This is a genomic window from Sinomonas terricola (genome assembly GCF_034931225.1).
GTDB lineage: Bacteria > Actinomycetota > Actinomycetes > Actinomycetales > Micrococcaceae > Sinomonas > Sinomonas terricola.
This window is the reverse complement of sequence record NZ_JAYGGQ010000019.1, coordinates 1-56,000: the sequence shown is the minus strand read 5'-3', so window position 1 is coordinate 56,000 and position 56,000 is coordinate 1. Positions and strand designations below refer to the sequence as shown.

At 69.2% G+C, this 56,000-nt stretch carries 59 protein-coding genes and 1 pseudogene (1 of these 60 running past the window's edge); 25 read left to right on the top strand and 35 right to left on the bottom strand.

Annotated features, from left to right (window positions below; all coding sequences use genetic code 11):
• The 7 genes from SPF06_RS19750 to SPF06_RS19720 form a co-directional block, all read right to left on the bottom strand.
• On the bottom strand, positions 1-143 hold the beginning of the coding sequence (locus tag SPF06_RS19750) for an ATP/GTP-binding protein (protein ID WP_323280870.1). It extends 1,435 nt beyond the left edge of the window; 143 of the gene's 1,578 nt are visible here — the first part of the coding sequence; it begins with the start codon at positions 141-143; the stop codon falls past the left edge of the window.
• Positions 140-1,762, bottom strand: a complete 1,623-nt coding sequence (locus tag SPF06_RS19745; protein ID WP_323280869.1) for an SCO6880 family protein — start codon at positions 1,760-1,762, stop codon at positions 140-142. Before SPF06_RS19745 ends, SPF06_RS19750 begins: the two co-directional genes overlap by 4 nt.
• Positions 1,763-1,779: 17 nt before the next feature.
• Entirely contained in the window at positions 1,780-3,333 is a 1,554-nt protein-coding gene (locus tag SPF06_RS19740; RefSeq protein WP_323280868.1) for a hypothetical protein, read from the bottom strand.
• Positions 3,334-3,336: 3 nt separating this feature from the next.
• The gene (locus SPF06_RS19735; protein WP_323280867.1) at positions 3,337-4,074 is read right to left on the bottom strand and encodes a hypothetical protein; all 738 of its coding nucleotides are present in this window, start codon (positions 4,072-4,074) and stop codon (positions 3,337-3,339) included.
• Positions 4,075-4,210: 136 nt separating this feature from the next.
• A complete protein-coding gene (locus SPF06_RS19730; RefSeq protein WP_323280866.1) occupies positions 4,211-4,573 on the bottom strand; it encodes a hypothetical protein in 363 nt (120 codons plus the stop codon).
• Positions 4,570-4,707: a hypothetical protein gene (locus SPF06_RS19725; protein WP_323280865.1), complete on the bottom strand. Its 138-nt coding sequence runs from the start codon at positions 4,705-4,707 to the stop codon at positions 4,570-4,572. The genes SPF06_RS19730 and SPF06_RS19725 overlap by 4 nt, the downstream gene beginning before the upstream one ends.
• The gene (locus SPF06_RS19720) at positions 4,704-5,858 is read right to left on the bottom strand and encodes a hypothetical protein (protein WP_323280864.1); all 1,155 of its coding nucleotides are present in this window, start codon (positions 5,856-5,858) and stop codon (positions 4,704-4,706) included. Before SPF06_RS19720 ends, SPF06_RS19725 begins: the two co-directional genes overlap by 4 nt.
• A 347-nt stretch (positions 5,859-6,205) precedes the next feature.
• On the opposite strand from SPF06_RS19720, the gene SPF06_RS19715 reads away from it, so the two are divergent.
• The 3 genes from SPF06_RS19715 (at position 6,206) to SPF06_RS19705 (ending at position 8,853) form a co-directional block, all read left to right on the top strand.
• Positions 6,206-6,481: a helix-turn-helix domain-containing protein gene (locus SPF06_RS19715; protein ID WP_323280863.1), complete on the top strand. Its 276-nt coding sequence runs from the start codon at positions 6,206-6,208 to the stop codon at positions 6,479-6,481.
• 86 nt (positions 6,482-6,567) lie between these two features.
• The gene (locus SPF06_RS19710; RefSeq protein WP_323280862.1) at positions 6,568-6,780 is read left to right on the top strand and encodes a hypothetical protein; all 213 of its coding nucleotides are present in this window, start codon (positions 6,568-6,570) and stop codon (positions 6,778-6,780) included.
• Positions 6,781-7,248: 468 nt separating this feature from the next.
• Positions 7,249-8,853 (top strand): hypothetical protein, encoded by a 1,605-nt coding sequence (locus SPF06_RS19705; RefSeq protein WP_323280861.1) that lies wholly within the window; start codon positions 7,249-7,251, stop codon positions 8,851-8,853.
• A gap of 132 nt (positions 8,854-8,985) precedes the next feature.
• Here SPF06_RS19705 and SPF06_RS19700 read toward each other — a convergent pair whose 3' ends face one another.
• From SPF06_RS19700 to SPF06_RS19655, 10 genes are all read right to left on the bottom strand, one after another.
• Entirely contained in the window at positions 8,986-9,594 is a 609-nt protein-coding gene (locus tag SPF06_RS19700; protein WP_323280860.1) for a hypothetical protein, read from the bottom strand.
• Positions 9,591-9,794: a hypothetical protein gene (locus SPF06_RS19695; protein WP_323280859.1), complete on the bottom strand. Its 204-nt coding sequence runs from the start codon at positions 9,792-9,794 to the stop codon at positions 9,591-9,593. Before SPF06_RS19695 ends, SPF06_RS19700 begins: the two co-directional genes overlap by 4 nt.
• Positions 9,766-11,064, bottom strand: a complete 1,299-nt coding sequence (locus SPF06_RS19690; RefSeq protein ID WP_323280858.1) for a tyrosine/phenylalanine carboxypeptidase domain-containing protein — start codon at positions 11,062-11,064, stop codon at positions 9,766-9,768. The genes SPF06_RS19695 and SPF06_RS19690 overlap by 29 nt, the downstream gene beginning before the upstream one ends.
• On the bottom strand, positions 11,061-11,315 hold the full coding sequence (locus tag SPF06_RS19685) for a hypothetical protein (RefSeq protein ID WP_323280857.1): 255 nt from the start codon (positions 11,313-11,315) through the stop codon (positions 11,061-11,063). The genes SPF06_RS19690 and SPF06_RS19685 overlap by 4 nt, the downstream gene beginning before the upstream one ends.
• A 59-nt stretch (positions 11,316-11,374) precedes the next feature.
• Positions 11,375-11,767: a hypothetical protein gene (locus SPF06_RS19680; RefSeq protein ID WP_323280856.1), complete on the bottom strand. Its 393-nt coding sequence runs from the start codon at positions 11,765-11,767 to the stop codon at positions 11,375-11,377.
• Positions 11,764-12,057, bottom strand: coding sequence for a hypothetical protein (locus SPF06_RS19675; protein WP_323280855.1), 294 nt, complete (start codon positions 12,055-12,057; stop codon positions 11,764-11,766). The genes SPF06_RS19680 and SPF06_RS19675 overlap by 4 nt, the downstream gene beginning before the upstream one ends.
• A gap of 84 nt (positions 12,058-12,141) precedes the next feature.
• On the bottom strand, positions 12,142-13,827 hold the full coding sequence (locus SPF06_RS19670) for a hypothetical protein (protein WP_323280854.1): 1,686 nt from the start codon (positions 13,825-13,827) through the stop codon (positions 12,142-12,144).
• Between the two features lie 136 nt (positions 13,828-13,963).
• A complete protein-coding gene (locus SPF06_RS19665; protein WP_323280853.1) occupies positions 13,964-14,170 on the bottom strand; it encodes a hypothetical protein in 207 nt (68 codons plus the stop codon).
• A 198-nt stretch (positions 14,171-14,368) separates the two neighbouring features.
• Complete coding sequence (locus SPF06_RS19660) at positions 14,369-14,683, bottom strand: hypothetical protein (protein WP_323280852.1); 315 nt, start codon at positions 14,681-14,683, stop codon at positions 14,369-14,371.
• The gene (locus SPF06_RS19655; RefSeq protein ID WP_323280851.1) at positions 14,683-15,315 is read right to left on the bottom strand and encodes a division plane positioning ATPase MipZ; all 633 of its coding nucleotides are present in this window, start codon (positions 15,313-15,315) and stop codon (positions 14,683-14,685) included. The genes SPF06_RS19660 and SPF06_RS19655 overlap by 1 nt, the downstream gene beginning before the upstream one ends.
• 1,225 nt (positions 15,316-16,540) lie before the next feature.
• Here SPF06_RS19655 and SPF06_RS19650 point away from each other — a divergent pair.
• Entirely contained in the window at positions 16,541-17,038 is a 498-nt protein-coding gene (locus SPF06_RS19650; protein ID WP_323280850.1) for a DUF6998 domain-containing protein, read from the top strand.
• Positions 17,039-17,992: 954 nt separating this feature from the next.
• Here the strand turns inward: SPF06_RS19650 and SPF06_RS19645 are convergent.
• Positions 17,993-18,619 carry a hypothetical protein gene (locus SPF06_RS19645; protein WP_323280849.1) on the bottom strand — a complete coding sequence of 209 codons (627 nt, stop codon included), beginning with the start codon at positions 18,617-18,619 and terminating at the stop codon, positions 17,993-17,995.
• Between the two features lie 349 nt (positions 18,620-18,968).
• Between SPF06_RS19645 and SPF06_RS19640 the strand changes: the two genes are divergently transcribed.
• A complete protein-coding gene (locus SPF06_RS19640) occupies positions 18,969-19,154 on the top strand; it encodes a hypothetical protein (protein ID WP_323280848.1) in 186 nt (61 codons plus the stop codon).
• A gap of 67 nt (positions 19,155-19,221) precedes the next feature.
• Positions 19,222-19,590 carry a hypothetical protein gene (locus SPF06_RS19635; RefSeq protein WP_323280847.1) on the top strand — a complete coding sequence of 123 codons (369 nt, stop codon included), beginning with the start codon at positions 19,222-19,224 and terminating at the stop codon, positions 19,588-19,590.
• Here the strand turns inward: SPF06_RS19635 and SPF06_RS19630 are convergent.
• The 4 genes from SPF06_RS19630 to SPF06_RS19615 all read right to left on the bottom strand — a co-directional run bounded on the left by SPF06_RS19630 (position 19,577) and on the right by SPF06_RS19615 (position 22,696).
• Positions 19,577-20,344, bottom strand: coding sequence for a glucose 1-dehydrogenase (locus SPF06_RS19630; RefSeq protein WP_323280846.1), 768 nt, complete (start codon positions 20,342-20,344; stop codon positions 19,577-19,579). The genes SPF06_RS19635 and SPF06_RS19630 overlap by 14 nt on opposite strands.
• Before the next feature lie 164 nt (positions 20,345-20,508).
• Positions 20,509-21,201 carry an NADPH-dependent F420 reductase gene (locus SPF06_RS19625; protein WP_323280845.1) on the bottom strand — a complete coding sequence of 231 codons (693 nt, stop codon included), beginning with the start codon at positions 21,199-21,201 and terminating at the stop codon, positions 20,509-20,511.
• Between the two features lie 29 nt (positions 21,202-21,230).
• Positions 21,231-21,614, bottom strand: a complete 384-nt coding sequence (locus SPF06_RS19620) for a DUF2255 family protein (protein ID WP_323280844.1) — start codon at positions 21,612-21,614, stop codon at positions 21,231-21,233.
• Positions 21,615-21,673: 59 nt separating this feature from the next.
• Entirely contained in the window at positions 21,674-22,696 is a 1,023-nt protein-coding gene (locus tag SPF06_RS19615; protein ID WP_323280843.1) for a zinc-dependent alcohol dehydrogenase family protein, read from the bottom strand.
• A 117-nt stretch (positions 22,697-22,813) separates the two neighbouring features.
• On the opposite strand from SPF06_RS19615, the gene SPF06_RS19610 reads away from it, so the two are divergent.
• Positions 22,814-23,722, top strand: coding sequence for a helix-turn-helix transcriptional regulator (locus SPF06_RS19610; RefSeq protein WP_323280842.1), 909 nt, complete (start codon positions 22,814-22,816; stop codon positions 23,720-23,722).
• 242 nt (positions 23,723-23,964) lie between these two features.
• On the opposite strand, the gene SPF06_RS19605 is transcribed toward SPF06_RS19610, so the two are convergent.
• The 4 genes and pseudogenes from SPF06_RS19605 to SPF06_RS19590 form a co-directional block, all read right to left on the bottom strand.
• A complete protein-coding gene (locus tag SPF06_RS19605) occupies positions 23,965-24,507 on the bottom strand; it encodes a DUF6262 family protein (protein ID WP_323280841.1) in 543 nt (180 codons plus the stop codon).
• Positions 24,504-25,568, bottom strand: a complete 1,065-nt coding sequence (locus SPF06_RS19600; protein ID WP_323280840.1) for a tyrosine-type recombinase/integrase — start codon at positions 25,566-25,568, stop codon at positions 24,504-24,506. The genes SPF06_RS19605 and SPF06_RS19600 overlap by 4 nt, the downstream gene beginning before the upstream one ends.
• Positions 25,538-26,740, bottom strand: a complete 1,203-nt coding sequence (locus SPF06_RS19595) for a hypothetical protein (protein ID WP_323280839.1) — start codon at positions 26,738-26,740, stop codon at positions 25,538-25,540. The genes SPF06_RS19600 and SPF06_RS19595 overlap by 31 nt, the downstream gene beginning before the upstream one ends.
• Before the next feature lie 68 nt (positions 26,741-26,808).
• A pseudogene (locus SPF06_RS19590) lies at positions 26,809-28,089 on the bottom strand (IS3 family transposase).
• A gap of 75 nt (positions 28,090-28,164) precedes the next feature.
• On the opposite strand from SPF06_RS19590, the gene SPF06_RS19585 reads away from it, so the two are divergent.
• From SPF06_RS19585 to SPF06_RS19530, 12 genes are all read left to right on the top strand, one after another.
• Positions 28,165-28,986, top strand: a complete 822-nt coding sequence (locus SPF06_RS19585) for a DUF3560 domain-containing protein (protein WP_323280838.1) — start codon at positions 28,165-28,167, stop codon at positions 28,984-28,986.
• Between the two features lie 473 nt (positions 28,987-29,459).
• A complete protein-coding gene (locus SPF06_RS19580) occupies positions 29,460-30,836 on the top strand; it encodes a ParB/RepB/Spo0J family partition protein (RefSeq protein ID WP_323280837.1) in 1,377 nt (458 codons plus the stop codon).
• 488 nt (positions 30,837-31,324) lie between these two features.
• Positions 31,325-31,756, top strand: coding sequence for a hypothetical protein (locus SPF06_RS19575; protein ID WP_323280836.1), 432 nt, complete (start codon positions 31,325-31,327; stop codon positions 31,754-31,756).
• A gap of 77 nt (positions 31,757-31,833) precedes the next feature.
• Positions 31,834-32,832 carry a DUF4192 family protein gene (locus SPF06_RS19570; RefSeq protein ID WP_323280835.1) on the top strand — a complete coding sequence of 333 codons (999 nt, stop codon included), beginning with the start codon at positions 31,834-31,836 and terminating at the stop codon, positions 32,830-32,832.
• A gap of 76 nt (positions 32,833-32,908) precedes the next feature.
• Positions 32,909-33,055 carry a hypothetical protein gene (locus SPF06_RS19565; protein ID WP_323280834.1) on the top strand — a complete coding sequence of 49 codons (147 nt, stop codon included), beginning with the start codon at positions 32,909-32,911 and terminating at the stop codon, positions 33,053-33,055.
• A gap of 184 nt (positions 33,056-33,239) precedes the next feature.
• Complete coding sequence (locus tag SPF06_RS19560) at positions 33,240-33,710, top strand: hypothetical protein (protein WP_323280833.1); 471 nt, start codon at positions 33,240-33,242, stop codon at positions 33,708-33,710.
• A 469-nt stretch (positions 33,711-34,179) separates the two neighbouring features.
• Positions 34,180-34,458: a glutaredoxin-like protein NrdH gene (nrdH, locus tag SPF06_RS19555; RefSeq protein ID WP_323280832.1), complete on the top strand. Its 279-nt coding sequence runs from the start codon at positions 34,180-34,182 to the stop codon at positions 34,456-34,458.
• Between the two features lie 10 nt (positions 34,459-34,468).
• Entirely contained in the window at positions 34,469-35,227 is a 759-nt protein-coding gene (locus tag SPF06_RS19550) for a single-stranded DNA-binding protein (RefSeq protein WP_323280831.1), read from the top strand.
• Positions 35,228-35,366: 139 nt separating this feature from the next.
• A complete protein-coding gene (locus SPF06_RS19545; protein WP_323280830.1) occupies positions 35,367-37,037 on the top strand; it encodes a hypothetical protein in 1,671 nt (556 codons plus the stop codon).
• Between the two features lie 47 nt (positions 37,038-37,084).
• Positions 37,085-37,339: a hypothetical protein gene (locus SPF06_RS19540; protein WP_323280829.1), complete on the top strand. Its 255-nt coding sequence runs from the start codon at positions 37,085-37,087 to the stop codon at positions 37,337-37,339.
• Positions 37,339-37,608, top strand: coding sequence for a hypothetical protein (locus tag SPF06_RS19535; RefSeq protein ID WP_323280828.1), 270 nt, complete (start codon positions 37,339-37,341; stop codon positions 37,606-37,608). The genes SPF06_RS19540 and SPF06_RS19535 overlap by 1 nt, the downstream gene beginning before the upstream one ends.
• Entirely contained in the window at positions 37,605-38,111 is a 507-nt protein-coding gene (locus tag SPF06_RS19530; protein WP_323280827.1) for a hypothetical protein, read from the top strand. Before SPF06_RS19535 ends, SPF06_RS19530 begins: the two co-directional genes overlap by 4 nt.
• On the opposite strand, the gene SPF06_RS19525 is transcribed toward SPF06_RS19530, so the two are convergent.
• Positions 38,108-38,521 (bottom strand): hypothetical protein, encoded by a 414-nt coding sequence (locus SPF06_RS19525; protein WP_323280826.1) that lies wholly within the window; start codon positions 38,519-38,521, stop codon positions 38,108-38,110. The genes SPF06_RS19530 and SPF06_RS19525 overlap by 4 nt on opposite strands.
• Positions 38,522-38,964: 443 nt before the next feature.
• Between SPF06_RS19525 and mobF the strand changes: the two genes are divergently transcribed.
• Positions 38,965-43,443 (top strand): MobF family relaxase, encoded by a 4,479-nt coding sequence (gene mobF, locus SPF06_RS19520; RefSeq protein ID WP_323280892.1) that lies wholly within the window; start codon positions 38,965-38,967, stop codon positions 43,441-43,443.
• A 407-nt stretch (positions 43,444-43,850) separates the two neighbouring features.
• The gene (locus SPF06_RS19515; RefSeq protein WP_323280825.1) at positions 43,851-44,309 is read left to right on the top strand and encodes an Lrp/AsnC family transcriptional regulator; all 459 of its coding nucleotides are present in this window, start codon (positions 43,851-43,853) and stop codon (positions 44,307-44,309) included.
• A 133-nt stretch (positions 44,310-44,442) separates the two neighbouring features.
• On the opposite strand, the gene SPF06_RS19510 is transcribed toward SPF06_RS19515, so the two are convergent.
• Entirely contained in the window at positions 44,443-45,057 is a 615-nt protein-coding gene (locus SPF06_RS19510) for an amidohydrolase family protein (protein ID WP_323280824.1), read from the bottom strand.
• Between the two features lie 119 nt (positions 45,058-45,176).
• On the opposite strand from SPF06_RS19510, the gene SPF06_RS19505 reads away from it, so the two are divergent.
• Positions 45,177-45,527 carry a hypothetical protein gene (locus tag SPF06_RS19505; protein ID WP_323280823.1) on the top strand — a complete coding sequence of 117 codons (351 nt, stop codon included), beginning with the start codon at positions 45,177-45,179 and terminating at the stop codon, positions 45,525-45,527.
• 185 nt (positions 45,528-45,712) lie between these two features.
• On the opposite strand, the gene SPF06_RS19500 is transcribed toward SPF06_RS19505, so the two are convergent.
• From SPF06_RS19500 to SPF06_RS19480, 5 genes are read right to left on the bottom strand one after another with little or no spacing between them, the layout of a single operon-like run.
• Positions 45,713-46,495, bottom strand: coding sequence for a DeoR/GlpR family DNA-binding transcription regulator (locus SPF06_RS19500; protein WP_323280822.1), 783 nt, complete (start codon positions 46,493-46,495; stop codon positions 45,713-45,715).
• A 4-nt stretch (positions 46,496-46,499) separates the two neighbouring features.
• Entirely contained in the window at positions 46,500-47,357 is an 858-nt protein-coding gene (locus SPF06_RS19495; protein ID WP_323280821.1) for a class II fructose-bisphosphate aldolase, read from the bottom strand.
• The gene (locus SPF06_RS19490) at positions 47,348-48,277 is read right to left on the bottom strand and encodes a 1-phosphofructokinase family hexose kinase (RefSeq protein ID WP_323280820.1); all 930 of its coding nucleotides are present in this window, start codon (positions 48,275-48,277) and stop codon (positions 47,348-47,350) included. The genes SPF06_RS19495 and SPF06_RS19490 overlap by 10 nt, the downstream gene beginning before the upstream one ends.
• Entirely contained in the window at positions 48,274-49,269 is a 996-nt protein-coding gene (locus SPF06_RS19485) for an ROK family protein (protein WP_323280819.1), read from the bottom strand. Before SPF06_RS19485 ends, SPF06_RS19490 begins: the two co-directional genes overlap by 4 nt.
• Complete coding sequence (locus SPF06_RS19480) at positions 49,266-50,171, bottom strand: SIS domain-containing protein (protein ID WP_323280818.1); 906 nt, start codon at positions 50,169-50,171, stop codon at positions 49,266-49,268. Before SPF06_RS19480 ends, SPF06_RS19485 begins: the two co-directional genes overlap by 4 nt.
• A 512-nt stretch (positions 50,172-50,683) precedes the next feature.
• Between SPF06_RS19480 and SPF06_RS19475 the strand changes: the two genes are divergently transcribed.
• Entirely contained in the window at positions 50,684-50,905 is a 222-nt protein-coding gene (locus SPF06_RS19475; protein ID WP_323280817.1) for a hypothetical protein, read from the top strand.
• A gap of 462 nt (positions 50,906-51,367) precedes the next feature.
• On the opposite strand, the gene SPF06_RS19470 is transcribed toward SPF06_RS19475, so the two are convergent.
• Positions 51,368-52,453: a lactonase family protein gene (locus SPF06_RS19470; protein ID WP_323280816.1), complete on the bottom strand. Its 1,086-nt coding sequence runs from the start codon at positions 52,451-52,453 to the stop codon at positions 51,368-51,370.
• A 208-nt stretch (positions 52,454-52,661) separates the two neighbouring features.
• Here SPF06_RS19470 and SPF06_RS19465 point away from each other — a divergent pair, with 208 nt between their 5' ends.
• Positions 52,662-53,384: a FadR/GntR family transcriptional regulator gene (locus SPF06_RS19465; RefSeq protein ID WP_323280891.1), complete on the top strand. Its 723-nt coding sequence runs from the start codon at positions 52,662-52,664 to the stop codon at positions 53,382-53,384.
• A 19-nt stretch (positions 53,385-53,403) separates the two neighbouring features.
• Here the strand turns inward: SPF06_RS19465 and SPF06_RS19460 are convergent, their stop codons facing one another.
• Entirely contained in the window at positions 53,404-54,402 is a 999-nt protein-coding gene (locus SPF06_RS19460) for a Gfo/Idh/MocA family protein (protein WP_323280815.1), read from the bottom strand.
• 191 nt (positions 54,403-54,593) lie between these two features.
• Here SPF06_RS19460 and SPF06_RS19455 point away from each other — a divergent pair, with 191 nt between their 5' ends.
• On the top strand, positions 54,594-55,769 hold the full coding sequence (locus SPF06_RS19455) for a Gfo/Idh/MocA family protein (protein WP_323280814.1): 1,176 nt from the start codon (positions 54,594-54,596) through the stop codon (positions 55,767-55,769).
• Positions 55,770-56,000 lie beyond the last annotated feature (231 nt).

Genomic DNA, 56,000 nt, shown 5'->3' with positions numbered 1-56,000 from the left:
TTCAGCAGCGGCACGCGGCGGACCCAGGAGCCCTTTGCTCCCGCTTCGTCGACCACGACCTCCTGCGCCGCTTCGGGGATGCCCGGGACGTATTCGGGTTCGCGGATCGCCTCGTCGGCGACGTCCTGGACCGTCCGGCTCATGCGACCTTCTCCTCTTTATCGGCTTTGCCTGCCAGGCGTCCCAGCAGCCGGGCCCCCATCGTCGGGGTGGCCGGGGCGAGGCCCCGGAAGATCGGCCACGTCGTGCCCGATGCGGAGGACTGGAAGGTGTCCAGCCACTCGAGCTTCTGGATCCCGGCCGAGGTGCTCGCGGTCTGCTCGAGCCGAGCGGCCGCGTTCGTCAGCTCGCGCTGGGTCTGGGCCGAGACCGTGATGTAGCCGACCCAGTTGCTGCCGTGGACCCCCGTGCCCGGCTCGAGGTCCGCCGCGCGGGCCTTGGCTGCGCGGAGCGCGACGTCGGTCTCGGCATCCACCAGCTGCCCCTTCCTCGCCTTCGCCATCGCGCTGGCGGTGTCCCGCACGACGTCCTTGGCCGCGAGCTGCCGGGCCGAGGGCGCCGGGACTACCTCGATCTGGAACGAGAGCGTCCTTGCCCCGTCCCCGCCGGCCAGCAGCAGCGACAGGAGCCAGTACGGGGTCCTCTCCCCCGTCTCGACGTTGTCCGCAGAGATCCGAGCCGTCCGGTGCCCCCATACCGCGTCCGTGCCGGTGATCGGGTCCACGCCCTGGCACCAGTGCCCGTTCCATTCGTCCCACGACGGCACGCCCATGTGCCTCGGGTCGACGTCGGCGACCATCAGCGGGGGCCGCGACGGGTTCTGCTGGTGCAGGATCATCGCCACAACAGCGCGGGCGGTGAGCGGCTTGACCCGCCCATAGCGCGCGGCACGGTAGGAGGCGGCGATCTTGGCGATCTCCTGCTCCATCAGAGCCCTCCACCCGTCCCGGCCCGGGCCGTAGAGGGCGGCCTTGGACTTGAACTCCTCGGTCAGGGGCCAGCGGCCGACGGCGATGTGCTTCTGGACGAACGTCCCCTTGCCCGTGCGGGCCAGGACCTCCTGATACGAGGCCACGGCCTCGTCGGGGGCGTCCGCGGCCATGTGCTCCTGCACCCACCGCTCGTTCAGGGCCAGATCAGGAGGGAGCACCCGGGTCAGGGACTGCACCCCGCGCACCAGCGAATCGGCGGGGGCGCACGATGCCAGAAGAGATCCGAAGCCGGCCTGGGCGGAGTTCTGCACCCGCTGGGACTCGGCCCCGCGCAGCTGCCCGTCCAGCTCGAACGCTACCGAGAGATACGCCTGCTCGCCCTCCGGGGAGTGCCAGGCGACCCCGGGGTGCCCGGTGCGGGAGTCGAGCCATCCCATCCCGTCCGCCCCGTCCGGACGGGAGCGGACCGCGGCGAGGACCCTGGCCGCGGTCCGCTTGCCATTCGCCGCCGCTGCCTCGGCCTGCGCCGCGGCCCACGTCTCGGGCGTGTAGGGGACGAACCGGTCCCAGCCGGCCTTGCGGCGGCGGCGCCACCGGGACCGCTTCTCCCTGCGCTCGAGCACCGAGCCGCGGTGCGTGCTCAGGTTGCCCACGATCACGACGAGGGAGGCCAGCACGCCGGCCGTGAGCGCGATCGCGCCGCCGCCGAACATCATCCACACGACCGTGACGCCCGCGCAGACGAGCAGGGCCCTGGTCTGGGACTTCGAGCTGCGCCCGCCCCAGAAGGACCGGTGCGCGGACTCGCCTCCGATGAATCGGGTTGCCATGTCTCCCCTCCTGCTGCCTAGCCCTCGTCGTCCATCGCGTTGGCCGCGTGCTTCCCGCCGGACTCGCTCATGCGCGCGGCGAACTTCGCGGTCTCGACGCTGAACTGCGCGGCCTTCGCCGCCGCCGCCAGACCGGCCCCGGCGATCATCGTCGGGACGCCGATCGCGGCGCCTACACCCGTCGAGCTCTCCGCCGCGCCTGCGGCCTCCGCACCGGCAGCAGCCCCCTCGACGCCCCCGGCAGCGCCCTCGGCGGCGCCTCCGGCGCCCTCGGCCGCACTGGCTGGCCCCCCGCCCGCACCTTGGCCCTTGCCCGCGGGGCCGGAGGGCTGGGCGCTGCGGAGGTCCTTGAGCTTGCGCATGAGCGAGCCGTCCGTCTGCTGCTCCATCGGCCCGCCCGGCGAGGACGACGTCTGCGACGGCTCCTCCCCGGACGTGGAGGAGTCCGACTGGTCGCCCTGACGGCCGCGGTTGAGGTTCTTGACGTCCTTCAGGTCTCCCGGCCCATGCTCCTTCCTGCCCGGGGCGTTCACCGAGGCGCCCTGCTGGCCCGCGCTGTTGGGCAGGACCGGGGCGAACGAGAAGACCGCGAAGGGCGCGAGCCCGGCAAGGGCCATCGCGCAGAACGAGACCAGGAGCTGGACCAGCGTCTGCATTCCCCCCTGCCACTTCATCCATGCCGCCGACTCCGCGACCATCGTGTACGCGACGCCGAGCATGAAGAACAGCAGCGGATGCGAGGCCAGAATCCCGATCCACACGGCCGGGAGGCGCTTGGCCAGCTGAACGAACCGGCCCGACCGGTCCGCGATATAGGTGAACCACGCGATGCCCATCGGGATCAGGACCCCCGAGAAGTACAGGGTCACCAGCATCACCACGAGCATCAGCAGCACGATCACCAGCCCGACGATCATCGCCGCCATCAGCAGGATGCCCACGATGACTCCGCCCGGGACCGCCCCGGGGTCCGTCTGCATCAGCTTCACCAGCGTGTCCAGCATCGTCTGGGCCGAAGTGCCGATGCCCCATGCGATCAGGCTCTCGGACAAAGACCCGAAGACCTTCACGAGCGTGATCCCGATTAGCGGGCCGAAAGCGGCCCCGCCGAAGAACAGGCCCGTGCGCGTCGTGAGCGCCTCGAGGAACTCCTCGCCCGCCACATGCCCGCGCGAGACCGCGACCATGTTCGCGATCTGGATGAACCCCCACAAGATGATCGCGGCCGCGAAGCTGACCGCGTACGCCTTCAGGAACCAGTCCTGACTCAGATCAGGCTCGGTGGCCTTCACCAGCGCCGGCAGGATGTCCTTCGCCAGCCCGACCGCGCCATCCCGGGTCGCACGGAAGATCGCCCCCAACGGGTCCGAGCCGAAGTTGTACACATTCTGGGCCGTGTCCGCGGCCTTCGCCGCGCCCTCGGCCGCCGACTTCGCAACACCCCCGATCGTTCCGGGAGCAGTCAGCACATCACCAACACCCTTGGCGGCTTTCTGCGCGTTGTCCCACGCAGATCCGAGGAAGTCCCCGATCGGGTTCCCGTCATCGGCACGGACAATGAGCTGGATCATTGGCTAGCACCCCCCGGCGAACGGCGTTCCGGACTTGAATGTCATGGTTACGTCTTGTGCCTGGTCGTTGTTCTTGAGCTTCCACATGCCGCCCTCCCACACCAGGTCGAAGGTCATTGCGGCGGTGTCGCTGTCGGCGCGCTGGCCGTTGTAGACGGCCGAGCCGCCCACGCTGACCCGCACCTCGTCCGCCGTCGCCGAAGCGATCAGGTACTTCCCGTTCACGAACGAAGTCCTGCCAGTCTTAAGGCCGGCTGGGAAGGTCGCGGATGCCAGCTGCCGGGGCTGGTCGAGAAGGTCCGACGCAGCGTTGGAGGACTGGAGCGTCTTCATCGCCTCTGTCCCCTCGGCGGCGGGGATGCGCGGTATCTGCGTCATCCAGGCGAAGATCACCGCGGCGAAGGCGGTGGCTCCCTGCTGGGTGTGCGGCGCAGTGCGCTGCGCCGTGAGCATGGCCGCGGTCGTCACGTCAGTGCCCGCAAGGCACCCGTTCACACCCCCGACCTCGGCCTGCCCCACCGGCTGCGTGGACGTGGGCTGCGCTGTCGGGCGCTGCGGCCCGAACAGGGCAGCGGCCCCCGCGATGGCCGCGACGACTGCCACGCACAACAGCAGCACGACACCAGCCCACAGCAGCCGCCTCCTCCGGGGCGGTTCGGGCTCCCGCGGGGGTCCGGGCAAGATCGTGCTCATACGCTCCTCTTTCTGCTCGACGGACTCAGCGGCGGCTTTCTCCTTCATGCCGTGTCCCCTTCCCCGGAACCGGCGCACCAGCGGGCCGAGGCCTTCAACTCAGCAGGGGTGCGGCGGACATGGCCCTCGTCCGCCGCACCCTCCTGCCATTCCTCCGTCTCAGCCATCGGCTCGCCTTCCCGCGTCAGCCGGCCACGGCCAGGATCGCGCCGATGATCACGCCGAGGCCCGCGAGGCAGGCCAGCCCGATGCCGGCGCCCTGGGCCTTCTTCCGGCCCTCCTCATGCGCCCGCGGGTTGTTGCCGTCGGCCTTGGCCATCGAGGTCAGCCCGATCACCAGGTACACCGCGGCTATGATGATCGCGATGGCCCACAGGCCGGCGAAGAGCTTCTTCCACCACGCGTCGAACGCGACGCCGAACACGCTGAAGTTCGGCACCAGGCCGTCGAACGGGTTCTGGATCGCTGCCGGGGCGCGGCCCGCAACAGCCTCGGCCCCCACGTGGACCGCAACGGCCGCATGTGCGGCAACACTCTCGAACATCATTTCTCCCCTTCCGTCGTCTCCTGGAACCAGCCGGCGACCGTGGCGCTCAGGGCCTCCCGGTCGGCCGCAGCCGAGGGGTGGCCTCCGGGCCACGCCGTGTTGCTTCGGCGGGGCGGCGCGACGTAAACGCTCACCGCGCTGCCTCGAGTGCTGCCACGCGCCGGTTGATCTGCTCGATGACCTTCGCCGCCACGGTGGTGAGCGCGTCCTGCGTCGCCGGCGCCAGCTTCCCGAGCGTGATCGCCGCGCGCTCGGCGATATGCGGATCGAACGGAACATCGAAGAAGCGGGACTCCGGGACTCCGGCGGCGAGGATCGACTCCTTCATGTCGTGGTGCTCGGGACGCGAGTCGTTCAGGCGCACGACCACGGCTTCGGCTGCGAGCTGGGCCGCGGCCCCTCCCTGGTCCTCGAGGAAGTTCAGCAGCTCGATCGCGTCCGAGACCGAATCCCAGGCATTCATCGTCGGGATGACCAACACGTCGGCCAGCTCGACTGCGGCCGAGAACGGCCCCGAGGAATACTGGTTGCCCGTGTCCATGACCTGGATCGTGAAATGCTCCCCGACCACGCTGGAGACCTTGAGCACGTCTTCGCGGGTCAAGGGCTCCCGCCACTTGGCCGTCGAGCCGATCACCGATGCGAAAGACGTCTGGGTGACCGCGTACCCGCGCAGCTGCGCCTGCGTCGTCACCGAATCGATGTTCCGCGCGAGCTCGCCAATGCCGAGCATCGGCTCGCCCTCCGACCGCCACGCCAGCTGGCCCCGGTCGTCGGAGAACTCGGTGATCGCGACCGAGCCCCCGCGGATCGCCGCGAGAGTGCCGCCGAGCGTGATGCACGTCGGGGTCTTCCCGGCGGTGCCCTTCTTGTTCGCCACAAGCACGCGCACCGCGCGCGTCCAGGACGCCTGCCGGATCAGCGCCCGGCACCGCTCGAGCTGCGTCTCTGCCTCGGCCGAGGCCCGCCGCCTCTCAAGCTCTGCCGGACCCGGGGCGAGCCTGAAGCCCAGGCTGTTCAGGAACGCCCGGAAGCCCTCCCTCGCCGGCTCGTCCGACACCAGCGCGACAGGCGCAGGCTCGGCCAGGACCGGGGCCGCCGCCCGCTGCCTGCGCGACGGCGGCGCGACCGGCGCCGGATCCGGCTCCACGATCGCGGCCGGGTGGAGCTCACGCACCGTCCCCTCATGATGAGGCAACTCCGCCGTCGACGGAGGACCGGACGCCTCCCGCTCGATGTAGAGGTCCGAGCGCCTCGCGCCCTCGAACCGACCCTGCTCTGACATGCCCATTCCTCCCAATGCGAGGCGCGGGCAGCTGCGCCCCCCGCGCACCTTCGTGACGACCATCCCAGACACACCACCGACAGAACAAACGTGATGCCCGGTATGCCGTCGAGTATGTAGAGTCCCCAGCCTTCCGAACATGACGCTCCCGCCCGGGACTCCCGTCGGGGCATATCTTGCCCGACTGTTATGTCAAACGCTTGTCAAATTACGCCGGGAGCGACATCACCCAAACTGTACCCCACCATTAAACGATATGGTAATGTCCACGCCGTGATGACATCAGGCAAGATGTACGGGTGCCCCGCTACGCCCAACCACCCGCAACGCCAGCCCAGGAGGCGGCGATGAGGGCTTTCGGCATCAACCAGGCACGGGCCGCAATCCTCCGTTACCTCGCACAAGACACCGGCGAAGGATGCACGAGCGGGCAGATCGCCCGGGACCTCAAGCTCGGGAGCATGACCGCCTTCCGCCACCTCACCGAACTCGAATCCCTCGGCATCGTCGTCACCGACGGCGAAGAAGGCCCCCGGAGCGGACTGCGACTCCTCTACCGGCTCAACAAGGAACGCCTCGCCGAAGAGTTCGCGAACTTGGGGCGCTACCTCAACGGCGAGTAGCGCGACACGCCGGCGAGGCTGCGTCCCACTTAATCCAACCGGATTGCGGTTGTCTAGGGGCAAGCACTCACGCGAGGAGGATCCCAATGGCACAGCCGCACAAGGGCGATCGCCAGACCGTAACGTCCAAGATCCCTCGGAAGGACTCCGACAAGCTCGACGCAGTCGTAGCCCTTACATCCGAAGCCAAGTCGGACATCGTTGCACGGCTCCTTCACGAGTGGCTCGAGACCATCGACCTCGAGCGGCTACGTGCTGTCTACGGCCAGGAGGAGCTGCTGATGCGCACGGCCTCGTAAACGACTGAAGGCCCGCTTTCGCGGGCCTTCTCAAAGTCCTCCACCACCCATCGTTCTTGGCGGGACCTCGGGTGGTGGTCCAGAAACCCTCCCTCACGGGCGGATCCCTCATTACTCCTTCCGAGGAAGGAGCCATTTTCGTATCTCCTGGAAGGAGCATGCCCTCTTATGGTAGCCGGTGCCGGTTCCCCAGCAACAATTTCTGCCGATGCATTCCCCGGCGTGTCTCCGTCTGAGACGGCGTCATCAGATACCTCGTGTAGGGAGGTCCGCCAGGCACAACATCGCGATGCGTGGGCTTTGGCTCCGTTGATCGCTGGTCGGCCGGAGTTTCGGGCGGGCCGCTGGTCCGGGGGCAGGTTCGGCTATCCGGGGGCGCCTCGCGAGCTCACGGCCGCGGTCCCGACGTCGCCTGCTGCAGTGCTGATCCACGATGCTGCGGGGTCGGTGGCGACGCTGTGCTTAGACTTGGACACCTCGAAGGCCGACAGCGCCGTCGTCGACGTCGACGCGGCGCGGATCGGGGCCCTGCTGGCCTCCTGCGGGCTCCGGTGGGTTGAGGACATCTCCCCGTCCGGGGGCCGCCACATGTACGTCCCGCTCGCAGCGCGTATGCCCGGACCCGAGGCCGCCGAGCTCATCGACGCGATCGCCCGCACCGCGCCCAGCCTGGACGCGAGCCCGCACCACAACCCGACCACCGGGTGCATCCGACCCCCCGGGGCCGTGCACAAGCGCGGCGGGCACCAGGAGCTCGTGACCCCGCTGAGCGCCGCGTACGAGATCCTTCGACACCGCAACCCCGCCGCGGCCGTCGACGCGATGCGGAGAGCCCTGGCCCCCGAACTGGCCCGCAACCGCGAGGAAGCCGCCCGGCGCGCGAAGCTCGCAACCGCGCCCCCGCCGGCGCTGTGCCATAGCGCGCGGCCGGACGCGACGGCTCCCCCTGCGCCAGGCTGGCGGTCCCCGCTGCGCGCGATCGCCGAGACCGGCCTCTACGACACGGCCCGCTACCCCACCGCCTCCGAGGCCCGCATGGGCGTCCTGACCCACCTCGCCGCCTGCGGATGGACCCTTCCACAGGTCCAAGGCGAGCTGGGAGGCCAGTTCGCCGGCCTTGCCTCCCTCTACCAGTCCCCCGCACAGCTGACCCGGCTCCTCGAGCGCGAATGGGACAAGGCGATCGAATACACCGCCACAAGCGCAGGGAAGAGAAGTACCCGCAAAAGCGACACAAGCCCCACAGAACCCACCGGGGGGGCAGAGAAGGTCTCGGCGGCCTCGGTTCATCAGCTCGTGAACGATCTGGAGAACATCCTGTACTCGGTGCTCGATGCAAGGTTCCAGAAGCTCGGCCGGGAAGGGGTCGGGCTCCGGTTCCTGGCCCGGGGCGTGCTGGCCTACATGAGGACGATGGAGACGAACGTGCTCGACGTCGGCTGCCGCACTTTCGCCCTCGCGCTCGGCCAGCATCACGGCACCGTCGCAAGGCTCCTGCGCCGCCTCGCTGAGCTCTCCGACGGGATGGTCACCAAGATCGCCGACGCCCGCCACCGCAACGCCGACGTCTACCTCGTCGAGCTCCCCGAAAAGCATGCCCAGCTGGCCCGCGAGCTCACCTGGCGCAAGGGCAAGATCCACGCCGTGCGCCCCGTCTTCCGTTCGCTCGGGCCCGCCGCCGCCCTCGCCTACGAGGCCGTCGAACGCTCTCGCCTCTCCCCCACTACAGCCGACGTCGCCCGAGCCGCCCGCATCAGCCGCACGACCGCCGAGAAGGCCCTCGCCGAGATGGCCGCCTACCGGATGATCCACCGCGACGACGCGGGCCTGTGGCACATCACCGCCGCCACCAGCCTCGCCCAGCTCGCCCGCCGCCTCGGCGCCGACGAGGACGTCGCCGCACAGCTCACACTCCACCGCAGCCAGCGCGCCAAATGGCACGCATGGCTTGACCGCCACAGCCCCGACGAGCAGATCGCCGAGAACGACCTCTACGACCCCGAGGCCGCCGAGCACTGGCTCCCCCCAGACGACGCAGCCATACCCACAGCCCTCTGGCACGCCGCGGCGTAGGCCGACGAGGACCGTAGTCTCCTGCAAGGTATTAGTAGCTGGGATGTGCTTCACATTGCTGTCACCGGCGTTGACGAGTCGATGGCGATGAAGAGGTCGCGGCCCCTGTGGACGAACCGTCCCAGCAAGGGGTCACGACCCGGCGACCACGGCGACGAGGCTGTCGAAGTACTCCTGCTTCGCGGGGATGTCCGCGCTTGCCAATATCTTGACACCGGTTCCTTCCGGTACGCCTACAGCGATCTTGGCGGCGCCGGTGTATGGTGCTCGGGCGAAATCGGCGCACTTGGCACCGGGGGCGAGGGTGCATTTGTCATGGAAGCCGATGATCGGTCTGGCCTCCGACACGAGAGCCCCCGCACCGTCTGCCTCCTCGGCGGTGAACGAGTCGGACCCGATCGTCACCGTGGCTCCGGTGACGTGCGTTCCCGACGATGGGTATAGGAAGTAGTAGGTCAGTGTCTGCTTATCGCTGATACCTGACGCGTCGACCTGGGCGTAGACCACCTGCTGGTGTTCCTTGATGGATACGTTGGCTGCGCCGATGTGCACGTCCATCGCCAAGGGGACCTGCTGCCAGTGCGCTGGGATGATGACGAACCCGAGGGTGATGAGAGCCGCGGCGAGGCTGAGCGCCAGTATCCAGACCGCTGTCAGCAGCAGCTTGATCTTCCTGGCCAGTCGGCGGTCGGCGGCGACGTTCAGTGCGGTGATCGCCTCGACTGCGATGCGCTCGCTCACCGTCGGCTTCCCCCGCCGGCGATCCGGGACAGGGCGTCCTCTGCGATGGACCGGAGCCGCTCCCGCTCCTCGGCCGTCTCGGCCATCGCGATGAGCTCCATGCACCTGGTGCCGATCGCAAGGCTCGCGAGTACATCGACCTCACCGTTCAGGAGGGGCCGTCCGCTGCCGTCAGTGAGCCGGGCGATCGAACCCCCCATCGGCCACCTCCCACGGCATTCGGCCGGGCTCGAGCAGCCCCGCGCCGATGAGCTCCTCCGCCGTGCCGGCCATGTCCAGGCCCCACTTCGTGGCCATCAAGACCGGCAGCGCAGGCGGGTCGGCCGCGAGGAACGCCTTCACTGCGAGGAGCCCTGACAGGTAGGAGTGGTCCTTCGTGAAGGCGCCCGGCGCCTCCGGGTCGGCCATGCCCCTTTTCACCCTCATCGTAACGACGGCGGCCTCGCCAGAGCCGATGAATGGGGTGAGCGTGTCCATCACGTCGGAGGCCCCGCCCGAGAGCGCGACGTCCACGGCGATAGCGCGCGCCGCGTACCGGTGCATCACCTGGGGGCTGGACGCCCCGTACTGGTCCTCCCACCACGCCGCCAGGCCCTCCTCGGTGGCGACGGCGGCCCTTCCCAGGCTCAGGTGCGCGAGCGTGGAGGTGGAGCGCCGGGCGTTCTCGGACCGCACGATGTGCGCGCCGATCTCGTGGACCACGAGCCGTTCGAGTTCGGCGCCAGTGACCGCGACGTCCTCACGGACCACGATGGTGCGCGCACTGGGGTTGATGTGCACGGCCGCCTGGATTGGGCGCACGACGACCTGCCACCCGCTGAGGCCGCCGAGCCGGGCTCTGAAGAACGTCGCAACACCGTCGCTGCCCACCATCTCGCCGTCGGTAGCTTCAGGTGCCGCAGAGGTCAGGATGGACCAGGCCACGTCGAGCGTCGTCGCGTCCGGACGCCCGTACCGGTCGATGCTCCATGCCGTGACGGGGTCGTTGGAACGGCCGGCGTATAGGGCGGCGAACGCCGCGCAGCCGGCCAGGCTGCTCTCAGCCCTGTCGACGACGGCCTGCTTTGCCGGATGGTCGAGGCGCATCACCGCGGGGTGGGTGGACTGGATGGCGTCGATCGCGGCGGCGGTGTCGACAACGTCGTACTCGAGCCGGCGGGCCGCCCTGCCTGTCCGGGTCAGCTCGTCGATCACCTGCCCGAGGTTGGACGGCCGGGACCAGCCCACAGGCCGGAACGTGCCGAAGGCTGCGTCGAGCTGTTCGGCCACTTCGTCGCCTTCGGCCCTGATCCACTCCTTCCGGAGCCTTTCCATGTACTCGGCCACGTGTGGGTCGCTGCTCCGCCATGCCCCGACGACCGCGCCGGGCGCGGCACCGGCTTCCTGGGCTCCGGGGCGGCGGGATTGCGGCCATTCGCCGCGGCGCCTCGCCTGCGGACCGAGGACTGTGCTGGCGTGGTTCGGCTTCATCGTGGGTTCAGTCCTTTTCTGGTGATCGCGTCGGCGGCCTTGAGGATGCGTGCCGTCCTGTCGGAGGCCGCGGAGAGGATGGCCTGTGGCAGCACGTCCTCGTAGGCGGCCTGCCCGTGCCGGAGCTGGTCGTCCCTGACCAGCGCGTCCATCGCCGCCTCGGCCTGCGCCACGAGGGTCTGGATCTCGCTGACGGAGCGGGCGGCCAGAACCTTGCCGCGGGTCAGTCGTTCTCCGCGCCCGGTGTCCATGATGCTCCCTCGGTCGGGACCGCCCGGGAAGGGCTTGGCCTTCCCAGGCGGTCAGCCTGCTAGGGCTTCTGGTTCCTGATTGCTCTGACCGCGACTTCGTCCACGGCGGCCATCACAGACCGCCTGAGCCCGACGATCTCGCGGGCCGTTTCCTCGTACTTTGCCTGCTCGACCAGGGTGTCCGACTTGCGCAAGAGGTACGCTCCCCCGTCAAGTGCGGTCTCGGCGATGGTCTGGGCATTCACGACGGCCTGCCTGTCCAGCTCCGCTTTCTGGTTCTGCCGAAGCGACTCGAGCGCGTGCTCCTGCCGGGTTTCGATGAGATCCATCGCGTGCCCGACTTGGAGCCCCGAGACCTTCCGGGCCAGGCGCCCATTCTCGCTCCATGGGAGGAAGCCCCCGCTGTTGACTGTCATCGGCGCACTGCTCGTGCGCGGCACCAGCTCGTTCATTGTTGCGTCCTCTCCAGGATTTCACGCACGTGCGCGGTGATCGATTCTTCTTGCTGCACCCGGTTTTGGGCGACTGCCATCAGGTACCCGTCCATCTGGCTGTTGGCACGGTTGATCTGGTTGATCCGGTTCTCCTCGGTGAGGCGTGCGGTGTCTGCCCTCTGAAGCGCGGCCCGAGCTTCCACTTCCCGTGCCCCGGCTTCTGCCTCGCGGGCCTTGGCTTCGACGAAGCGACGGACCTCAGCCGCCTCATCGATCCTGAGCCTCGCCCTGCGCTCCCATTCCTCCATCGCGTCCCCTTTCCGTCCGGGATGAGACCAGCGTGTGCCACAATGTGGCGCAGACTGGCACGTCCGGAAAAAGGAAATCCGGATCTACTCCCGGGCGGCCCTTGTCGGCTGGGCCTTCACTCGCAGCGGCCCCGATCTGCTTGCCCGCAGGTCCTCGCGGTACCGGGCGACCGGGCCGTCGAGGAAGCGGATGCGGGCGGGATTCTCGTACGGCATCTTTCCGCTGGCTAGGAAGGTGGCGAGCTGGTAGGCCGCCTCAACGCGGATGTCGCCGATGCCCGGGTGTTCGAAATAGTCGGCCCTTTCCGGCACCACGCCCGCCCCGGTGGTCAGGTCAGGCACCGGGGCTGGCCACCATTCGAGGTCCTCCTGGATGTCGAACACGCGGAACCCACCGGTCTCCCGGCTAAGGATGGTCGCCTCGATGGTGTCGAGGTCCTCGTCCATGGCCTCCGCAGAGTTGGCCTTGCTGATGCCCTGCCCCTTCTTCTGGCGATCGGCCCAGGCATGCAGGGTCAGGGTCGTGAAGCCCGGCCGGAGCATGACCACGAACAGCCGCGGGTCGAGCAGCAGCCTGCGCCCTTCCACGCCCTTGAGGTGCTTCATCTGGGTCACCACGAGGATCTCCCGCGCACGGACTGACGATGTACGGAAGGCACGCGCGGCACGTGCCAGTACGAGCTCATTCCCCTGCTGGTTCCTGATCAGCACAGTATTCCCGCCCGAGAGCCCGGCGGACTCGCGCAGCGTCGTCACCGGCCATCCGAGGGCGCGCCCGACCAGGTGCCCAAGTGATGCAGCGGACGCTGCCGCAGGAGCGACGAGGAGGACTCGGTCCGAGCCGCCGAAGGCCTCCCGGGCCGGCGCAAACCCCTTCACGACGCGGTCCCCCGCCGCCCCCGCCGACACTGGTTCGACGTAGACGTGGCGCATACCGGGGTCGTCGAGGCCAAGCAGCGGCCCGGCGAGTGTCCCCCCGTCGCCGTAGCTGATGAGATGCCCGATGGACCTGACATGGCCGAACCGCTCGATCAGCTCGGTGCGCTCGAGCTTGGCCACGTAGGCCTCCAGGCCCATCTCCTCGATGGTCCTCCCGCCCATGAGTCGGTACCGCCGTGCCGGAGACGGGACCAGATCCTTCAGAACAGCTTCGGCCATCGCGTGCCGCAGCTTCAGGCGCTCTTCCGCGGTCTCCGGCGGATTCGGCCCGAGCCATGCCTCGAACTCGACGGCATGGAACCCGATGTGCTCGTACTTCATGCCGGACTTGACCTCGAACACCTTTGCCCTCCACCGTGCGAGGTCTCCCGTCTCCAGACTGCTGCGCTGGACGGCCGCGATGAGGTCGGTGATGTGCGTGGTTCCGTGGTGCGATTCCACGATCACGCGCTCCAGCCTCTCGAAGAGCAGCCAGTTGGGCGTCAGCAGAGGCGAATCGACCAAGGCCAGATCCTCGCCTGTGATGTATCCGAGGTCGTACAGCTGCTCAATGACCGTGTAGTCGAAGGCTGCGGCGACGCGCAGGATACTCGTGAGGTTCGGCTCGGGGCACGTCCTGCTCGGGTGTCTCCATCGCGCGACGGTGGTGGCGAGCGACTTGTTGAGCGCCGGATCCGGCGACATGGTCTTCGCAATGGTCACGTGCTTGCTTGTGCCTGCGAGCTCCCGGAACCGTTGCCTCCACGGGTTGTCCGCCGGGATCTGGCGTTCCTTGTTCCCGTCCCGCGTGCCCCGCCCCGTGGCCCCCGGCGCTGTCTGGCCTGATGTCATCGCCGCCCCCAATCCTCGTGATGAGGATCAGTATTGCGGGCGCGAGACCCGGATGGTGCTGGAGTCCGAATCGTGGAGACAAACTATGGCGGTGGCCGCACGTCTGCGCGGCCACCGCCAGCACCCCACCCGCGCGTCAGCTGACGTAACCGCCGGTGTTGGTGGCCTCGCCCTTCTTGTTGAACGTTGCGAACAAATGGTCGTGGCCTTCCCCGTCGGGCCGTCCCGCGCCGTTCTGGTAGATGTCGACCCGGGTGCCGTTGTCGGTATAGACGATCTTCTTGCCGTCCTTCCACTCGATCCGGGTCTCGGAGCCGCGTGCTTTGATCGGGATGTTGCCCATGTTGCCCTCTCCGGCCCGCCGCCGCAGCGGGCCTCACGCCACCCAGTCTGCGAACGGGCGAGGCGGCCCCGCCGGGATGCCGAAGAAAGAAATCGGAGTTTCCTTCTGTTCAGTGCGGCCGAATGCTTCGTTGGGCATCAACGCTGAGGCCAAACTTGCCACATGAGTGCTAGCGAGTTGATATCAAACAGATATCACTCACTCATAGGTGTCCTTCACCTGCTCGAGGCCGATTCTGAGTGCACGGAGTGCCATGGGGTGCTTCTTGCGGCCTTCGAGCTGGGCGACTTCGGCGAGGAGATCGGCGAGATCCATGTCGTCGTCAAATCGCAAGAGCATTGTTCTGGCCGTCAGCTTGTCCCGAGCGTCCGTCATCTGGGGCGTCACGCTCGGCCGCACAGGGCGCGCTTTCTCGTCTGCGACAGCTTGTGCCAGGAGCAGCCGCTCGGCGCCGTTTCCGAAGGCCTCGATGGCCGCTTCGCGTTCCCTGGATGTGCGCTTCTTCAGTGCCATCAGCCGATCAGCTCCTCGACCAGGCCACGGATCTCGCGGGCCGCCTTGGGGTTCTTCCATTCCACGACTCCGAGCCCCTCCCCCACGACGTCGCGGTATGCCTTGCGCTCGTACAGGACGGTCCTGAGCGGCTCGATGTTCGGGTAGTCCGAAAGGTATTCGCGGGCATCGGCGCTCTCCGACTCGAACGCGTTGGTCGACACGCGTGTCAGCGCGCCGCGCACGCGCAGGTCCGGGTTGAAGTCGCGGGCGGCGTCGATCAACCGGTCAACGGTCTCGAGCGTGTCCAGGTCGAACTGGCTCGACTGTGTCAGGACGAGGAGCTGGTGTGCGGCCGTCATTGCCGTGCGCATCTCCTTGCTATCCTTGCCCGCGACGTCGACGAGCACGAAGTCGTAGCTCTCGTCCAGCTCGCGGAGTGTCTGCTGGAGGCTGCCCAGCTTCTCGACTACGAAGATCCTCGGCTCGTGGCCGGCCTCTTCGCGATCGACGCCCCATCTCGCGGTCGACCGTTGGCGGTCTCCGTCAACGACGCCGACGCGACGGCCGCGCCTGGCAAGTTCTACCGCGACGTTGGTGACGACTGTCGACTTGCCGACGCCGCCCTTTTCGCTTCCGACAACGATGATCATGATGCCAACCTAGTTGCAGATCGCTAGCAGCTCGGTAGCGACACGCTACTAGTTTGATATCACTTTGAAAGTCGTATCTTCAGCGTTCGATCGCTGTTCGCACGGTATCCACCTCGCGCAACGGGGGAGGCTTCACCGGGGGGGTGGGGGTTCAGCTATCGAATCAGTGTCGATCAGATCTCGATATCGAACAGCTACTGAAGTGCTAGCTTGTCTGCAACTCCTCCTTCCGGAGGGTCAAGCTATTGATGCGCTAGTGATTTGACAGTGCTATCAAGTCACTAGCGTCTTGCTATCCAAAGGGGGATCCCGTAGGCGCCGGAGGTCGTCCGCGCCTTCTCCCTCCCATAGGCGTTCAGCTAGCGATTTGCTACTGATTCGATAGTGCTATCAAATCGCTAGCGGCTGGGTGTCCGGGAATCTCCTGGGTGCAGGAGAGTTGAGCTCCCAGCAACCGGGCGTCCCCTTCGAGGCCGGACCCAGCTCCCAGTTCCAGCTGGGGGTTCTGTCTTTAAGCCTCAGCAACCAGCCCTGCCCGCTCATGGGCCCGCGGCCGGCGTCCCGATAGATTGTCAAGCGCCGTTGTCACCCGCAGGGGTCATGCGACTGGTATGCGGCGATTTCGTGCCGACCGCTGTGGTCCGATGGCTCGGCGGGGGAGGGGCCACAGCATCCGCCTTTCAAACGTCTAGGTCGTGGGCTGGGCCCTCTGAATGGCCCCGGGCAGACCGGGCCTTCTTCAGCCTCGCGGCTGTCACCTCGCCCATCGCCCGCCACGCCGTCGCCGGCGATGCGCCCGGCCCGAGCACCGGGGACTGGTGGCATAGCACGTCGACGTCTGCGATCGCCTCCCCGCAGTCGGCGAGCATCACCGCAACATGACGTCAAGACCCGCGCCCCAGTCGTGGTCGGGAATGAACGCCCGGCGCGCTATCGCCTTGGACAGGCTGACCACGTCTGGGCGGGTGCTGCTAGCGGCGCGCCGTGTCGTCCCGATGATGGTCCGGGGTGGCAACGCCCATGAGTATCGAGCAGATTTCGCGGAGCTCCTGGATGACGTTGGATAGTTTCGTCTCTTCTTCCTCGAAAACGGAGGGACTTTCGGACGCGCTTCCCGCCCACCGACCAGCAGGACTACCCTCAGAATCCCCATAGAAGATTCCATGGGGAGAATGTCGACAGGAGGGGGCGCTCGTTCCCTCCCCCTGGGGGAGGCTGATAGTCAGTGACCACCGAACCTGAGGACGCGGCGTATGAGGCCCGCACTGCCCGGACGGCGGCGCTGGTCGATCAACTCCACCAGATCGTCAATGAGCTAGAGGCGCTCCACCCGGGCAGGCGTTTCCCCCTAGACGGTCACCTTGTGGGCTCTATCGGCGAGGCGGCAGCAGAGGCCGAGTTCGCGTTGCGGCTTGTTCGCGCATCTAGTCCAGGTCACGACGCCCTTGCCGAAGACGGGCGGACGGTGGAGATCAAGGCCACCTATGGCAGCTCCGGCGTGGGACTGCGCTCCACGTCGCGGGACGGCGCCGCTGCCCTGATCGTCCTTCGCCTGTCTCGGCGATCCGACGTGCCACACGAGGTTATCTACAACGGCTCGCTTGCCCGGGTCCTCCACGCGGCAGGGCAGGTGCAGTCGAACGGTCAGGCGCGGCTCGGGCTCAGCCGGCTCCGCGAGCTGGACGCTACCGTCCCCGAGGCCGAGCGAGTGCCCCGACGGTAGATTCGCCTTCTGCCGCACCGGCTGCCGGTGAGCAGACTGGACGATGGACAGAAGCCGTGAGGTCATGGGCCATTGGCGGTCGCCGCGCGCAGTGAACGCCACCGCGAACGCCTGCAAAAACTGGTCCGGAGTCGCAGGTAGGCCAGCAGCACCGCGGAGGGGCTCCCTTGTCCGTGTCCGCCCCATTCAGGACCGGCATGACGGCTTGGTTCAGGACCAGTCCGCGACTCTGACCTCTCGGGAAGAGGCGATCTCCTGACAGGAATCCGTGGTGCCGAACCTCAGGTTCGTCGCTTCATGCCGAGTGCTATGCATGCCATCCAGCCACCTTCGATGACAGCGCCGAGGAAGGCCGTTGCTCCCGAGACTGCGGCCACGACCGACCCCGGCTGGCCCTGAGTGCCGGGGGCTAATGTCGCGCCAGCCCATCCCCATGTCGCCCTAAGGAAGGACACTGCGAAGAGGGGGAATGCGGGGAGTTCGCGTGCGGCGCGGCGCAGCGAGAACGTGGGCACGCCCGTCTCTGGGTTCCGCTCGGCCAGCGCGTCCAGACCCAGCAGGGCCCTGACCGAGCTCCGACGCCGGCTGCGAGGGCGATGAATGGGAGCACGTGGAACAGGAAGACATCTGTGTCGCTTGCTCCGGCCGTCGCGAGGCAAAGGGGTTCCAGCCTACTTTCGCCAAGGCCACTGCGCTGAGGCCCACTGTGAGCGCGGCGCACGAGCCTATGAGGACCCGGACGCTCACCGGCACGGTGGCGCTGCCCGGAGCTTCTGTCTCCCCGTTCATGGCGCAGAGTCTAGGGCCAGCATCGGAGCCGGCGGTTGGCACCTGAAGCTCCCCCCGGGCCGGAGCCAAGCCTGCAATGCGCCCCCTGAGACCGACCTATCGCTACGGCAGCGCGGCCGTCTCCGGCGCTGTGCCGTCGGCCAAGGGGTGAAACCTGCCAGCCAGTCACGACACGGTGAGGATGATCGCCTGGTAGGAGTAGTCCGGGCGCACCGTCATGACCATGGAGGGCAGGTCGGCGGCCGACAGCGCGAGCCCGAAGGTCGCGGACTGGGTCTTGCCTGGCAGCAGCAGGCCCTTCATGTTCAGCCCGGAGAGGTTCTGGTCGAAGTCGAACACGTCCTTCGCCTCAGTCGACTCGGGGCCATAGACCGCCGTGATGCGGAACAGCGAGGGATCGAACTGGATCGCCGTGTTGTTCACGACCGTGACCTTGAACAGCTGGACCGGGCGGCCAATCGCCTCCACCGGCGCGGCATACTGGCCACCAAGGATCTCACCGGTGCGCTCGACGGTGAACTGGAGCCCGTTCTCGTACGTGATCGTGTCCCCCACCTTCTTCTGAGGGCTCTTGGACGGCGTCGGGGTGGGCGTGGGCTTGGGGGGCGGCGGCGAGTACGTTGTCCCCGGGACGTAGGTGGACGTCGTGGAGAACGGCGCGTTGGAGCTGGTGGACGTCGGTGTCGACCCCGCCGCCAGCTGCTGGCCGTCCGCGCAGGCTGCCAGGGTGGCCGCCATCGCCACAGTGGCCATCAGGGCAGCAAGGTTCCTTGCTGTGCTGCTCATGCTCATGCCTACTCCTTCTCTCCCCATTCAGGAGCATCCCTGCATAGCCCCAAACAGGACGGACCCCGATCGTCCCAGTACAAGACAACGGGGGCCGCAGCACACGAGTACCAAGTACTCGATCTCGCGCGCATGGCCGGATTCCCAAGCCACGTGTACTCGTCCCACAGACGGGGGCGAACCCGACTCACGGAGCGGATCAGAGGACATTCCTCCAGATGGCTCAGTGAGACGATTCGACACGGACGACGCGCGATTAGGGGCTGAAGATCGGGAGCACGGGGAAGATTGTCCCGCGACCCTCGGACACTGTGGCCAAGGGCACGATGCATCCACACTGATGGTGGAGGCTGAGATGACCAGCGATCTCGAGTATCTGAGCATGCGCATCCGGGACGACTTCAACGGCACCCAGGCCGGACACGACCCCTGGTTCGCCGTTCGCCTGATGCGCTCCTACGAGGAGCGCGAGCGGGACAGGGGAGAGGACTCTGAGCCGCCGCTCACGGATGAATGCGGCGATGCCGGCCGGGAGGGTTGAGGCCTTGGGCGGGGCCTTCGACCTCGCCTAGGCCAAGGCCGCCCCGACAATTCCGCATGGACCGGCCATGCAGTTCGAGCCCAAATGGGATGGCGTCCGCGCGGGTCTGACGGTCGAAGACGGGCGCGCGAGGATCTTCTCCCGGAACGGGGCCGACCTCACTCCGCGTTCTGTTGGTGTCAGAGGCACCGTTCTGACGTTTGGCCTAGTGAGAGTGCAGTTCCTAGTGCGCGACAAGTGTCGCTCACTTGTCATCGGTTACCTGTCCTCCTGCTGCCTCGAGATCAATGCCTCCTGCGTCGTGGGGGCGACTCCAAACGCGGCAGCGTTCAGACTGGGCCAGGACACCTTGACGTCGGTCGATCCTAGGACGGAGCACTGCATCAGTGAGTCCTTTGTCTTTCGCGGCCGACAGGCAGGGGCTACCAGGCCGTGAAGCCGCCGTCGACGGGGAGGGCGACACCGAGGACGAAGCTGGCGCCTGGGCTGCACAGCCACAGGACGCTCTGGGCGATCTCTTCGGCTGTGCCGAGGCGGCCGATCGGCTGCTGCTGCAGGATGCCGGCCATTGCCTCGGCCTGGCCCTCGAGCATGTCGGTGACCATGGGTGTCTCCACGACGCCGGGGCATATGGCGTTGATGCGGATGCCTCGGGGGGCGTATTCGACGGCAGCGCTCTTGGTTAGCCCGATCACGCCGTGCTTCGAGGCGTGGTAGGCCGCGCGCTCGGGCAGCCCGACGAGGCCACCCAGCGAGGAGTTGTTGACGATGGCCCCGGAGCCCTGCGCGCGCATCTGCCGCAGCTCGTGCTTCTGGGCGGCCCAGATGCCTCGCAGGTTCACCGCGCTGACCCGGTCGAAGTTCTCGGCGGTCTCCTCGGCAGCGTCGGAGGGAGGGGCTTGGATGCCGGCGTTGTTGAAGGCCATGTCCAGGCGGCCGAAGGTCTCCACGGCGCGGTCGACGGCGGCGGCGACCTGGTCCTCGTCGCTGACGTCGCAGACGGTGCCGATGACTCTGTGGCCTTGATGATTGAGGTGCTCGACGGCGGCTGTGAGGGTGGCTTCGTCGACGTCGGCGAGGGCGACTGCGGCACCGGCTTGGGCGAAGGCGCGCGCGGTGGCAAGTCCCATGCCGGAGGAGGCGCCGGTGACGAAGGCGACCTGGCCGTGGAAGTCGTAGGTGGGGTTCATGGTGCTCCAATCGGGAGTGTTCGACCCGGGTCTGGGCCAGTTGAGGGGGTCAGTTGAGGGCAAGATATCGACGGTGAATTGGCCGGGTGGCGTGTTCGGGCGGAGGTCGGCCAGTCGCGTCTGGCCGACCTCGGCAGGACGGCGTTGGGGTCCATGGGATTTCGTCAGTGGGACCCGGGGATGACGTTGATGTTCAGCTCGAAGGAGCCGAACATCTCGGCCAGGGTGAAGAACAGGCGCGAGTACATCTCCACAGCGCGAGCTCCGGTGATGTCGCCCAGGTCGAGGATCGATTCGGCCGGCCAGCCGAACTGGTCGAGGATGCCCTGAACGGTCTTCTTGGCCACGTCGTCGTTCCCTGCGAGGAAGATGCTGTGCTCGCCGGGGATCCTGCCCGGGTCGACCATGACCTCGCAGAATACCGAGGTGAGTGACTTGACGACCCTGGCGTTGGGGAAGGCGCACTGGACCTGCTCGCCGAGGCTGTCGGTGTTCGCCACTGTCAGCGTCGGCGGCATGCCGTCGGAGAAATCCAAGGGCAGGGCGAGGTCGAGCACGACCTTGCCCCCTAGGTTGTCCGCACCGACCGCGTTCAGCGCGTCCAGGGAGACGGCCCCGCGGGTGGCGTTGACGACGACCTCGGCGTGCGCTCCGGCGTCGGGGAAGGCCAGCAGGCGCACGTCGGGGTGCTCAGCCTGCCACTGCGCATAGGGCAGTGCGCCCGTGTCGTCGGGTTCCGTCCGGCCCATCGTCCTTCCCGGGTCGCGGGTGCCGATCACGACGTCGTGGCCGAGGCCGGCCAGGCGGGCGGCGAGGACTCGGCCGACCTTGCCGGTTCCGAGTACAGCGATCTTCATAGGCTGCTTTCCTTCAGGTTCGGGTGGTGTCAGCGCGCGTCGCGCGGGGTGATCTCGACGGTCGCGGCCTTCGGGCCGGCGGCGACCATGGGCGGCAGGTATCGGCTGCCGGCGTACTTCCGCCGGTAGGCCTCGTCGATCAACCGGCCGAGTCCGGCGTCGGCGATCGGGGTGAACTCGACCTCGTAGTCGCCGCCGGCGGCGGCGATCCGGCCGGATCGCTGAGCGGCCGCGGAGCGGTACCAGCGGCTGTGGACGCCGTTCCAGGCACGGACGAACAGGCGCCCGTCGACGACGACCGACCAGATCCACGTGGGCGTGCCCGTCGTCTTGCCGTCCGGGTGGTACGGGGCGATGCGGAGGTCGTCGGTCGCGGCGATCTTCTCGATGGTGTCAGTCGGCCACGCGGCCATGGGTGTCCTCGGGGTAGTGGTGCGGAGTGGAATGACCGCGGGCTGCGGCGGTTTGGGGGTCAGGGCTTAAGGAGTGCCTTGATGGCGAGGCGCTCGTCCATTGCCCGGTAGCCCTCGGCGGCCTTCTCGAGTGGGAGTGTGAGGTCGAAGACCTTGCCCGGGTCGATCTTGCGGTCCCAGATGAGCTGGACCAGCTCGGGCAGGAAGTTGCGCACGGGGGCGGGGCCGCCGAGCAGGTGCACCTCGGCGAAGAACAGCTCCTCGCCGGGAAGCTCCACTCCGTGGGCTACGCCCACGAACCCCACGTGGCCGCCGGCGCGGGTGGAGCGGATGGCCTGCATCATCGATTCCTGGGTGCCCACCGCCTCGATCACGCTGTGGGCGCCGTACCCGCCGGTGAGCTCCTTGATCCTGGCCACGCCCTCGTCCCCGCGCTCCTCAATGATGTGCGTCGCGCCGAACTCGCGGGCGAGCTTCTGCCGGTCCGGGTGGCGGGAGAAGATGATGATCCGCTCCGCGCCCAGCTGCTTCGCGGCCAGGACGGCGAGCAGGCCGACGGCCCCGTCGCCGACCACGGCCACGGTCTTGCCAGGCCCGGCCTCCGCGGCCACGGCGCCGAACCAGCCCGTTCCGAGTACATCGGAGGCGGCCAGCAGCGAAGGGATCAGGTCCTCGTCCGGCATTCCCGGGGTGGCGACGAGGGTGCCGTCGGCCAGCGGCACCCGCAGGTACTCCGACTGCGCCCCGCCGGCGCCGACGAACTCGACGTGGGCGCAGCGCGACTGGTAGCCGGCCTGGCAGATCTCGCAGGTGTTGTCCGAGGCGAAGAACGATCCGACGACGAAGTCGCCGACCTTGGTGCTCTTCACCTCGTCGCCGATCTCGGTGACCACGCCGACGTACTCGTGCCCCATAGGCGTCGGCTGTGCCACATCGTTCACCCCGCGGTAGTCCCACAGGTCCGACCCGCACACGCAGGTCGCCGAGATGCGGATGATCGCATCCGTCGGCGCGACAATGGTGGGGTTCTCGCGTTCCTCGACCCGGACATCGCCGGGGGCATAAATGACAGCTCCACGCACAGGTATTTCCTTCACACAGATTCTTGGGTGCCTGTCCACAGTCCCTCGCCCCGCAGACCCCTGCCAGACCCTGACAGGGACCCCCACCGCCGGAATAGGCCTCCTACCCTTGGAGGCGTGGACTTTCAGCAGGAGATCAGGGACTTCCTCATGAGCCGCAGGGCGGGGATCACCCCCGAGCGGGCCGGGCTGCCGTACGTCGGAGGCAACCGCCGGGTCCAGGGACTGCGGCGCGAGGAAGTGGCCATGCTCGCCGGCCTCAGCGTCGAGTACTACACCCGCTTGGAACGTGGCAACCTCGGCGGGGCGTCCGAGAGCGTCCTGGACGCGATCGCCCGGGCGCTGCAGCTCGACGACGACGAGCGAGCCCACCTGTATGACCTTGCGCGGAGCGTCGCACCCGGCTCGCCCCGCAAGCGCCCCACCCGTGCCTCGCCGATCACCGCGTCGGTGCAGCAGGTCCTCGATTCCATGAGCGTGCCCGCAATCGTGCAGAACGACCGCCTCGACCTCCTCGCGGCCAACGATCTGGGCCGCGCCCTCTACGCCGACCTGTTCGACATGGCCAGGCAGCCGCCGAACTTCGCCAGGTACGTGTTTCTCGACCCGCGTGCAGAGGATTTCTACACGGACATCGACCAGGCGAAGGACCTCCTAGTCGCGGTGCTCCGCGCGGCCGCCGGGCGCGACCCGCTGGATCAGAAGGTGACCGGGCTCATCGGCGAGCTCTCCGCACGCAGCGCCGATTTCAACGCCCGCTGGGCCAAGCACAAAGTGCACCGCCACTCGCGCGGACGCAAGGTCATCAACCATCCGGTGGTCGGACGGATGGATCTCGCGTATAACGACTTCGCGCTGCCGGGCGACCCGCACGTCTCCATCACCACCTACACCGCAAGTCCCGGTACGCCCAGCGCTGACGGTCTCACCCTGCTCGCGGCCTGGGCCGATACGCAGAGGCGGTCGCACACGACCGACGACAAGGTGCACCCGTCTTCGACCACGGACAACGCCCGACGCCTCTGAGCGCCGTCCAATCTCCGCCGCCCTGGCATGCCTGGGTGCAGGGAGGCGCAAGCGCACACAAGACCTCCTCGTCGGCATCGTCATGCCTAGGCTGCCCGCCGGCCCATCTGATGAACCCGCTTCGGCAGAGCGTGTGGGCGCGAACCGCAGGATCGATCGGCGTGCCGGGTGTTTGGATCGGCTAAATGTCACTGCTCGCCGGCAAGAGCTGGGCCTTCATGGTGCCCATCGGCCAGAGTCAACTATCGCTGGCCTCTTCTGTTGACTTGGCCCATGAGTTGGCGGTGCGCCTCTCGGGCGGCACCCAGCTCTTCATCGCGGTCTTGAAGCTTCGCCCGCAGTTCTTGGATCTCGTTCTGCAGCGCATGGTTCTGCTCCTCGAGGACGGCGTGGTTGCGGGGTGCTCCCAATCCGGTTCGGGTGTAGGCCTGCTCGCCAAGGACCTCCGACAGCCGCGCCTCCAGATCGGCGATGTGCTGCGTCTGGCGGCGGAGGGTGGCCCGGAGGTTCAGGTTGTCGGCCTCGAGACTGTGGCGTGTAGCCGTGGCGGCGCTGGCTTCCGCCGAGGGCTGTTGGTCGGCAGCAGAGTAGACGTTCGCGCGCAGGTCGAGGTGGCGGTGGATGAAGGAGCGGTGCACTCTGGCTCGAGCGGCGACCGAGGAGATGGTGATCTCGCTGCCGTCTGCTTGCATCGCTTCGAGCGCCTGGGCCACGCGGGCGCGGCGGAGATCGACGTCGCGTCGTCGGGCGGCGGTCAACGGGCTGGGGTCGGCTTCGGGTGTCATGGACGGTCCTGATGGAGCGCGATGCCGGGCATGCCCAGCGAGACCGTCTGGCGGGCGCTGCGGATCACGTCGATCGCTTCGCGGATTCGCTGCTGGTCCGCGGCGCTGAGCTGGTCGAGGTCGTCCTCGACGAGTCGGATCAGCCCGCGCAGCTGGGCGATCTCCTCCTCGCCGGGCGCTGCCTTGGCCCGTGCCCACTCCTGCACGTCGGTCGCGGCGAGGATCCGTTCGCGGTCCGCGAGCAGCTGCTGGAGATAGGACTTCAACTCGGGCAGGTAGGAGGCGTCGCTGCGGAAGTGGCCGCAGCCGATGCAGCTGTACTTGTAGGGGCAGGCGTGGCCGCCGGCCTTGACGTTCGACGGCTCGGTGCAGACCCCGAACGGCACCGCGACCTGGCCGACGCGGAGCCTGGCGTGTTCTTCGGCGACGAGTCCGGCGACGTCGGCGAAGACTCGCCGGCCCTGGCTGTCGAACTGGTGCTGGGCGACCTGGTTCACCGCGTGGCGGACCCGCTTCTCGGTCACCCGGTAGTAGCCCATCGTGGTCTGCATCGAAACGTGGCCCATCAGGTCGCGCAGCACATCGGGTGGCGTGCCGTGGTCGGCGTGACGTTGGGCGTAGCTGTGCCGGTAGGCATACGGCACAATTACTGCGGCCGGGTAGGGCTGCCCGGCGTCGTCGAGGAGCTGGTCGGCGATGGAGTCGATGAACGCCCGGTGCGAGGTGCTCATGTGCGGCACCCCGACATGGAAGGTGCCGTACGGGTTCATCTGGTCTCGCGGGAACAAGGCCAGCCGGTCCAGGGGTGTGTTGGGGAAGCGCTGGCGGACGTTCTCGCGGTGCCCGCGGATCAGCTCGGCGGTTTCGGCGCTGATTGGGAGGCGACGGTTCGGCCGGTTGTTCTTGCTGTCGGTGTAGATCAGCACCTGCTGGTCGTCGGCTGTGGCGTCCAGGCAGTCCCAGGGGAGCTGGCATGCCTCCTCGGGCCGGCGGCCCGTGTCGATCAGCACTTCGACGATCCGGCGCACATCTAGGCCTGAGCGTGCCTCGAGTTCGTCCAAGTCGCGTGGATGGTCCGCTGCACCGGGATGGGAAGATCGCGGCCGGGCCCAGGCTCGTCCGGTTCCTTGGGGATGTCGCTGGGACGCAGCCGGAAGTCGTCCGGCAGCCCGGCCAGCGGCTGTCCGGGTCTGGTGAGGCCGAAGGCGCGGATGTCCTCGAGGAAGCGGCGTACCCGGCGGCTGATGGAGTTGCGCTTGTTGCCGCTGATCTCGCCGCTGCGCTCCAGGTGGGCCAGGCGGTTGGTGAAGCGGAGGATGTCGGCGCGGCCGAGATCGTCCAGCACCAACCCGTGATCCGGGCGGCCGTGCTGCAGGCTCCAGGAGAGGTGGCCGAGGGTCCGGACGGTCTGCTTGGAGGTCGCGGTGGCCTGCCTGCCGCGATGCAGGGGGAGGTCCTCCAGCACCCAGTGCTTGGCTGCCTCGCGCAGCCAGGGCTGGGACAGCACGGTGAAGTTGATCTGCCCGGTGCTGCCGAAGATCGCCAGATCCCAGCGATCGCGCTGTTGTTCCCGCTCCGGAGAGGTCAGGGCCCTCTGCACCGCGAGGGTCATCGCCCGGATCAGCGCGGCCAGGTGCCTGGACTGCGACCGCAGCGATTCGCCGAGCAGGTCGAAGATGCTGGACACCTGCAGCTGACGGGCGTGCCGTACCAGGGCACGCAGCTCGATCATCGAGGTCTTGGTGTGGTCATCGGTTCGCCACTGCAGACCGATGAGGATCTCCACGATCACCTGGTCGGGCAGCCCCTTGAACACCACGATCCGGGCGGCGTCGGCGGGTGGTTCCGCCGATCGTGCCCACTCCGCCAGGTCTGGCGGCGGAACGGCCCGCTGGGCCCGGCTCCACCCCAGGCCGTGCGGGTGGCAGAGCCGGTTCGAGGCGCCCGCGACGCGGGGGCAGGAAGGAACCCTGCATGGCCCGAAGGACGGCAACGGTGTCGGCTGGGCAGCCTCCAGCCAATCCTCGACAGTTGATGAGGGGCGCCGAGCGAAGTGATAGTGGTGCGCCGCGCACAGCCCCGCCCCGTTGAAGACCGGACGAGGGCATCCCGAGACGCCGCAGAGTCTCTCGCCGCGCACCGGCCGCCCGCTGGTGGTGTTGAGGAACTCCTCGATCGACAGTCCGCCGGCGCGCCACTGCCGGCCGCAGGCGGAACACAGATCGACGCCCACGCTGGCGACACCTGTGGTGCAGTCCTTGCGGGGCCTTGCCCCCGGAATGTGGACACGGGGGTTGGTGGTTATGCGGCTTCCTCGTCGAGTGTAAGGGCGAGGTGGCGTTCGTAGGCGTTGGGGCTCATTTGTCCGTTGCGGGAGTGCCTTCTGGTGGTGTTGTAGCGGTTGGCCCAGCGGAACACGGCCCGCTGGGCCGTGGGTGCGTCGGGGAAGTGCTTGGCCCCGGCGAGGAGCTCTCGTTTGAGGGTCGCGTTGAACGACTCCGCGGCGGCGTTGTCCGCGGACGAGCCCACGGCACCGGCGGATCTGGCGACTCCATAGGCTGCGCACAGGGCCGCGTAGGACCGGGAGGTGTACTGGGCGCCGTGGTCCGTGTGCATCAGGGCCCCGGCCAGGCTCCCGCGGGTCGCGCGGGCCATGGTCAGGGCGTCCTGGACGAGCTCGGCGCGCATGTGGTCGGCGATCGCCCACCCGGCGAGCCTGCGGGAGCACAGGTCGATCACGGTGGCCAGGTACCAGGGCTTGGAGCCCTTGACCGGCAGATACGTGATGTCCCCGACGTAGCGCTGGTTCGGGGCGGAGGCGGTGAAGTCGCGCCCGAGGAGGTCCGGGACCCTGGGCGCTGCCGAGTCGGGGACGGTGGTGCGGTGGCGGCGCCTGAGGCGGATCCCGGCGATCCCGTGCTCGCGCATGACCCTGGCGACCCGCTTGCGGTTCACCCTGGCGTGGGCGGGCCCCGGCGTCGTTCAGCTCGGCGGTGACCCTCGGGGACCCGTACGCGGGATCGGCCTCGTTCACGGCGCGGATCCGCTCCAGCAGGGCCGCCTCGGCCGCGGCCCGGGCGGCTCTGGCGCCGGCGGCCCCAAGCCACCGGTAGAACGCGGACCGGTGGATCCCCAGCACCTGGCACAGCCGCTTGACGCCGAAGGCGTTCCGGTGGTCGGCGACGAACTGGAAGCGGCTCACCAGGTCGTCTCTCCCGCGAAATACTTCGCCGCCAGGCGCAGGATCTCCCGCTCGGTGACGAGCTTGTCCTGCTCCGCCAGCAGCGCCTTCCGCTCCGTGGCCAGTCGGGCGTTCTCGGCCTCCAGCTCAGCCACCCGCGCCGCCAGGCGCCCGGAGCGCGCGGTTGGCGTCTCAGGGCGCCCCTGGGGCACCGCCGCGGCCGTGGAGGCCGTCTCCTTCGGCGCTCGGGCGCCGCTGCCAAGCTCCTTCACCCACGTCGAGAGGGAATCGCGGTTGATGCCGAGCTCGGCCGCGATACCCCGCAGCGTCGCCCCCGGTGTCGTCTCGTACAGGTCAACCGCTCTGCGGCGGAACTCCTCGGGGTACTTCTTGGTGGCCATGGTCGTAGACAATCCTGAAATCCCCGGCCATGCCGTGGCCGGATCCGGCGTGTCCACAATTCGGGGTCAGGGCCCGTGCCCCAGAGCAGGGACCGCCTGCCCAAGACGCACGTCATCCGCCGGACCATCGCCGCGCTGCGCGAAGCCGGGTTCGAGGCCGAGGCAGACCTCAGCACCGAGACGCGCAGCACGGCCGAGGTCGAGGCCGACAGGATCGCCCGTCAGCAGGACCGCGTGGAAGCACTGGAATCCAAGGCCGACCGCCGCGCCGCCGCCGCCGGGGCAGCTTGGAACAGGGAGCGGGCCGCCGTCGAGGCCCTGCCCGAGGGCGGGGAGCCGATCAAGGTCGGGCACCACAGCGAAGCACGCCACCGCCGCGCCATCGAGCGCGCCCACGCCAGCACGAGGGCGGCAGTCGCGGCCGAGAACGCAGCCGGGGAAGCCGCGGCCCGCGCCGCCACGGCCGCGCGCACCACGGGAGCCCGCTACAGCGTCCAGACCGTGGCGAACCGCATCGAGAAGCTGGGTGCGGACATCCGCCGCCTCGAGAGGCAGATCGTGGATGACACCTACGACCCCGAGCGCGGGTACCGGCCCGCGACCGAGGAGGAGAAGGCCCGCCGCGCCCGCAGCGCGGCCCCCCGCCTCGGGGAGCTCCGCGACCAGCTCGCCTACTGGGAGGGCGTGCGGGCCGAGCACATCGCCACCGGCAAGGCCACCAACCACAGCAGGGAGACGATCAAGCCCGGCGACGCCGTACGCATCCGCGGCCACTGGCGGCGCGTCGTGCGCGCCAACGCCAAGACCGTCAGCGTCGAAACCGGCTACTCATGGACCGACAAGGCCCCGTACCACGAGATCACCGACCACAGGAGCGCCGGCGGAGACGCCGCTTAGGCGCTCGGTCCGCCCGCGGTCCCCTCGGGGGCCGCGGGCGCGGTCGGCCCGTTCGCCCCGTGCTCCGGCTCGGAGCCCGGCCCGGCCCGGGCCGACAAGGGCCCAGGGCTTCGCCCTGGACATGGTCCTCGCTGCGCTCGGGCTGTGCGGTGGGCGCCCGTCGTCTCCGCTGCGCTCCGCCGCCGTGCCCCCACCGGTCTTTTTCGTGTTTCCGGCTGTCCTTCGGATTGTACGCACCCGCCCGGACCCGGTTAGCCCCTCCTTCGTCGGGGCCAGCACCCCCGGAAATTCTGCTCCGGCGCTCCGCTTATTTCCTCCGCAGATTTTCCGGCGCCGCCGCCCTGCGGGTAGCCGGGCCCGGGCGGGCGCAAGCGAACAAGTTCGCCAGCCGGAAAAACGAAGGGGCGGGGGAGACGCCCCGGCTGGCCACCACAGCTCCCCGGCCCGCCGAACACCAATTCAAGGAGAGAACCATGTCCCAGACGCTCGAACTCGTCGACCCCAAGACGCTGATCGTGGACGCCAACGTCCGCGCCGACGCGGACCTGACCAAGGAATTCGTCGCCAACGTCAAGGCCAACGGCGTCCTCCAGGCGATCACCGCCTACCGCGACGCCGAGGGCGCGCTGCGCGTGCTCTACGGCCAGCGCCGCACCCTCGCCGCCGTCGAGGCGGGCCTGACCGCCATGCCCGTGTACGTCGCCGACTCCCTCGAAGAGGCCGACCGGATCGGGACGCAGGTCGCCGAGAACGACCAGCGCCGCGCCCTCACCGACCACGACCGGGCCGAGGCCTTCCACCAGATGGCCCTGCTCGGTGTCTCCGCCGCGCAGATCGCGCGCAAGGCCGGGGCCGAGAAGGGCACCGTCGAGCGGGCCATCAAGGCCCGCAAGAACGACACCGCGACCGCCGCCCTCGGCGCGGGCCGCACCCTCGACCAAGCCCTCGTCCTCGCCGAGTTCGAGGACGACGCCGAGGCAACCGCCGAACTCGAATCCGTGATCGCGGACGAGCCCGACCAGCTGGACCACCTCGCCCAGCGCCTCCGCAACAACCGCGCGATCGCCGCCCGCCTCGCGGAGGCCAAGGCCGAGGCCGAAGCCCAAGGCCTCACGGTGGTGGCCCGCATCGGCTACGACGCCTCGGACGAAGCGCTCCCCCTCCGCTATCTGGTCGACGCCGAGGGCAGCCAGCCCGCCGAGGACGCGGCCAACGCCGTCGCGCTGCGCCTCTACCAGACAGACGGGGAGATCTCCCGCGAGCCGGGCATCGTCGGCTGGAAGGAACTCGGCTACCGGTACAAGAGCCCCTACGGCGAGGTCCGCCAGTCCGGCCCCATGACCGAGGAGCAGAAGGCCGAGCGCAAGACGCTCATCGCCAACAACAAGGCCATGGACGCCGCGCAGGCGGTCCGCCGCGAATGGGTCCGCACGCTGCTGGCCCGCAAGAGCGCACCGAAGGGCTGGCAACGGTTCCTCGCCGTCGCCCACACCCGGCACCACAACGTGATCCGGGACCGCTCGGCGGACCTCGCCGCCGAGCTCGCCGGGGTCGCGAAGGAGAAGGACTACCTCAGCGCCGCGCTCACCGAGCACGTCGCCGCGCACCCCGGACGCCCCGAGGTCGCCCTGCTCGCCCTCGCCCTCGCCGGGCTCGAAGAGAACGTGGACCGGCAGGCGTGGCGGCGCCCCGGCAATGGGGCCCGGTTCTACCTGAGCCAGCTCGCCGAGTGGGGCTACCCGCTCTCCGACGTCGAGCGGATCATCACCGACGACGCCAAGCCCTCGGACCAAGGCGAAGAGGACGCCGCCGCCGAGGACGAGGACGCCGAGCCCGAGGACGCCGCTTAGGCGCTGGGTCCGTCCGCGGTCCCCTCGGGGGCCGCGGGCGCGGTCGGCCCGTGCGCCCCGTGCTCCGGCCCGGAGCACGGCCCGGCCCGGGCCGACAAGGGCCCAGGGCTCCGCCCTGACATGGTCCTCGCTGCGCTCGGGCTGTGCGGTGGGCGCCCGTCGTCTCCGCTGCGCTCCGCCGCCGTGCGCCCACCGGGTTTTCTTTCGTGTTTCCGGCTGTCCTTCGGATTGTGCGCACCCGCCCGGGCCCGGCTAGCCCCTCCTTCGTCGGGGCCGGCACGCCCGGAAATTCTGCTCCGGCGCTCCGCTTCGCTCCGCTTGTTTCCTCCGCAGATTTTCCGGGCGCACCGCCCTGCGGGTAGCCGGGCCCGGGCGGGCGCAAGCGAACAAGTTCGCCAGCCGGAAAAACGAAGGGGGCGGGGGAGAAGCCCCGGCTGGCCACCACAGCTCCCCGGCCCACCGAACACCAATTCAAGGAGAGAACCACCATGACCTTCGTCGAAGAGACCCGCTCCGTCCTCACCGTCGACACCCGCGAGCCCGTCACCGCCCCGGTCCTCGTGAACTACCACATGAACGGCGGCTACGACTGGATGGAAGAAGTCACCAAGCGCGGCTGGGACACCCCCGGCATGTGGGGAGCCGAAGGCTGGGACCTCGGCCAGTGGCCCTACATCATCGTCGCCACCCGCACTCTCGACACCGACGACAGCGGCCCGCTCTACGCCTGCGCCACCTACACCGAGGGCGACGTCGAGTGCCGCTGGTTCCGCCAGCAGCCCCGGTGCTGGGAGGCCATCAGCGCCGAAGCCCACGCGTGCTGGAAGCGCCGCGAGGCGTCAGGCCCGCACAACCTCCCCGAGCACGCGGCCGACCTCCCGGACGACCTCCGCCGCCCGTTCACCGGGTTCCTCGACTAGCACCACACCGGCCCGCCCGCTCCGCGCGGGCGGGCCGCCCCACCACACGACCGGACACCAGCCAAGGAGAAGCTGCCATGACCACCACCGCGCTCACCCTGCCCGACATGCTCGCCGCGATCGAGCACGGGCTCGGCTTCACCCCCGAGGACTCCCTCGTCGCCGCCTCCGTCCGCGGCGATGACACCCTCGGCGTCTACATCCGCCTCGACGCCGCCCCCATCCTCCAAGACCCCGAGCGCGGCGCGCACTGGGCCGTCGGCCACGTGCGCACCGACACCAAGCTCGAAGGCATCATCGCCGCCGTCTACACCCACGCCCCCGCCGAGGACGCCGAACGGCTCCTGCGCGCCGTCGCGGCAGAGGCCGAAAGGCTCGGCCTCACCGTGTACCTCGCGTTCCGCGTCCACGCGGACGGCTGGACCGAGCTCCGCCACCGCGCCGCCGGCACCCGGGAACAGGTCACCGACAGCGCGCTCTACGCCGAGCTCGTCTACCGCGGCTCGGCCGTGTACGGGAAAGAGCCCGACGATGTCCCGTTCGCCGGCCCCGAGGACACCCCAGCCCGGATCGACGCCGCCCCGATCGACACCCCCGACGAGGCCGCCGCATGGTGGACCATGCTGCTCGACTCCGGCAGAGAGCCCTCCGAGGGCGAGGCATGGCAGATCCTCGCCGACCTCGGCGACCCCTCAGCCAGGGACCTCATGATCGCCGCCACCGCAGGCGACCTCACCGCCCGGGCAGGGACCGGGGCCGCCGACGAGCGCGTGTGTCGGCTCCTGCTCGGCCACGCCGCCATCCGCCCCGACTGGGAACGGGTCGAGCGCGCCGAGCGCGTCCTGACCCGAGTCCTCGCCCACGCCCCGGCAGGGCACCGGGCCGGGGCCCTGACCCTGCTCGGCTGGATCGCCTGGTACAAGGGCATGAACAGCGCCGCGCATGTCTGGCTCACCCGCGCCGAGCAGGACAGCCCCGGCTACCGCCTCGCCGCCCTCCTCGCCCGCCTCATCGGCATGCACGTGATCCCCGACGTCGCCAAGGACCCCGCAACCGCCTACCACCGCAACCGCTGACCCCGCCCAGGGCTGTCCCCCGCCCCGGAAGGGCGGGGGACAGCCCCATGCCGCCTTGTGCCGATAGCCTAGAGAGGTGACCGAAGGCCAAGACCCCGACAAGGCCCCCGAGGAGACCCAGCTCGAGCAGCTCCTCGAGCTGCGCGCCCTCACCGGCGAAGACGCCGGCCTCGGACCCGCCGACCTCGCCTGGAACCCAGACGACGACCAAGACCTCGGCTAGACTCGCACACGCGGGACGCCGCCTCGACGCTCACCCCCCAAGAGCTCGGCGGCGCCCCGCCCAACTGAATACACCCACAGATTTCCCCCTATTGGTGTTCGGGAAAAGAGCGGGACGGCAGCAAAGCGGTTGTGGTGACCGTGCCGTCCCGCTTTCCCGTCTCCGGATACCCTCAAAGACACCCATGACCTCTACCGACGACGCCTCGCAGCCGCGCCCAGACTTCGGGCGCCGCCTCGAGGGAGTGCTCGCATTCAAGGCCGCGCACTGCCGTCTCCCGCGGACGGGCCTCAAAGCGGAGGCCGCAGAGCGGTCCCTCGGCGGCTGGCTCCTCCGACAGCGCCGCCGCCTCGCCCGGGACACCCTCACCCGCCCCGAGCGCGACGCCCTCGACGCAGCCCTCGGCCCATGGTGGACCCTGCCGCCCGAGGAAGCCTGGTGGGCCGAGAACCCCCGGGCCGGCAGCGACGCGCCCGGCAGGCCCGCCCGCCCACGCCGCAAGGCGCCCACGCAGGCCCGCCGGAGGAAGAAGAGCTCGCCGCACGCGAAGACCTCGGCATCGACGACGTCGTCGCCATCACCGGCCGAACACGCGCCGCCGTCACAGGAAAGCGCCAGCAGATCCTCAACTCGCGCCGCCCCATCTGGTGACTAGAACCACAGCTCGGAAATTCCCGCACCCAGCACCCGAAATTACCCGAATCCGCATTGCCGGACCAGCGCTGCATTATTTCGCAATTCGGGCACGAATTGCGGCCCGCCTCCCGACGGTCGACAGGGAAACAGGCTTAAGACAGGGCCAAGGCCAGATCCGGCACAAGACCGTGCCGGGGCTCGCCCTCCCGGGCTGGCGGCTTCGAAAGCGGCTTCATTCCGAGGGCCTGCGCCGTGGTGGCCATGCGGCCGGACATGACGGGCCCACCAGCTGCTCGGCCGCCAAATGCGCATCGGAAATGCAATTGCAGAAAATCACGCGACCGGTCGGAAAAATATCTCTGAATTCTTCCGAAAACCCTTCCAATTGTCCCGTCGATAAACTAGACTGAATACAACAAGGGGGGCAGGGGGCCCGGTCAATCCAGACGAACGAAACCGAATTAATACGAAACCTAGGACTGAGACCGATGAACACCACCGCAATTCCCGAGGGCATTGCCCAGGTCACCGTCTACAGCAAGCCGGCCTGCGTCCAGTGCAACGCCACCAAGCGCGCCCTCGACAAGAAGGGCATCGCGTACCGCGAGGTCGACGTCACCGAAGTCCCCGCCGCACTTGAGTACGTCACCGAAGACCTCGGCTACTCGATGGCCCCGGTCGTCGTCGTCGACGAGCACAACCACTGGGCCGGCTTCCGCCCCGACCGGATCGAGAACCTCGCGACCGCCCTCGGGCTCACCGCCTAGGACCCCGGCCATGGCACCGTACACGGAAGAGGCCGACCAGGCCTGGATCGACGGGGCACCCGCCCCCATCCCCGCCACGGCCGAGCCGAGCCGGCCGGCCCACCCGCAGGTCCGCGCCCTCGAGCACGCGGCCGAGCAGCTGCGCGCCGCCCGCCACTGGTCCCACACCGACCCCGCAGTCCACAGCGCGTACCGCGAGGCGATTGACGCCCTCGCCGCAGAGCTCCACCACCACACCGAGAACGACACCGACCCGAACACCACCACGAAGGAGAACACCACCATGGCCGGCGAAACCACCATCACCGTCATCGGCAACCTCGCCAACGACCCCGAGCTGCGCTTCACCCCGAGCGGGTCCGCCGTCGCGAACTTCACCGTCGCCTCCACCCCACGCACCTTCGACCGCCAGACCAACCAGTGGGTCGACGGGGAGACCCTCTTCCTGCGCGCCTCCATCTGGCGCGAGGCCGCCGAGAATGTCGCCGAGACCCTCGCCAAGGGCATGCGCGTCATCGTCACAGGCCGGCTCAAGTCCCGCTCCTACGAGACCAAGGAGGGCGAGAAGCGCACCGTCATCGAGCTCGAGGTCGAGGAGATCGGCCCAAGCCTGCGCTGGTCCAGCGCCAAGGTCCAGCGCAACCAGCGCGCCGGCCAGGGCCCAACCCAGAACACCGGCCCCGGGCAGAACGAAGATCCATGGGCCCACGGCGGCGCCGGCCAGCAGCAGGGCTGGGGCAGCGGCGCCGAGACCGAACCCCCATTCTGACCGGAGCGCACGGAGGGGAGCCCCAGCGGCTCCCATCCGCGCATCCGGACCCGTAGTCGGCGGCCGAGAACGACGCATCGGCCTATGACCCCACAGGCACCGATTCGCACCGCACCTATCCGAGTGAAAGGAACAGCAGATGGCACAAGACCAGACCACGATCCGCGAGTGGTTCGACCAAGGCGCCGAAAGGGGGATGGACTTCATGGTCGTAGCACGCGACGGCTTCGGCGGCGACCTGTACCCGTACTACGTCGACGCGCAGGACGAGACCACCCAGAGGGCGATAGAGCAGGTCCGGGACGGGGGCGACCGGGTCCTGGAGGTCTACGACCTCAAGGCCCCGCTCGCCCCGCAGCTGGCGTCCGGGCGGTCCTGGAACACCGAGGAGACCCGGCCCGCGCGCGAGCACGGGCGGGCCGACTTCGAGGAGGCCCTCATGTTCAGCACGACCCAGCGCAGCTACGTCTTCGACCCGGCCTTCAGTGCCGGGCGGGTCAACGCCCTCACCGAGGGCGCACTTGCCGGCGAGGACCCCGCCGCGCACGAGCTCGAAGCCGTCAAGGCGATCATGCGCAGGCTCGTCGCCGAGTCCCTCTCGGCCGAGATAGGCGAGACGTATCTCAAGGAGGACCAGGAGACGGGCGAGATCAGCGAGACCGACGAGGCCCAGATCAGTGCGGCGGTCGTAGACGGCGGGGACCAGCTGGCGGTCGTCTACCCCACGCAGTCGGCACGCGAGCTCTACGAGGCCGGCATCCCATCGAAGGCCCTGATCGAGAAGGCGATCGAGCGGGCCGAGATCTCCACCGAGGCCCCGCACGAGCTGCACGAATGGCGGGAGCGCAACGCCGGGCGGCTCAGCTATGGCGACGCAATCGTCGCCGCCGCCGGCGAATGGGCGTACGTCTACCAGCCTGGGTTCACCACCGAGCGCATCGACGCGCTCACCGAAGGCGCCCTCGCCAGCGAGAGCCCCGCCCCGCACGAGCTCGAAGCAGTCCAGCAGATCATGCGGGCGCACCTCGCGAGGTCCCTCACCGAGGAAATCCACGAAGCCCACCCCGAAGCCGCCCAAGTCGAGGCCACGGTCGCCGACACCGACCAGCTGATGCTCACCTATCCGATCATCGGGGGCCGCGAGCTCTACGAGGCCGGCATACCCTCCCAAGCCCTGGTCGAGAAGGCGATCGAGCGGGCCGAGATCTCCAATGAGGCCCCCGACGAGCTGCACGCATGGCGCGAGCGCAACCCGCTCTCTCGACCTGTAGCCGCCGACGTCGCCGCCCATCGGGCAGCGGAATACGACCGCCACAGCCTCGGCCCAGACGGATTCGACGGCTACATAACCGCCCCGGCGGAATTCGTCGACGAAGCCCGGGCCCGGGCCGAGACCCTCGCCGCCCAGCACCCCGAGCGCGCCGACGAGATCCGTGACGAATACAGGAAGGCGTTCGCGGACGAGGCCACCGAAGCGCTTGCCGCAGCGTACCCAGACGAGCCCCAGATTGCCGTCAGCACCTCGGGCGTCGGCCCCCAGGACTACCTGATCAGCCTCGGCGGCCTCAGCGAGGACCGCGCCCGCGCCCTCTACGCCCGCGGCGTTCCATCCGCTGACGTCATCGCCGGTGCGGTCGCCCGCGTCGATGAGCAGGCCGTCGTCTCCGCCGCGGCCCTGTCGACGGGCGAGCGGGTCCGTGCCGCCCTCGAGCGCACGCGTGCAGCCGGCGCCGAGGACGAAGAGGACTGGTCATGGCAGGACGGCATCGAGATCGGGCGCACCCGGGCCTGGGGTCGTCACGGCATCTGATTGTCGGCGCGCCCGGGCACAATGGCAGGCGAGAGGAAGGAGGCGCGATGGCGACCGTCGGACTGAAATGGGCCTTCGGGCTGCCCCTGTACATCGCGGCCTGGCTCAACCTCGCCTACCTGATCGGCCTGGGCGCCTGGCAGATCGTCGGCGGGCTCGCCGCACCCGACGGAGCCCGGATGTGGCAGGGCCTGGGCAGCCTGATGCTCGCCGTTCCCCTGTGGGCGATCACCCTCGCCGTGGCCGAGGCCTTCGGCTTCCGGGGCCCCCGGCCCCGGCTGCGGTGGAAGCGGAGGGCGTGATGTCGACGAGGGAGACCGTCAACGCCGTCAGCGACCCACAGCCCACGGTCGCGGCCGCGATCGACCAGCTCACCGTCCGGCTGAACGCGAACATGCGGGACGTCGGCATCATCCTGGAGCGCGAGGGCGAGCAGCTCTGGACGATCGACGTCGCGTCCCACACCGTGACCCCCGTCGCGGGCGCCGCAGGGATCCTCGGCGCCCGCGCCGAGACGACCTACGTCGCCTCGGCGATCATCATCGTCACCTACCACCCCGACCTGACGTGACCGGCGTGCTCGAGGAGCGCTTCTGGGCCAAGGTCGTCAAAGGCCCCCGGCCGGATGACTGCTGGATCTGGACCGGCGCTGTGGCCGATGACGGCTACGGCCGGTTCAGCTACACCGAGGCCGGCCGGCACAAGTCGCTGCGGCCGAACCGGCTCGCCTACGCCCTCGTCCACGGGCGCGAGCTCGCGGGCATCGACGATCCCCTCGCCGGGCTCGGCGAGGTGATGCACCACTGCGACGTGCCGATCTGCGTCCACGCCGCCGTCGCTCCGGACGAGAGCCATCTCCACGAGGGCACGAACCGGGAGAACATGATCGACCGCGCGCAGAAGGGGCGGGCCACCAATGGGTCCGCCCTGCGCTGGCGCGGACTTCCCCGCGCCGACTTCGCCGCGCGATCGCGAGCGCTGCGCGACGAGGTCCGCGCACACGGGTGGGGGCGCCCGGGCCGCATCGCCGCCCTCATGGGCGGCGCCGACCCGGACGCCCCCACCCTCTTCTAGGCCGCGTCCTCCGCGCGCCCATCCTCGCGACCCTCCGCCGCGCCCGCGGACTCCGACCCGGCCTCCGCGCCGGGGACGGCAGCTGGCGCCTCGGCCGCGCGCTTGACCTCCGCCGCGCTCACTCCGAGCCGCTCGGCCACGCCCGCGCGGGACTCGCCCGTGGCGAGCATCGCCCGCACGATCCCGGCCGAGCGGCCGGCCGCCTGCTCGGCCTCGGCCTCGGCCTTGGCGATGATCGCCGCGGCCGCTTCCCTCGCCTCGGCCAGGATCCGATCGGCGGCCTGCTCGGCCTCGAAGTACTCGGCCGCGAGCCCGATCAGCTGCTCATTGCGGCGCGTGAACTCCGCCGCCCTCTCGCGGGCGCGCTCGCGCGCCGCCAGCTGCGCCGCCGACTTCCGTGTTCCTGCCATCTTCCCGATCCCCTCTCTCGATTCCATGGCTTAATGAGCGCCGGCCTCGCTCCGCTCGGCCGCGCCGGGGTTGCCCCCCACGTGGACAGCCCGAGAAAATTCTCCCGGCCTCATCCTGCCCACCTGGGGACAACCCCGGCGGAAGCGGACCTCGCTGGCGCTCGGGCTGTGCCCAAGGCGGCATCTAACGGCTAGCGCCGCCAGCCGCCGCGGCGGCTTCGCCGCCGGGCACGGTTCCGCACAGTCGAACGCACGGTGGACAACAAAAAGCGCGTTGCCCACCGCCCATTCTCATGTGCAGAACCGCATCAACGACTTGATGGCCCGATCCTAGCGCGCCGATCCGCTCTGCCCTCCTCCGTCGGAAGATCGACACGCCAGAATCCGTCACACCTCATGCATCATCGATGAGTGAGGCGGTCCCGGCTAGGCTGGGGCGCGTGATGACGCTGCACAAGCTCAGCGCGGGGGACGGCTACCTCTACTACACCCGCGAGGTGGCCTCCGCCGACGAGCTGCGTGCCGCGGACCGGAAGCTCGGGGACTACTACACCGTCGACGGGAACCCTCCCGGAGCATGGGGCGGTGGCGGGGCGCACCTGCTGGGCGTGGCCGGCGAGGTCACCGAGGAGCAGATGGCCGCCCTCTACGGGGAGGGCCTGCACCCGAACGCGACCGCGATGCTCGCGGCCGGGGCGTCCATCGAGGCCGTGAAGCTGGGCCAGCGCTACCGCCGCTACTCGCAGAAGGACGGCGAGCTGGCTTCGCGGATCGGCCGAGGCCTGGGCGACTTCGAGCGGATGAACAGCCGCGCCCCGGATGCCGACGAGCGGCGCCTGATCCGGGTCAGGGAAGGCGCTCAGTACTTCCGCGAGCTCAACGGACGCAACGCTTCCGACAAGGAGGAGCTCGGCAGGTTCATCACCGCGAACACCAAGCCGGCCTCGCAGGCGGTCTCCGGGTACGACCTCGTCTTCGCCCCCGCCAAGAGCGTCTCGGTGCTGTGGGCGATCGGCGGCGAGGAGGCCCGCACGGCCATCGAGGCAGCCCACCACGAGGCCATCGAGGAGACCATGCGGTACCTCGAACGCGAGGCCGTCTACACCCGGCGCGGGCGCAACGGGGTCCGCCAGGAGGACGTCGAGGGCGGGCTCGTCTACACCATGTTCCGTCACTACGACTCCCGCACCGGAGACCCCCAGCTGCACGACCACGTCGTCGTCGCGAACCGGGTCAAGGGCCTGGACGGCAAGTGGGGAACCCTCGACGGATCCCTGCTCTACCAGTTCAACGTCGCCGCCTCCGAGCACTACAACCGCACCGTGACGGAGAAGGTCTGCGCCCGCCTCGGGCTCGGCCTGACCGAGCGGAAGGCCTCCGGCGACCAGCCCGTGATGGAGATCGCCGGCGTCGACGTCGCCGCCATCGAGGCCGCCTCCTCGAGACGTTCCGGGATCACGGCCAAGCTCGACGAGCTCGTCGCCGAGTTCGCCGACAGCCACGGCTACGCGCCCAACAAGAAGCAGCTGATCGCCCTCGCCCAGCAGGCCACCCTGGACACCCGGCCGGCGAAGAAGGCAGCCCGCCAGCTCTCGGCCCTCGTGGCCGAATGGAGCGCCGAGTACGCCAAGATCCCCGGCGTCGACGTCGGCCCAGCCGCCCTGGAGAAGGCCCGCGCGCACCGCGACGACGGCCAGAAGGAAGCAGACCGGAGGCGCCCAGGCTGGCGCGTGTCCGACGCCGCCGACGTCAGCCCAGAGGCCGAGGCCGAAGCCGTGATCGAGACCCTCGAACGGCGCCGCTGCGTCTGGGGAGAGCACCACATCGATGCCGAAGTGCGCCGCCGCCTCGGCTCCCGCCTCGGCGAACACACCGTCCCCGGGCACCTCTTCGAGCAGGTCAAGGCCCGCGCGATCGACCAGTTCTCCCTGCGCATCACCCCCGAGCCCAGGACCCCCGAACCGGCACAGCTGCGCCTGGCCGACGGCGCCTCCCGGTACGGGAAGGCGCACCGCACCATGTACACCTCGGCCGGGGTCCTCGCCTCCGAGGACCGGCTCCTGACCGCCGCCCAGCGGCACGTCATCCCCGCCGCGGCCGGGCAGGCGTTCGAACGCGCGGCGGCGGCCCAGGACAGGCAGCTCGACGACGGGCAGCTCGCCCTGGCCCGCGAGTTCGCCTGTGGCGACCGGCTGCTGGCGATCGGCGTGGGGCCCGCCGGGACCGGCAAGACCACCGCGCTCAAGCTCGCCGCGGACACCGTCCGCGAGGCCGGCGGCAGGGTGTTCGGGCTCGCCCCGACCGCCGTCGCCGCCGCCGTGATGGGCAGGGAGATCGGGGCGAAGGCGACCACCATCGACGCCTTCGTCCTCGCCCACACCAACGGCACCGCGAGCGAGGCCCTGACCCCGAGGCCGGGGGACATGATCATCGTCGACGAGGCCGGCATGGTCTCCACGCCCCTGTTCGCCGCCGCGGTGACGATCGCCGAGCACCACGGCGCCCTCGTGCGCGCGATCGGGGACGACTTCCAGCTCTCGGCCGTCGGATCCGGCGGAGCGCTGCGCCTGCTCAAGAACGAGGTCGGCGCCGTCCACCTCGAGGACCTTCACCGCTTCCGCAACCCCGACGGGACCCGCAACGAGGCCGAGTCCGCCGCGACACTGGCCCTGCGCGAGCCCCCGGCCGCGGGCATCGAGGACGACCCATGGGGGTTCTACCGCGACCGGCGCCGCGTGGTCGGCGGCGACGTCGAGACCATGACGAGCGCGGTGTTCGAGGCCTGGCAGCGGGACACCATCGCAGGGAAGGACTCGATCATGATGGCGTTCGACAACGCCACCGTGACCGAGCTGAACGCCCGCGCCCAGGCCTGGCGGATCGCCGCCGGGCAGCTCGACGGGGACGCCCCCACCGCCCTGCTGCGGGACGGGCTCGCCGCGCGGGCCGGCGACGTCGTCGTCACCCGCCACAACGACCGCCAGCTGGGGCTGAAGCGCGGCAAGGACTTCGTGAAGAACAACGACGTCTGGACCGTCGCCAGCGTCGAGGAGGGCGGCGCGCTCACCGTCCGGCATCGCGACCACGGCGGCGCCGTCACCCTGCCGCCCGGGTACGTGCGGGCGCATACCATGCTCGGCTACGCCTCCACCATCCACCGCACCCAGGGCATCACCTGCGACACCACCCACGCCCTCATCTCAGGCCGGATATCCCGCGCCCTGGCCTACGTCGCCGCCTCCCGCGGCAGGCACTCCAACCACCTCTACGGGGCCCTCGAGGACGGGGAGACCCTCGAGGACATGCTCGCCAAGGTCGCCGCCGCGCACGACGGGAACCTCACCGCGCACGAGCAGATGGCCGCCGAGCGCGCGCAGGCCCGCGACGCCGAGCACATGGGATCCGTGTACGCGGACATCGACGCCCAGGCCAACGAGCACCGCATGGCCAACCTCGCCCGCCGAGTGCTCGGCCCCGCCGCCGAGCCGTTCATCTCCTCTGGATCCTGGGGCGCCGTCGCCACCCACCTCCGCCACGCCGAGAACGAGGGCCTGAACCCCGAGACCCTCCTGGCCGACAGCCACGCCGAGCGCGGCTTCGCGGCCTCCGACGATCCCGGGGCCGTGCTCGCCTGGCGTATCGAAGACCGGCTCGGCCAATGGCGCACCGCAGAACAGGCACCCGGCGCACGGCCGCTGGCCAACCTCACCGGCGAACACCTCGAGCAGCTGCACCGCCGCGCCGTCGGCCAGCTCGCCCGCGCCCGCGCGGACGCCGCAGCCGCCCAGCACGAAGCCGGGACCGACCCCGATCCGAAGGCCCTCGCCCGGACATGGCTGAGCGAGCGCAAGGGCACCCCATGGCAGCGGCGCCTCCACGGCCACCTCTCCGACGAGGACCTCGCGATCCGCATCCGCCAAGCCCACGCCCGCACCATGACCGATGCCGTGATCAACGACCCCGACGCCGCCCCGAAGGCCCGCTGGCTGCACTCCTCCCTGACCCGCGAGGCCGCCCTGCGCGAGCTCATGCCCGCCGAGCAGCGCACCGACGAGGCCTACGAGCGCGGCCCCGCCACCGACCGCACACGCAGCGGCGGGGACCGGGCACGGGCAGCGGCCGAGCTCGTCTCGAGGATCCGCGACGAGGCCGAGCACCGCCGCCGGCACACCGACACGGCCCCGGCGCAGATCCCGGACGGCGTGCCCGCATGGCTCGCACCCGCCGACGTCGCCGCCCAGCACGACACCCCGGCCCCATGGCGGCAGGAACTCCTCGAACGGCGCGAGCAGCTCGCCGGCGAACTCGCCCGCCGCGGCGCCGAGCTCGCCGCCGCGCCCCCCGCCTGGGCCGGCGCGCTCGGCCCCGTCCCGTCCGACCCCGAGCGTGCCGAAGCCTGGAGGCTCCTCGCCGCAGAGATCGACACCTACCGCACCCGCTGCCGCGTCCCCGACAGCGAGGCCCGCCCCATCCCCGCCAAGCACGCCCAGGACGGCACCGGGGCGATGCTCGCAGCCCGGGTCACCGCCGCCCACAAGTACTCCGCTCAGACCCGCAAGGACCCCATGCCGGCCGAGGACAACGAGCTCATCGCCGAAGCCGCCGAAGTCACCGCCGCTGTCAAACAGGCCCCCACCCCGGCCGAGAACGTCGTCGACGAGCTCCGCTCCCAGCGCGGCACCGACATGCCCCTCTCTCCCGCCCAGGCACGCGCCGAGCGGATCGCCGAGCTCGCCCGCAAGGTCCGGCAGGCACGCAAGAACCCCGAACACAGCGGGGAGCACAGCGAGGCCGTGCAGGCGGCGCTGGAGAAGATCCGGAACCAGCGCGCCGACGAACAGGCCGCGCGCGAGCAGGCCGCGCAGGAACGCGACGACCGGGCACCCCGCCACGACCGCGGAGGCCCCGGCATCGGCCGCTGACAGCGCGGCCTTACGGCCGGTGAAGGGGCGGCGGGACGGTCAGGGGTCGACAGAGTCGATCCCGGTCGGGAGGCAGGTGGTCCTGAGTCAAGCCGTCACGCCGGTCCTGAATCAAGCTGCCATAGTCAACGGCCTGCGTGAAGTTGTCGAACAGCGCCGCCGGCACGCTATCGCGGCCATCAGGGCGCAGGTGTGGAGTCCTCCACTGTTGAACAGTGGCTCAAGAGCGGATGGTCAAGGCAGAAGAATGCCCCTGCAGGTGTCGGAGGCAGGCACCTCTACGAGCGACAAGCCGTTTGGAACGAGCCGGACGGAATCAAGTAGCGCTAGTCTCCACGACTCGCCAGCGCTTCAGATCGGTGGTTGTTGATAGGATGCGGCGGTGATTTCGCGGTATATTGTCGTTTGTGCCGGTGAATGAGCGTTTTGGCCTGGATGACGTGGATCGGGCGATCCTGGAGCACCTCCAGCGTGACGGGCGGACTGCGGTGGCCGAGCTCGCCCGGCAGGTCAACCTCTCCGCTAGTGCGACCGCGGACCGCGTCCGCCGGCTCTCCGATGCCGGGGTCATCACCGGTTACTCGGTCACCGTCGACCCCGAATCGGTCGGGTACAGCGTCACTGCGTTCGTGCGCCTTGCCTATCCGTCCGGGAACTACAAGCCGTTCAACGACCTCGTCACTGCGACGCCCGAGGTCATCGAAGCCCATCACGTCACTGGCGCAGACTGCTTCATCATCAAGGTCCTGGCACGTTCAATGCGGGATCTGGAGCGCATCACCGGCCGACTGGCCACCCTCGGGGGGATCACCACCAGCGTGGTCTACTCGAGCCCGGTCCCCTCCCGCCACATCACGCCCGCCTGACCTGACCCCGACTGCTGCACCTAGCCCCGGTGACACCAGCTGACCGCCAAGGCCCGTGCCGCCACGGAGTCAGCGGAGAGGGCGGCGGCCCTGGGATGTCAACGATCCTCGACGGCCCGGGGTCCTCTGGGCACTACCGAGTGCATGACGGGCGGTCGTTGTGATGTTCCTGCTCCGTGGCCGAACTCATCTGGCCCGCTTGGCCTGCAGCCTTCCCAATCGTCCCGTCCCTGGTCTTCCTGCCGTCCAGCCAGACCTCGAGGACCTGGAGGCGACTGTCGAGGAGGACGGCGTCTGCCGGGTAGTCCCGGGCAAGGCGTCCATGGGCGTGTCCGAGACCGATCGCTGCAGCGGGGGTGAAGGTGAGTGCCTGGACGGCCTCAGCTATCGGGATTCCCGCGGTCTCGACGGCGAGCCGGAGTGACTTGTCGAGTGTCAGCGTTGAGCCCGCAATCGAACCGCCGTGTGCCAGGCGTGCGACTCCTTCACACACGTCGACGTCCATCCCGCCGAGACTATACCGGCCGTCCTCGCCTCCGGCAGCGGACATGGCGTCGCTGATGAGGGCAATTCGTCCGGGCGCCGCAGCGAAGAGCATCCGCACCACCTCCGGATGGACGTGGACTCCGTCGTTGATGACCTCGAGAACGACCCCTGGAGTGCGGGTGGCTGCAGCGACCGGACCGGGGGCCCGGTGGTGGACGCCGTTCATCCCGTTGTAGGCGTGGGTGAGGGTGCTGGCCCCCACGGCGAACGCTTCAAGGGCCCCGGGCATAGTCAGCGTCCGTGTGCCCGACCGCGACCGAGACTCCAGCATCGGCGAATGAGGAGATGGCCTCCATCCCGCCTCGGAGCTCAGGGGCGAGGGTGACCTGGCGCAGTGTTCCGTCCGCGGGCAGCCAAGAGCAATTCGACGTCCTCGGCGGTTGGGCAGCGCAGCAGGGCCGGGTCGTGGGCACCCCTGCGCGCTGCGGAGAGGAAAGGACCTTCCAAGTGGCTGCCGAGTACGCGGGCATCGCGGGCGACGAGTTGGGCGACTTCGGCCAGGCGCGGCACAAGGAGATCAGGCGCCGACGTGACGAGCGAGACCACGGCGCGGGTGGTCCCGTGGGACTGGTGGAGGTCGAGAGCCTCTCGGATCGACTGGGGCCCGTCGTCGAAGGCTGCCCCTGCGCCTCCGTGGCAGTGGATGTCGACGAATCCTGGGGTGAGCGGTGAGCCACGCGCCCCGGGCGTCGACCACGATGTCCGCGGCCGTCCATCCGGAGCCATTTCCGGTTGCGCTGATGTGGCCGCCTTCGAACCGTACCCAGCCGTCCGGCTGGACCCGGCCGTCTGTGACCACCCGGGCGCTGTGGATCACGGTCGAGCCCGTCCTGATCGGGTTCGCGGCGAACGGACTCTCAGGCGACGATTACATCGATGCCGCAGTCGGCGAAGGCCGCTTTCTGGTCCTCGGCGATACCGTCGTCCGTGATGAGGGTGTCGAAGGTTGCCTTCCCGAGGGTGGCGAATGCGCGTCGGCCGATCTTGCTGGAATCTGCGACGATGACCGCGCGCTGTGCGCGTCGGGCGATGAGGGCGTTGATGCTGGCTTCTCCCTCGTCGTGCACTGTTGGTCCCACGGCCGGGTCGATCCCGTTGACCCCGATGAACGCGATGTCCAGGGTGATCTGTCCGAGGACGATGTCGCTGTAGGGCCCAGCGAGCTCGTATGACCGCGGATGCAGGACGCCTCCGGTGACGACTGTCTTGATCTGTGGCCGCATTGCGAGTTGGGCGGCGATGTTGATCGCATTCGTGACCAGGGTCAGGGTCGGCTCTGTCGAGGGTTCCATGAGGTCCGGCCGGGCGGCGAGCGTCTCGGCGACCGTGGTGCACGTGGTGCCGCCGCAGAGTCCGACGACGGCCCCGAGCGGAACCAGCGAGCTTGCTACCCGGGCGATGCGCTGCTTTTCGGCGGCGTGGTGCCCCTGCTTGTATCGGAGCGGGAGGTCGTAGGCGACCGACCGGCTGGCGGCCCCGCCGCGGGTCCGGGTGAGGAGCTGCTGCTCCGCGAGGAGGTCGAGGTCGCGTCGGGCGGTTGCGTAGGAGACGCCGAGCCGTTCGACGATGTCGCTCACTTCGATTTGGTTGCGTTCTCCGAGCAGGTCCAGGACTGCGCCGAGCCGCTGGGTCTTGTTCAAGTGCTCACTCCGTCTGGCTGTCCCTGCTCGCCGACCGGAACAATCGGATGAGCCGTTCTGCTTCGGAGGCCAATGTATCGCGTCCTGCCCGGATGTACCGGCGGGAGTCGACGGTGTCGGGGTGCGCATCGAGGTATGACCGGAGCGATCTTGTGAAGAATCCGTTGAGGTGGGTGGAGACGTTGATCTTGGTCAGTCCTGCGCGGATGGCTGAGACGATCCCGTCGTCCGGCACACCGGATGAGCCGTGGAGCACGAGAGGGACTTGGACGGATCGGTGGAGGGCTTCGATGAGCCCGAGGTCGAGCGTGGCGCGGCGTTCGGTCATCGCGTGCGAGGATCCGACCGCGACGGCGAGTGAATCCACCCCGGTTTCCCCGACGAACCGGGTGGCCTCGGCGGGGTCCGTGCGTGCCCCTGGGGCGTGGGCACCGTTCTTGCCGCCGACCTCGCCCAGCTCTGCTTCGACCGCAGCCCCGGCGGCGTGGGCGTAGCGGACAACGCGTGAAGTTGCGTCGACGTTTTCCCGGTAGGGAAGCCTGGACCCGTCGAACATGACCGAGGCGATACCGAGGTCGATGGCATGCCGGGCGAGGTCTTCGCGTTCGGCATGGTCCAGGTGCACCGCGACCGGGACTTCCGAGGCCTCCCCGAGGGCGAGGCATGCCTTTGCGATCGGCTCCAGGTTTCCGTGGTAGTCGACGCAGTTCTGGGAGATCTGCAGGATGACGGGCAGCCCGGCTCGGCCTGCTGCCGCTGCAAGGGCTTCGGCAGTCTCGAGGTGGAGCACGTTGAAGGCACCGATTCCGGTGCCTTCGGCTGCGGCTGACCGGACAAGCTGGCCGGCTGGTTTCAGGGGCACTCGCGTGTTCCTTCCCGGAGGCTGACGAGGTGTTCGAAGTCGCGGTAGTCTGCGCAGAGCTCTCCGGCGTAGGGGACCGGGACCGCCGCGGCCGACCATGCGGTCGCGCGGCGGAGGATGACGCCTGGGTCGTCTTCGCCGCGGGCAAGGCACGACGCGGCCGCGGCGACGGCTGCGTCGCCGGCTCCTGTCGGATTCCCGTCCAGGACCCTGACGAATCTCGCGACCAGCCCCCGCTCACGGGTGACTGCCATCATCCCGTCCGCGCCGAGGGAGACCAGCACGATCCGCGCACCGGCGCTGATCAGGCGTCTCGCTCCGGCTGCCGGGTCAGGGCATCCCGTGGATTCCTCCAGCTCTGCGCGGTTCGGCTTGACGAGGTCGGCTCCGGCCTCCGCTGCGGCGAGCAGCCCATCGCCTACGGCATCGATGACGGCCGGGACCCCGGCGTCATGGGCGGACCTGACAAGGTCCGCATAGAAGGCGGCCGGGACCCCGGGAGGGAGGCTTCCGGAGCCCACTAGGCAGGCAGCACCGGAAAGCGATCCGGTGGCGGCGTCGAACAGCGCTCGGCGCTCGGCGTGGGACAGCCAAGATCCCCGTTCGTTCATGATCGTGGTCTCTCCGCCGGCGAGATCCACGACGGCGACGCTCGTGCGTGTTGCCCCGTGTACGGGAACCAGCCGGTGCGGCAGCCCGGACTCCTCCAGGTCCCGGCGGAGCACAGCTCCCGCCGCGCCCCCGACGGTCGTCACAGCGGTGGCCAGCAGGCCCGTCTGAGCGAGGACCCGGGCGACGTTGAGCCCCTTCCCGCCGGCACGGCAGACCGGCGCCTCCACCCGAAGGCTTGCTCCCGCCCGCCAGGCATCGACGTGGTATGTCAGATCGAGGGCAGGGTTCGGCGTGACCGTGACGATCACCGCGTGCCCCCCGCGACCATCAGTTCACGCGCGCCGATCGCGGCCCCCAGGAGTCCGGCATTCTCCCCAAGCCGTGCCGCGAGGATCCGGGGTCGCCTCTGGAACGTCAGGTACTCGTCCAACCGGGCGGTCAGAGGGCTCAGAAGGGCCGGGCCGGCCTCGGCGAGGCCGCCGCCGACCACTATGGCCTCGGGCGCGAGAAGCGCCACGACGTGCGAGAAGGACAGGGCGAGTGCGTCGACGGCGTCCTTCCAGACGAGCTTCGCATCGGGGTCGCCTGCCTGGCTGCGGTCGAGGACCTCCTTGGCCCCCGCGACCTGGGCTCCCGTGAGTGCGCTGTAGCGGCGCGCGATGGCCGCGGCCGATGCCACCGCCTCGAGGCAGCCCGTCCCGCCGCAGGCGCACGTCGGGCCCGAGGCCACCTTCGCGTGACCGATCTCCCCGGCGAGTCCGTCTCCGTCGTAGGGGCGTCCGTCCACGAACAGGGCCCCGGCGATGCCCGTGCCAATCACAACGACGACGACATCCCGTAGTCCCGTCGCTGCGCCGAGCCGGAACTCGGCACCGCCCGCCGCCCGCACGTCGTGGCCGAAATGGACCGGGAGACCAGTCAGGGCCGATACGCGCTCTCGGAAGGCAACGTCCTTCCATCCCATGTTCTCTGCAAAGACCGCGGTCCCGGATCGGGTGTCTATGTGGCCTGGGACGACCAGTCCGAGGGCCCGGGGATTGACGGAGGGCTGGACTTCGGCGAAACGCCCGGCGAGGTTAACGATCTCGGCGATCACCGCCTGGCCGGTGCGGTCGCCGGCGACTGGCGTGGGGATGCGGGCGAGGCATCGGATGTGGCCGTCCTCGCCGAACAGGGCGCCTTTGATATCCGTCCCGCCGACGTCGAAGGCAAGGACCGGCGCGCCTGCGCCCAGCCCGATGAGTGGTGCGGTCGGACTGGCCACTGCCGCGGACGCCCGCCGTGGGGGAGGCGTGCTCATGCGAGTATGACCGAGCGGCTGAGGTTCCGCGGGGAGTCGGGGTCCAGCCCTGCCCGCTGGGCTCGCTCGAGGGCGACCCGCTGGGCGCGGACGAGGTCGGCCATCGGATCCACGGGTGCCGTCTCGAAGTGGGCCCCGGTCGATAGGACTTCGTCGGCCAGGCCGGCCGGGGCTTCGCCGAAGATCCAAGTCACCCGGTTGGGGGCAGCGATGGAGATCGGCCCGTGGCGGTATTCCTTCGCCGGGTACGACTCCGTCCACGACTGCGAGGCCTCACGCATCTTCAAGGCCGCCTCGTGCGCTAGGCCCACGCTCCATCCGGAGCCGAGGAACGTGTACTGCTCCGATCCGACCAGATGCTCCGGGAGGGATGCCCGGATGGCTTCCGAGGCCTGGGCGATCGCGGTCGAGACGTCTTCCCCCAGCGAGGACCGCAGGAATGCCAGCGAAGTGGTCGCGAAACGCGTCTGCACGACAGAGGACTCGTCGGCGAACGGGAGGGCGATCGCCTCATCGACGGCGTCCGTAAACGGAGAGGAGGGATCGCCTACGATCCCCACGGTCCGGACTCGGCCACGGATCTGCGCGACCAGTTCCAGGACCTCGGTGGTGGTGCCCGAGCGCGTGATGGCAACGACGGCGTCATAGCCGCGCTCCCGGCCGAGGAACGCCTCCGAGGCCGCGAATGCGTCCGTCACACCCAGACCGGCCGCCTCCCTCCGCGCCGCGTAGGCCTGGGCCATGAACCAGGACGTTCCGCATCCGATTGCTGCGACCCGTGCTCCGGGAGCCGGGAGAAGTGCCTGCTCGGCCTTCATATCCACCGCCTGCTGCCAGACATCGGGCTGGGAGCGTAGTTCCGCTTCCATCGAGGCTCCTGATGCTGCTGTGTGCTCGGCCATGTGTGCACCTCTCGGATGGGCCCGCCGGTTCAGGGCAGGACGTTGGTGATGGGGAATGACTGAACAGCTGAAGTTTCAAGCACTCAGAGCACGAGAGTGAATGTTGCTGGTTGAACCTTGCGCCCGTCGCTCTTGCACCCCAGACCGTGAAACGGCGGATCCGTGCCTCGCCCATGACCCCGGTCATGATCAATTATGATTCTAGGATGCATTACGCTTGCACTAAAGAGCAAGAATGTGCTGATATTCCTGCAGAACCGGGCAGTGGATCACTCCGGACCTCGACGGAGGTTTCGGCTCCGGGCGACAGGCCGCCAGTCGATCGTCGGCCTGGGCGGCACACTCGAATGCCTCGCCCGTGCCCGCCTGAAGACGCATTGGACTGGGAAGGAGGCGTCTTTGACGCGTGCTGATGATCCTGCATACGCAGCAGGCTCCGCTGGCGTGGATTCGTCCCGTGTCAGTGCCGACATCGGGGCCGAGCCTGGCCGGGACTGCTCCGGGGGCCGGCGATGAGGGCCGTGCAGAGCTCGTCGCCGCGCCGCATGCTCCCCTCCGATCCCTGCCCGCGCACCGGTGACAGTGTCGAGCTGCGCCGCTGGGGCTTCGCGGCACGCCGGGGAGTCGTGGAGGACGTGATGCCCGACAGCTCCGGGTTCTGGCTCGCGGCCGATGGGGTCGAACACAGGATGTTCGTCTCCATCCCGGACGAAGAATCCCAGATCTGGATCTGATGGGGGGCGTCCGGACGCCGGTCGAAGCCCCAGCGGCGAAGCATGCCGTACGGAAGAGGCCTCCTGGCCTTGTCGGCGCGCCGGTGTGCAACGTGTGCGCGGGTGCGGTGCCGGTCGAGAGCCCATTCCCGGACGGAACCGGGAGATGCGATTGCCCGCCCTGGCTTCGCGAGCTGAACTTGCGCCTGGAGGCGCTTGCCTCCGAGAGGGCCCGCATCGATCGGATGCTGGTCCGGGCAAACCACTTTCCAGTGTGGACTCTGGCCGCGGGCCGCTGCGCCTGCGGCGAGGCGTGGCCCTGCGCGTGGTTCCAAGGACTGGCCTTCAGGCTGGGCGTGGAAACCCCCGAGGCAGAACGGCCCCGCTGACGCCCCGGGCCGGCCGCGGTCGCAACCCGCGAATGCGATTCGCCGACCGCGCCGGAGGCCGCGCGCCTTCATCGCGGCGGGGTCCCGCGAGCCTTCATGCCGACTCCCGGTTTCGGGGTGCAGAGACGAGTGCGAGGGCCGCGGGGCGGGGAACGCTCAGGACTTGGCGAGCCGGGCCCAGTGTCCCGTCGTCGGGATCGATGAGCAGGGCGCTGATGTTGTCGCTGTCGCGGTTGGCGACAAGGAGGAACTGGCCGAGCACTGCCAGCGCTGAGGGCCATCGGCCGCCGCAGCCGACCTCCTGGATGGGGCCGAGCCCTTCCTTGCGCGCACTGCAGACGGTGATGGTGTCCCTTCCACGGTTGGCTGCGTAGACCGACCGGCGGTCGGCCGAAGCGACGATTTGGCCCGGATAGTTCCTTCGGGATCCAGTGCGGGAGGTGGCAGGCCACGTGTGCGTCCGACGGATCCTCCCATCCCCGTGGACGGCCATCCGGCTCACCGTGGAGGAATGCTCCTCCGAGCACCAGAGGTGTCCGGACGCGTCCCTTGCAAGCGAACGCGTGCCGAGGGCCGCGTTGGGCGCCCCTGCTTCCAGGCCCCCGGCCAGGCCAGCGAGCGAGCCGTTCTTCCGGTATGCGAACCGCCGGATATCGCTGCGTCCGAGGTCGGCCACGAGGAGCTCGCCGGGGCTGTCCGAGCAGACCTCGATATGGTGCGGCTTCGAAACCTGGCTCCCTCGCCCCGACAGCACGCCAGAGGACAGGTCCACGAATGCCGTCATCCTTCCCAGCTCGCCGCCCTCCCGGAGCCGATGGGCCGAGACCGAGCCGCCACTGTAGTTGGCGCAGAACAGGAGCGAGCCGTCCGGTGAGATCGCGATGTGGCAGGGGGCCTCCCCGCCGCTGCGGGTAGCGGCGGTCCTGCCACTGCGCAGGTCCACGGCATGGATGGAGCCGCCTCCGTCAAGGCTGGCGACGTATGCCACGCCGGTGGTTGGATGGGCGGCCGCATAAAGCGGTCGGCTGGGCCCCGGCAGCCTCGCTTCCACGGACAGCCCGGAATGCGGGGCGAATTGGCACACGGCGAGCGATCCGTCCATCGGCCGACCGGCGTCGCCCGCATGGGCTGTTCCTGAGGCAACGAGGAGGAGTTCACGTGCCTCAACGGGGGCGGTCATGCTTGCTCCTGAGGGCGTGCGGGATTTCGGGGTGCGGCGCCCGGGCGGATGTGCGCCACCGAATCGCTCGGAGGGCGGAGTGTCGAGACGGTCGGGCCGCCATCTGACCTAGGGCCGATGTGTAGACTATCGTTGGAGGCCCAAGATCAGGAAGGGATTGGTTTCGGTGAACTCTACTTCGACCGAATCGGCGGTGTCCGGCTTCCGGATGAGAGGTCGCGACAAAGTCCTTCTGGGTGCACAGGTGGCCGATCAGATACGCGCCATGATCAAGGAACAAGGGCTCGCGGACGGCGATCCGCTCCCGGCCGAGGCGACCCTCGCGGACCAGTTCGGCGTCAGCCAGCGGGTTGTCCGGGATGCGCTGCGGGTCCTGAGCCAGCAGGGCGTGATCAGGACCCAGCAGGGCAAGCCGGCAGTGGTCGCGGAGCGGCGTCCTCTGGCCATCCAGAACTACTTCCGTCTGGCATTGGAGGACGGACTCGGATCGTACGACGAGCTTCTCGAGCTGCGCCAGGCCCTCGAAGTGCGCGCCGCAGGACGGGCTGCGCTTTCAGCAACGCCGGACGAGATCAAGGATGTCAGGGCAAAGCTCGTCAGAGCCGAGAAGGCGACCAGGCTCGACGACAGGGTTGACGCCGACCTTGCCTTCCACTTCGCCCTGGTCAGCGTCGGAGGCAACAGGTTCTTCACTGCCATCTTCGAATCCCTCTCGACTTTCCTGGCCGAGGAGCGCCGGCGTGGCCAGGAGCTCACCGAATCATCTGGCGGCGACCACCAGCAGAGCCACCGGGAGCACCGCGAGATCGTGTCTGCCATCGAGAGGGGCGACTCCGAAACCGCAGAACGGGCGATGAGGGTGCATCTGGACCGCGTGCAGAGGGAGTTCGCCCGCACGGACCGGCCGAGCGCAGTGCCCGGCCAGCGCTAGCACCCAGGCCTGGGTCGGCTCAGGCGCCGGCCAGCGCATCGAGAAGGGTCATGGTGGCTTGCACGTCCCTTATGCTGCAGCGCGGCTCACGACCCTCCTCGATCGCGGCGACGAATTCCGCATCCTGCGCCCTCAGTGCGGCGAACTTCATGAGGTCGGTTCCGGATGCTGGCTGCCCCTTCGGCGGCTCCGCCGAGAGGGGCCAGGGCTGGGCCAGTCCGTCCGGGGCCACCCTCAGGAGCATGCCGTCGGACAGGGCGAACGTGGCTTCCTCTGCGATGACCAGCGCATCCTCCACGCTGACGGTGGAATGGTAGGACAGGGACAGGGAGGCGATGGCTCCTTCTCCTACCCGGATCGTCGCGCCGAGGTCCATCGGCTGGCCGTTGTGCTCCCACGGCGCTCCGAGGACCCCTGTTGCAGTCGACTCGGAGGAATCGGGCCGCTCGCCCTGCAGCAGCCACAGTGTCAGGTCGACCTGATGGGCGCCGTGATGCCAGAGGATGCTGTCGTTCCAACTGCGAGGCTGCCCGCTCCAGCTCGTGTTCGAGCGCCGGAGCATGGTCCTCCTCAGGATCAGGTGGCGTACAGTCAGGCTCCCCTGGGAGATCTCGGCGCGCAGGCGCATCCACGGATCGGCGAACCGCAGGGTGTGGGCCACCATCACCGAGATGCCGGTCCGGTCGCACGCCTCTGCCACCGCGCGGGACTCCGCCGCGCTCATGCCTCCGGGGATCTCGCACAGGACATGCTTTCCGGCGCGCACAGCCGCGAGCGACTGCGCCGCGTGCATCGGGCTCGGGGTGGCGATGACGACTGCGTCGACGTCGCATCGGGCCAGCAGCGCCTCCGCGCCGGACACCGCCGAAGGGATCCGGTGCTCGGCTGCGAATTCCTGGGCCGTCTGCCGGGTCAGCCCGGCGACCGCGGTGACCTCCGCACCTCCCGCGCGTAGGGCCTCGACGTGGAGCCTGGCCACGTCCCCCGGGCCAATGATCCCTACTCGGACTGTCATCATGCTCCCTTCCGGAGCGCGTGCGGAGTGCGACTTGACCGGACATCATCGCGAGTTCTAGCGTACATGAACATCAGACCTAGGGCTTAAGTGCAGGCGGTGGGAGGGTTCCCGGGACCGGGGAGCCTCGTAGCAGCGCCGGGCGAGCACCGATTCGCATCCGGGTCCCTGGCGCGAATGAGATGGAGAATCAAGTGGTCGATGACCTGAAGCTCGGTCTGATCGGGTATGGACTGAGGGCCCGCAGCCTTTCGAAGGTGGCACACAGGCCGGGGGAGGGGTCCCGCATCACGGCGGTGTTCGACATCGACCCTGATGCAGGCGGCCAGGCCCCAGGCGAACTCGGCGACGGGGTTGCCGTGCACAACTCCCTGGCGGGCCTCCTGGACGACCGGATCGACGCGGTGCTGGTCGCCAGCCCCGACCACCTGCACGAAGAGCACGCGACCGCCGCGCTTGACGCGGGCCTCACGGTCTACCTGGAGAAGCCGATGGCAGTGACCGTCGAAGGATGCGACCAGATCCTCGCCGCGGCCCGCCAGAGCGAAGGCAGGCTCTATCTGGGGCACAACATGCGCCATATGCCGTTCGTACAGGAGATGAAGCGTCTCATCGACAGCGGCGCCATCGGAGAGCCCAAACTGGCTTGGTGCAGGCATTTCGTGGGGCACGGGGGGGACTTCTACTTCAGAGACTGGCACGCCGAACGACGTGCCACCACGGGTCTGCTCCTGCAGAAGGGAGCGCACGACATAGACGTCCTGCACTGGCTCATGGGCGGGTACAGCGAAGAGGTGACGGCCATGGGCGACCTGATGGTCTACGGGGCCAATCCTCGCCGCCCAGCAGGTGATCCGGGAGTTCCGTGGCGACTCGACGAGGAGCCACTCTCGACCTGGCCGCCGTCCAAGCTGACCGAGCTGAATCCGGTCGTCGACGTCGAGGACGCCTCCATGGTCCTGATGGGCCTGGACAACGGCACGCTGGCCTCCTACCAGCAGTGCCACTTCACTCCCGACTACTGGCGCAGCTACACCATCATCGGAACCGAGGGACGCATCGAGAACCTCGGGGACGTCGCCGAAGGCACCGTGGTCAACCTGTGGAACCAGCGTCACTACGGCTACGCACCGGCCGACCGCGTCTTCCCCGTGCACCCCGAGCCCGGGGGCCACGGCGGCGCCGATGAGCGGATCATGCGGGAGTTCATCCGGTATGCCTCCTCAGGGGGCCCCATCGAGACGTCCCCGCTAGCGGCCAGGAATGCCGTCGCGGCCGCGTGCGCAGCAACGGCATCGGTCCGGGACGGCGGAGCCCCCAAGCGCGTGGCGCCCGCCACGGACCAGGACCTGGCATTCTTCCAGAGGTAGACCAAGCCGTGCGCCCATGGAGGGGCGTACGGCCCGGAGCCGGGTCCGGGTTGGGCCGACCGCTACGGCACCGCCCGGGCCCATCGCAGGAGGCGGCCACGCCCCGGACGCCCCTGCAGCACGGTTCCCCCGCCCTGTTGGGGGCGGCGGAACCGTGTCGTGTCAGGGGGTCGGGTGTGTGGGGTTAGTTGGCTGGGACGATCTGTTGGAATTGGGCGTCGTCGACGTAGA

Coding starts and splice junctions, on each gene's coding strand:
- SPF06_RS19580 (WP_323280837.1), top strand. CDS start 29,460: ATGTCCCAGACGCTCGAACTCGTCGACCCCAAGACGCTGATCGTGGAC.
- SPF06_RS19720 (WP_323280864.1), bottom strand. CDS start 5,858: ATGTCAGAGCAGGGTCGGTTCGAGGGCGCGAGGCGCTCGGACCTCTAC.
- SPF06_RS19470 (WP_323280816.1), bottom strand. CDS start 52,453: ATGACCGCCCCCGTTGAGGCACGTGAACTCCTCCTCGTTGCCTCAGGA.
- SPF06_RS19695 (WP_323280859.1), bottom strand. CDS start 9,794: ATGGGGGGTTCGATCGCCCGGCTCACTGACGGCAGCGGACGGCCCCTC.
- SPF06_RS19640 (WP_323280848.1), top strand. CDS start 18,969: ATGACCAGCGATCTCGAGTATCTGAGCATGCGCATCCGGGACGACTTC.
- SPF06_RS19715 (WP_323280863.1), top strand. CDS start 6,206: ATGAGGGCTTTCGGCATCAACCAGGCACGGGCCGCAATCCTCCGTTAC.
- SPF06_RS19745 (WP_323280869.1), bottom strand. CDS start 1,762: ATGGCAACCCGATTCATCGGAGGCGAGTCCGCGCACCGGTCCTTCTGG.
- SPF06_RS19460 (WP_323280815.1), bottom strand. CDS start 54,402: ATGATGACAGTCCGAGTAGGGATCATTGGCCCGGGGGACGTGGCCAGG.
- SPF06_RS19680 (WP_323280856.1), bottom strand. CDS start 11,767: ATGAACGAGCTGGTGCCGCGCACGAGCAGTGCGCCGATGACAGTCAAC.
- SPF06_RS19550 (WP_323280831.1), top strand. CDS start 34,469: ATGGCACCGTACACGGAAGAGGCCGACCAGGCCTGGATCGACGGGGCA.
- SPF06_RS19635 (WP_323280847.1), top strand. CDS start 19,222: ATGCAGTTCGAGCCCAAATGGGATGGCGTCCGCGCGGGTCTGACGGTC.
- SPF06_RS19480 (WP_323280818.1), bottom strand. CDS start 50,171: ATGGCCGAGCACACAGCAGCATCAGGAGCCTCGATGGAAGCGGAACTA.
- SPF06_RS19690 (WP_323280858.1), bottom strand. CDS start 11,064: ATGAAGCCGAACCACGCCAGCACAGTCCTCGGTCCGCAGGCGAGGCGC.
- SPF06_RS19675 (WP_323280855.1), bottom strand. CDS start 12,057: ATGGAGGAATGGGAGCGCAGGGCGAGGCTCAGGATCGATGAGGCGGCT.
- SPF06_RS19670 (WP_323280854.1), bottom strand. CDS start 13,827: ATGACATCAGGCCAGACAGCGCCGGGGGCCACGGGGCGGGGCACGCGG.
- SPF06_RS19535 (WP_323280828.1), top strand. CDS start 37,339: ATGTCGACGAGGGAGACCGTCAACGCCGTCAGCGACCCACAGCCCACG.
- SPF06_RS19625 (WP_323280845.1), bottom strand. CDS start 21,201: ATGAAGATCGCTGTACTCGGAACCGGCAAGGTCGGCCGAGTCCTCGCC.
- nrdH (WP_323280832.1), top strand. CDS start 34,180: ATGAACACCACCGCAATTCCCGAGGGCATTGCCCAGGTCACCGTCTAC.
- SPF06_RS19475 (WP_323280817.1), top strand. CDS start 50,684: ATGAGGGCCGTGCAGAGCTCGTCGCCGCGCCGCATGCTCCCCTCCGAT.
- SPF06_RS19560 (WP_323280833.1), top strand. CDS start 33,240: ATGACCTCTACCGACGACGCCTCGCAGCCGCGCCCAGACTTCGGGCGC.
- SPF06_RS19660 (WP_323280852.1), bottom strand. CDS start 14,683: ATGGCACTGAAGAAGCGCACATCCAGGGAACGCGAAGCGGCCATCGAG.
- SPF06_RS19735 (WP_323280867.1), bottom strand. CDS start 4,074: ATGAAGGAGAAAGCCGCCGCTGAGTCCGTCGAGCAGAAAGAGGAGCGT.
- SPF06_RS19730 (WP_323280866.1), bottom strand. CDS start 4,573: ATGATGTTCGAGAGTGTTGCCGCACATGCGGCCGTTGCGGTCCACGTG.
- SPF06_RS19655 (WP_323280851.1), bottom strand. CDS start 15,315: ATGATCATCGTTGTCGGAAGCGAAAAGGGCGGCGTCGGCAAGTCGACA.
- SPF06_RS19540 (WP_323280829.1), top strand. CDS start 37,085: ATGGCGACCGTCGGACTGAAATGGGCCTTCGGGCTGCCCCTGTACATC.
- mobF (WP_323280892.1), top strand. CDS start 38,965: ATGACGCTGCACAAGCTCAGCGCGGGGGACGGCTACCTCTACTACACC.
- SPF06_RS19665 (WP_323280853.1), bottom strand. CDS start 14,170: ATGGGCAACATCCCGATCAAAGCACGCGGCTCCGAGACCCGGATCGAG.
- SPF06_RS19740 (WP_323280868.1), bottom strand. CDS start 3,333: ATGATCCAGCTCATTGTCCGTGCCGATGACGGGAACCCGATCGGGGAC.
- SPF06_RS19575 (WP_323280836.1), top strand. CDS start 31,325: ATGACCTTCGTCGAAGAGACCCGCTCCGTCCTCACCGTCGACACCCGC.
- SPF06_RS19465 (WP_323280891.1), top strand. CDS start 52,662: ATGAGAGGTCGCGACAAAGTCCTTCTGGGTGCACAGGTGGCCGATCAG.
- SPF06_RS19545 (WP_323280830.1), top strand. CDS start 35,367: ATGGCACAAGACCAGACCACGATCCGCGAGTGGTTCGACCAAGGCGCC.
- SPF06_RS19645 (WP_323280849.1), bottom strand. CDS start 18,619: ATGAGCATGAGCAGCACAGCAAGGAACCTTGCTGCCCTGATGGCCACT.
- SPF06_RS19570 (WP_323280835.1), top strand. CDS start 31,834: ATGACCACCACCGCGCTCACCCTGCCCGACATGCTCGCCGCGATCGAG.
- SPF06_RS19685 (WP_323280857.1), bottom strand. CDS start 11,315: ATGGACACCGGGCGCGGAGAACGACTGACCCGCGGCAAGGTTCTGGCC.
- SPF06_RS19525 (WP_323280826.1), bottom strand. CDS start 38,521: ATGGCAGGAACACGGAAGTCGGCGGCGCAGCTGGCGGCGCGCGAGCGC.
- SPF06_RS19485 (WP_323280819.1), bottom strand. CDS start 49,269: ATGAGCACGCCTCCCCCACGGCGGGCGTCCGCGGCAGTGGCCAGTCCG.
- SPF06_RS19620 (WP_323280844.1), bottom strand. CDS start 21,614: ATGGCCGCGTGGCCGACTGACACCATCGAGAAGATCGCCGCGACCGAC.
- SPF06_RS19630 (WP_323280846.1), bottom strand. CDS start 20,344: ATGAACCCCACCTACGACTTCCACGGCCAGGTCGCCTTCGTCACCGGC.
- SPF06_RS19710 (WP_323280862.1), top strand. CDS start 6,568: ATGGCACAGCCGCACAAGGGCGATCGCCAGACCGTAACGTCCAAGATC.
- SPF06_RS19605 (WP_323280841.1), bottom strand. CDS start 24,507: ATGACACCCGAAGCCGACCCCAGCCCGTTGACCGCCGCCCGACGACGC.